The 55546-nt window shown below is 69.0% G+C and carries 46 protein-coding genes, 1 tRNA gene, 1 other RNA gene and 1 pseudogene; 26 read left to right on the top strand and 23 right to left on the bottom strand.

Annotated elements, in window-relative coordinates:
- Nucleotides 1-320 precede the first annotated feature (320 nt).
- The 3 genes from ACFSJG_RS06940 to ACFSJG_RS06950 are packed head-to-tail and all read right to left on the bottom strand — an operon-like array spanning nt 321 to nt 3640.
- The gene (locus ACFSJG_RS06940; RefSeq protein WP_378484485.1) at nt 321-1031 is read right to left on the bottom strand and encodes a sulfite exporter TauE/SafE family protein; all 711 of its coding nucleotides are present in this window, start codon (nt 1029-1031) and stop codon (nt 321-323) included.
- An 18-nt stretch (nt 1032-1049) separates the two neighbouring features.
- Nucleotides 1050-2321, bottom strand: a complete 1272-nt coding sequence (locus ACFSJG_RS06945) for a Glu/Leu/Phe/Val family dehydrogenase (protein ID WP_378484486.1) — start codon at nt 2319-2321, stop codon at nt 1050-1052.
- The gene (locus ACFSJG_RS06950) at nt 2318-3640 is read right to left on the bottom strand and encodes an aspartate aminotransferase family protein (RefSeq protein WP_378485237.1); all 1323 of its coding nucleotides are present in this window, start codon (nt 3638-3640) and stop codon (nt 2318-2320) included. The genes ACFSJG_RS06945 and ACFSJG_RS06950 overlap by 4 nt, the downstream gene beginning before the upstream one ends.
- 208 nt (nt 3641-3848) lie before the next feature.
- On the opposite strand from ACFSJG_RS06950, the gene ACFSJG_RS06955 reads away from it, so the two are divergent.
- The 9 genes from ACFSJG_RS06955 to ACFSJG_RS06995 all read left to right on the top strand — a co-directional run bounded on the left by ACFSJG_RS06955 (nt 3849) and on the right by ACFSJG_RS06995 (nt 14773).
- Complete coding sequence (locus ACFSJG_RS06955; RefSeq protein WP_378484487.1) at nt 3849-4637, top strand: SDR family NAD(P)-dependent oxidoreductase; 789 nt, start codon at nt 3849-3851, stop codon at nt 4635-4637.
- A gap of 163 nt (nt 4638-4800) precedes the next feature.
- Nucleotides 4801-6285 carry a MocR-like pyridoxine biosynthesis transcription factor PdxR gene (gene pdxR / locus ACFSJG_RS06960; RefSeq protein ID WP_378484488.1) on the top strand — a complete coding sequence of 495 codons (1485 nt, stop codon included), beginning with the start codon at nt 4801-4803 and terminating at the stop codon, nt 6283-6285.
- Nucleotides 6286-6593: 308 nt separating this feature from the next.
- Entirely contained in the window at nt 6594-7541 is a 948-nt protein-coding gene (locus tag ACFSJG_RS06965) for an ABC transporter permease (RefSeq protein WP_378484489.1), read from the top strand.
- A 2-nt stretch (nt 7542-7543) separates the two neighbouring features.
- Nucleotides 7544-8524: an ABC transporter permease gene (locus ACFSJG_RS06970; RefSeq protein WP_378484490.1), complete on the top strand. Its 981-nt coding sequence runs from the start codon at nt 7544-7546 to the stop codon at nt 8522-8524.
- Nucleotides 8521-10095, top strand: a complete 1575-nt coding sequence (locus ACFSJG_RS06975) for an ABC transporter substrate-binding protein (RefSeq protein ID WP_378484491.1) — start codon at nt 8521-8523, stop codon at nt 10093-10095. The genes ACFSJG_RS06970 and ACFSJG_RS06975 overlap by 4 nt, the downstream gene beginning before the upstream one ends.
- Nucleotides 10092-11129: an ABC transporter ATP-binding protein gene (locus ACFSJG_RS06980; RefSeq protein ID WP_378484492.1), complete on the top strand. Its 1038-nt coding sequence runs from the start codon at nt 10092-10094 to the stop codon at nt 11127-11129. The genes ACFSJG_RS06975 and ACFSJG_RS06980 overlap by 4 nt, the downstream gene beginning before the upstream one ends.
- Before the next feature lie 9 nt (nt 11130-11138).
- Nucleotides 11139-12146, top strand: coding sequence for an oligopeptide/dipeptide ABC transporter ATP-binding protein (locus tag ACFSJG_RS06985; RefSeq protein ID WP_378484493.1), 1008 nt, complete (start codon nt 11139-11141; stop codon nt 12144-12146).
- Between the two features lie 46 nt (nt 12147-12192).
- Entirely contained in the window at nt 12193-13860 is a 1668-nt protein-coding gene (locus ACFSJG_RS06990) for an amidohydrolase (protein WP_378484494.1), read from the top strand.
- Nucleotide 13861: 1 nt separating this feature from the next.
- The gene (locus ACFSJG_RS06995) at nt 13862-14773 is read left to right on the top strand and encodes a CobW family GTP-binding protein (RefSeq protein WP_378484495.1); all 912 of its coding nucleotides are present in this window, start codon (nt 13862-13864) and stop codon (nt 14771-14773) included.
- A gap of 533 nt (nt 14774-15306) precedes the next feature.
- Here the strand turns inward: ACFSJG_RS06995 and ACFSJG_RS07000 are convergent.
- Nucleotides 15307-16008 (bottom strand): cation efflux transmembrane domain-containing protein, encoded by a 702-nt coding sequence (locus tag ACFSJG_RS07000; protein ID WP_378484496.1) that lies wholly within the window; start codon nt 16006-16008, stop codon nt 15307-15309.
- Entirely contained in the window at nt 16008-16337 is a 330-nt protein-coding gene (locus ACFSJG_RS07005; RefSeq protein ID WP_378484497.1) for an ArsR/SmtB family transcription factor, read from the bottom strand. Before ACFSJG_RS07005 ends, ACFSJG_RS07000 begins: the two co-directional genes overlap by 1 nt.
- A 151-nt stretch (nt 16338-16488) precedes the next feature.
- Between ACFSJG_RS07005 and ACFSJG_RS07010 the strand changes: the two genes are divergently transcribed.
- The gene (locus tag ACFSJG_RS07010) at nt 16489-16776 is read left to right on the top strand and encodes a hypothetical protein (RefSeq protein ID WP_378484498.1); all 288 of its coding nucleotides are present in this window, start codon (nt 16489-16491) and stop codon (nt 16774-16776) included.
- A 219-nt stretch (nt 16777-16995) separates the two neighbouring features.
- Here ACFSJG_RS07010 and ACFSJG_RS07015 read toward each other — a convergent pair whose 3' ends face one another.
- On the bottom strand, nt 16996-18723 hold the full coding sequence (locus tag ACFSJG_RS07015; protein WP_378484499.1) for an APC family permease: 1728 nt from the start codon (nt 18721-18723) through the stop codon (nt 16996-16998).
- Nucleotides 18724-19037: 314 nt separating this feature from the next.
- Nucleotides 19038-20501: a lipase family protein gene (locus ACFSJG_RS07020; RefSeq protein ID WP_378484500.1), complete on the bottom strand. Its 1464-nt coding sequence runs from the start codon at nt 20499-20501 to the stop codon at nt 19038-19040.
- A 197-nt stretch (nt 20502-20698) separates the two neighbouring features.
- On the opposite strand from ACFSJG_RS07020, the gene ACFSJG_RS07025 reads away from it, so the two are divergent.
- Entirely contained in the window at nt 20699-21904 is a 1206-nt protein-coding gene (locus tag ACFSJG_RS07025; protein WP_378484501.1) for an MFS transporter, read from the top strand.
- Here the strand turns inward: ACFSJG_RS07025 and ACFSJG_RS07030 are convergent.
- Nucleotides 21864-22709: a helix-turn-helix domain-containing protein gene (locus ACFSJG_RS07030; protein WP_378484502.1), complete on the bottom strand. Its 846-nt coding sequence runs from the start codon at nt 22707-22709 to the stop codon at nt 21864-21866. The genes ACFSJG_RS07025 and ACFSJG_RS07030 overlap by 41 nt on opposite strands.
- 117 nt (nt 22710-22826) lie before the next feature.
- Complete coding sequence (locus ACFSJG_RS07035) at nt 22827-24233, bottom strand: NAD(P)/FAD-dependent oxidoreductase (RefSeq protein WP_378485238.1); 1407 nt, start codon at nt 24231-24233, stop codon at nt 22827-22829.
- 151 nt (nt 24234-24384) lie between these two features.
- Between ACFSJG_RS07035 and ACFSJG_RS07040 the strand changes: the two genes are divergently transcribed.
- Entirely contained in the window at nt 24385-25299 is a 915-nt protein-coding gene (locus ACFSJG_RS07040) for a LysR family transcriptional regulator (RefSeq protein ID WP_378484503.1), read from the top strand.
- A 30-nt stretch (nt 25300-25329) separates the two neighbouring features.
- Here the strand turns inward: ACFSJG_RS07040 and recR are convergent, their stop codons facing one another.
- Nucleotides 25330-25938 (bottom strand): recombination mediator RecR, encoded by a 609-nt coding sequence (gene recR, locus ACFSJG_RS07045; RefSeq protein WP_007535446.1) that lies wholly within the window; start codon nt 25936-25938, stop codon nt 25330-25332.
- 11 nt (nt 25939-25949) lie between these two features.
- On the bottom strand, nt 25950-26273 hold the full coding sequence (locus ACFSJG_RS07050) for a YbaB/EbfC family nucleoid-associated protein (RefSeq protein WP_043809045.1): 324 nt from the start codon (nt 26271-26273) through the stop codon (nt 25950-25952).
- Nucleotides 26274-26411: 138 nt separating this feature from the next.
- On the opposite strand from ACFSJG_RS07050, the gene ACFSJG_RS07055 reads away from it, so the two are divergent.
- Nucleotides 26412-27188, top strand: a complete 777-nt coding sequence (locus ACFSJG_RS07055) for an Rv3717 family N-acetylmuramoyl-L-alanine amidase (RefSeq protein WP_378485239.1) — start codon at nt 26412-26414, stop codon at nt 27186-27188.
- Here the strand turns inward: ACFSJG_RS07055 and ACFSJG_RS07060 are convergent.
- Nucleotides 27185-27619 carry an SRPBCC family protein gene (locus ACFSJG_RS07060; RefSeq protein ID WP_378484504.1) on the bottom strand — a complete coding sequence of 145 codons (435 nt, stop codon included), beginning with the start codon at nt 27617-27619 and terminating at the stop codon, nt 27185-27187. The genes ACFSJG_RS07055 and ACFSJG_RS07060 overlap by 4 nt on opposite strands.
- Before the next feature lie 264 nt (nt 27620-27883).
- Here ACFSJG_RS07060 and ACFSJG_RS07065 point away from each other — a divergent pair, with 264 nt between their 5' ends.
- Nucleotides 27884-29284, top strand: a complete 1401-nt coding sequence (locus ACFSJG_RS07065; protein WP_378485240.1) for an FAD-binding oxidoreductase — start codon at nt 27884-27886, stop codon at nt 29282-29284.
- Nucleotides 29281-30597, top strand: coding sequence for a class I SAM-dependent methyltransferase (locus ACFSJG_RS07070; protein WP_378484505.1), 1317 nt, complete (start codon nt 29281-29283; stop codon nt 30595-30597). Before ACFSJG_RS07065 ends, ACFSJG_RS07070 begins: the two co-directional genes overlap by 4 nt.
- A 28-nt stretch (nt 30598-30625) precedes the next feature.
- Here ACFSJG_RS07070 and ACFSJG_RS07075 read toward each other — a convergent pair.
- The 7 genes and pseudogenes from ACFSJG_RS07075 to ACFSJG_RS07105 form a co-directional block, all read right to left on the bottom strand.
- Nucleotides 30626-31661 (bottom strand): annotated as a pseudogene (locus tag ACFSJG_RS07075) (type IV toxin-antitoxin system AbiEi family antitoxin domain-containing protein).
- A gap of 166 nt (nt 31662-31827) precedes the next feature.
- Complete coding sequence (locus ACFSJG_RS07080) at nt 31828-33963, bottom strand: 3-hydroxyacyl-CoA dehydrogenase NAD-binding domain-containing protein (RefSeq protein WP_378485241.1); 2136 nt, start codon at nt 33961-33963, stop codon at nt 31828-31830.
- A 48-nt stretch (nt 33964-34011) separates the two neighbouring features.
- Nucleotides 34012-35226 carry an acetyl-CoA C-acetyltransferase gene (locus tag ACFSJG_RS07085; RefSeq protein WP_378484506.1) on the bottom strand — a complete coding sequence of 405 codons (1215 nt, stop codon included), beginning with the start codon at nt 35224-35226 and terminating at the stop codon, nt 34012-34014.
- A gap of 233 nt (nt 35227-35459) precedes the next feature.
- A complete protein-coding gene (locus tag ACFSJG_RS07090; protein ID WP_378484507.1) occupies nt 35460-36098 on the bottom strand; it encodes a response regulator in 639 nt (212 codons plus the stop codon).
- On the bottom strand, nt 36095-38065 hold the full coding sequence (locus tag ACFSJG_RS07095; RefSeq protein WP_378484508.1) for a sensor histidine kinase: 1971 nt from the start codon (nt 38063-38065) through the stop codon (nt 36095-36097). The genes ACFSJG_RS07090 and ACFSJG_RS07095 overlap by 4 nt, the downstream gene beginning before the upstream one ends.
- Nucleotides 38066-38155: 90 nt before the next feature.
- On the bottom strand, nt 38156-38848 hold the full coding sequence (locus ACFSJG_RS07100) for a hypothetical protein (RefSeq protein WP_378484509.1): 693 nt from the start codon (nt 38846-38848) through the stop codon (nt 38156-38158).
- Between the two features lie 102 nt (nt 38849-38950).
- Nucleotides 38951-39400, bottom strand: coding sequence for a carboxypeptidase-like regulatory domain-containing protein (locus ACFSJG_RS07105; RefSeq protein ID WP_378484510.1), 450 nt, complete (start codon nt 39398-39400; stop codon nt 38951-38953).
- Between the two features lie 229 nt (nt 39401-39629).
- On the opposite strand from ACFSJG_RS07105, the gene ACFSJG_RS07110 reads away from it, so the two are divergent.
- Nucleotides 39630-40571: an AraC family transcriptional regulator gene (locus tag ACFSJG_RS07110; protein WP_378484511.1), complete on the top strand. Its 942-nt coding sequence runs from the start codon at nt 39630-39632 to the stop codon at nt 40569-40571.
- A 129-nt stretch (nt 40572-40700) separates the two neighbouring features.
- Nucleotides 40701-41672, top strand: a complete 972-nt coding sequence (locus ACFSJG_RS07115) for an alpha/beta hydrolase (protein ID WP_378484512.1) — start codon at nt 40701-40703, stop codon at nt 41670-41672.
- A 31-nt stretch (nt 41673-41703) separates the two neighbouring features.
- Here the strand turns inward: ACFSJG_RS07115 and ACFSJG_RS07120 are convergent, their stop codons facing one another.
- Nucleotides 41704-44073 carry a DNA polymerase III subunit gamma and tau gene (locus ACFSJG_RS07120; protein ID WP_378484513.1) on the bottom strand — a complete coding sequence of 790 codons (2370 nt, stop codon included), beginning with the start codon at nt 44071-44073 and terminating at the stop codon, nt 41704-41706.
- A 360-nt stretch (nt 44074-44433) separates the two neighbouring features.
- Here ACFSJG_RS07120 and ACFSJG_RS07125 point away from each other — a divergent pair, with 360 nt between their 5' ends.
- The 3 genes from ACFSJG_RS07125 (at nt 44434) to ACFSJG_RS07135 (ending at nt 49107) form a co-directional block, all read left to right on the top strand.
- The gene (locus ACFSJG_RS07125; protein WP_378484514.1) at nt 44434-45792 is read left to right on the top strand and encodes an ammonium transporter; all 1359 of its coding nucleotides are present in this window, start codon (nt 44434-44436) and stop codon (nt 45790-45792) included.
- Nucleotides 45793-45878: 86 nt separating this feature from the next.
- Complete coding sequence (locus ACFSJG_RS07130) at nt 45879-47579, top strand: alpha/beta hydrolase (protein ID WP_378484515.1); 1701 nt, start codon at nt 45879-45881, stop codon at nt 47577-47579.
- Between the two features lie 178 nt (nt 47580-47757).
- Complete coding sequence (locus ACFSJG_RS07135; RefSeq protein WP_378484516.1) at nt 47758-49107, top strand: acetamidase/formamidase family protein; 1350 nt, start codon at nt 47758-47760, stop codon at nt 49105-49107.
- Between the two features lie 59 nt (nt 49108-49166).
- Here ACFSJG_RS07135 and ACFSJG_RS07140 read toward each other — a convergent pair whose 3' ends face one another.
- Nucleotides 49167-49751: an HhH-GPD-type base excision DNA repair protein gene (locus ACFSJG_RS07140; RefSeq protein ID WP_378484517.1), complete on the bottom strand. Its 585-nt coding sequence runs from the start codon at nt 49749-49751 to the stop codon at nt 49167-49169.
- Nucleotides 49752-49893: 142 nt separating this feature from the next.
- On the opposite strand from ACFSJG_RS07140, the gene ACFSJG_RS07145 reads away from it, so the two are divergent.
- Nucleotides 49894-50529, top strand: coding sequence for a DUF5701 family protein (locus ACFSJG_RS07145; protein WP_378484518.1), 636 nt, complete (start codon nt 49894-49896; stop codon nt 50527-50529).
- 88 nt (nt 50530-50617) lie between these two features.
- Here ACFSJG_RS07145 and ACFSJG_RS07150 read toward each other — a convergent pair whose 3' ends face one another.
- Together ACFSJG_RS07150 and ffs are read right to left on the bottom strand one after the other, a co-directional pair.
- Entirely contained in the window at nt 50618-51910 is a 1293-nt protein-coding gene (locus ACFSJG_RS07150; protein WP_378484519.1) for an aspartate aminotransferase type Ic, read from the bottom strand.
- Nucleotides 51911-51959: 49 nt separating this feature from the next.
- Nucleotides 51960-52054, bottom strand: an RNA gene (gene ffs / locus ACFSJG_RS07155) — signal recognition particle sRNA small type.
- A 93-nt stretch (nt 52055-52147) separates the two neighbouring features.
- Between ffs and ACFSJG_RS07160 the strand changes: the two genes are divergently transcribed.
- The 5 genes from ACFSJG_RS07160 to ACFSJG_RS07180 all read left to right on the top strand — a co-directional run bounded on the left by ACFSJG_RS07160 (nt 52148) and on the right by ACFSJG_RS07180 (nt 55501).
- Nucleotides 52148-52235: transfer RNA gene (locus tag ACFSJG_RS07160), tRNA-Ser, on the top strand.
- A gap of 131 nt (nt 52236-52366) precedes the next feature.
- Nucleotides 52367-52915 carry a TIGR03086 family metal-binding protein gene (locus ACFSJG_RS07165; protein WP_378484520.1) on the top strand — a complete coding sequence of 183 codons (549 nt, stop codon included), beginning with the start codon at nt 52367-52369 and terminating at the stop codon, nt 52913-52915.
- Nucleotides 52916-52945: 30 nt separating this feature from the next.
- A complete protein-coding gene (gene gluQRS, locus ACFSJG_RS07170; protein ID WP_378484521.1) occupies nt 52946-53857 on the top strand; it encodes a tRNA glutamyl-Q(34) synthetase GluQRS in 912 nt (303 codons plus the stop codon).
- Between the two features lie 138 nt (nt 53858-53995).
- Nucleotides 53996-54889, top strand: coding sequence for a DUF2189 domain-containing protein (locus tag ACFSJG_RS07175; protein ID WP_378484522.1), 894 nt, complete (start codon nt 53996-53998; stop codon nt 54887-54889).
- Between the two features lie 135 nt (nt 54890-55024).
- On the top strand, nt 55025-55501 hold the full coding sequence (locus ACFSJG_RS07180; RefSeq protein ID WP_378484523.1) for a DUF4282 domain-containing protein: 477 nt from the start codon (nt 55025-55027) through the stop codon (nt 55499-55501).
- The last annotated feature ends 45 nt before the right edge of the window (nt 55502-55546 follow it).

The following is a 55546-nucleotide window of genomic DNA, read 5'->3' on the forward strand; positions in this document are numbered from 1 at the left end:
GCCGACGCCGGCGACCACCGGCTGGATCTGCTTCAACAGGGCGAGATCTGCATCGGACGAACCCATGTGCGTTTCCTTTCGACGTCCCCGGACCCGGCGTCCGGGGAGGATGATCCACCAACTGCCGCGTTGACAGGGTGGGCGATGCGGCTACCCCGAGTGGGGCCGCAAGAAGGTGCGTCAGTTGCGAACGAGAGGTTCGAGAGCCGTATCGCGCTGGTGCGTCGATACGACTTGGTGCACCTCTGCAACCTACCAAGCTCGCGACGCGACTGACAACTGTTGTCCGACAGTATCTTTCAGATCACACTGCGGGTGCGTCATGCCAGGGTGCGCATGAGCAGGACACTGCCGGCGACGAGGATGACCGCGGAGGTCAGCCTGCGCGCACGATCGACCGACACCCGGTGAGCGACCCGCCCGCCCACCGCGCCACCGAGGAGCACCGCAGGCGCAAGAGCAGCCGCCGTACCCCAGTCCGAGCCGTCCACATCACCCGTCGCCTGCAGCATCGTCAGCGAAACAGCGGACACTGCAAGGAAATACGTGGACAGGGTCGCACGCAGCGCGCGCGCGTCGAGAGGCCGGTAGACGAGGGCCAACGGCGGTCCGGGCAACGCCGCCACGGCACCCATCAACCCACCGGCGGCCCCCGCCCCCACCATGACCAACTTCCGCTGCGGCAGTGACGCTCCCGCGAAAGCGGCGACCGCGGCGCCGATCGAGAGTGCCGCCGTCGCGACCGTGAGGACGGTGCGGTCGGCAACGGCCGTCAGCCACACCCCCAGGGCTACGCCTGGAAGCATTGCGACACAGAGCAGGACGGTCGTCGACCGGTCCCAGTGCCGGCCGTCGCGCCACACCACCGACGCCATGGCGACGATGGTGAGAACGAGCAGCGGGCCGGGCACCAGATCCGGGTCGATCATCAGCAACACCGGAGCCGAAACCAGCCCGAACCCGGACCCTGTCACCGATTGCAGCATCGACGCGACGACGAGCACCGCGATCGCGGCGACAAGGGACGACATGACGGGCCGCCCGCGTCCTCAGTGCCCGAGCCCGCGGGCGACACAGGCCTCCGCGACCCTGGCCACCGCGCGGTCCATCGCTGCCGCGCGCAACCCGGTCCCGTCGGCACTCGCCCGCTCGACCACCTGTCGCCAGACGTCGGTCATCCGGGCGTCGAGCCGACTGCGAACCTCGTCGGCGCTCCACCACAGTCCCTGCTGGGCCTGCACCCACTCGAAGTATGACACCACCACGCCGCCTGCGTTGGCGAGGATGTCGGGAACCACGAGAACACCCGCATCGTCGAGCATGTCACCGGCGGTGGCAGTGATCGGACCGTTGGCACCCTCCACGATCACGTTCGCCCGCACCTGCCGGACGTTGCCCTCGTGGATGATCCGCTCGACCGACGCCGGCACGAGCAGGTCCACCTCGAGGCCGAGGACGGCGTCGGCGGTCGGGAGGGGGTCCGCCTTCCCGTAGCCGAACACCGACCCCGTCTCGGCGACGTGACGGCGCAGGTCCGGGACGTCGAGCCCGTTCCCGTTCCACACCGCCCCGAAGCGATCCGCGACGGCGACCACCCGGTGGCCCGCCTGATGCAGGAGCGTCGCGGTCCAGGCACCGACGTTGCCGAAGCCGTGCACGGCGACGGTCACCCCGCCGTGGTTCATGCCCACGTGTTTCAGCGCCAGGTCCGCCACGTGCGCGACGCCGTGCGCAGTCGCGGACACCCGCCCCTGGGAACCACCGAGAGCCAACGGCTTTCCCGTCACCACGCCCGGAACGGCCCGGCCCGCGGTCGTGGAGAAGGCGTCCATGATCCAGGCCATCGTCCGCTCGTCCGTCCCCACGTCGGGAGCCGGGATGTCGGTGTCGGGACCGATGATGGGACCGATCCCGCTGACGAAGTTGCGCGTGACCCGTTCCAGTTCGTCGGCGCTACAGGTGGAGGGGTCCACCGTCACGCCGCCCTTGGCGCCCCCGTACGGGATGTCGAGCAGCGCACACTTCCACGTCATCCACATGGCCAGCGCCCGTATCTCGTTCAGGTCCACCAGTGGGCTGTAGCGGATGCCGCCCTTACCGGGACCACGGGCCAGGTTGTGCTGCACACGGTGTCCGGTCAGCATCTCGACGCGACCGTCGTCGCGCACCAGGGGTACGGCGACGGACATCTCACGCCGAGGATGCTGCAGCACCGACCGCACACCCGGCTCCAACGCCAGCCTGTCGGCGGACGCGCGGTACCGGGTCAACGCGTCCTCGTACGGACCCGAGGTCCGCTCGAACACGTCGACGACGGTCATCGCGCACCCACCGTGTGGGAGTCGGCGACGTCCAGCGCCAGGTCGAGGATGCGGAGTGCCTCCGTCACCTCGCCCGGGGTGACGACACACGGCGGGACGATGTGCAGCCGGTGGTACTGGTTGAACACGAGCAGGCCGTTCTCGCGAGCCGCGGCAAGGGTTTCCCCGATTGCAGGGCTCGTTCCGCCGTACGGCGCCAGCGGCTCCTTGGTCTCACGGTCGCGGACGAGCTCGACGCCCCAGAACACACCGAGACCACGGACCTCGCCGACGCTCGGGTGTTTCTCGGCGAGTGCACGGAGCCCCGGGCCCAGGACGTCGCGGCCGACGGCTGCGGCGTTCTCGACGATGCCCTCGTCACGCATCGTCTCGATGGTCGCGACGGCCGCCGCACACGCGAGCGGATGCCCCGAGTAGGTCAGGCCACCCTGGTACACCCGCTCGTCGAAGGTCGCGGCGATGCGGTCACCGACGATGACACCGCCGAGCGGCACGTAGCCGGAGTTCACCCCCTTCGCGAAGGTGATGAGGTCGGGGGTGACGTCGTAGTGGTCGACCGCGAGCCAGGCGCCGGTGCGTCCGAAGCCGGCCATGACCTCGTCGCAGATCATGACGATGCCGTAGCGGTCGCAGATCTCGCGCACACCGGGCAGGTAGCCGGGCGGCGGCGGCATGATGCCGGAGGTGCCGGGCACAGTTTCGAGCAGGATCGCGGCGAACGCCTCCGGGCCCTCGAACCGGATCAGGGACTCGAGGTGCTCGAGTGCGCGCTCGCACTCCTGATCCTCTGTCTCCGAGTGGAATTCGGATCGGTACAGGAACGGGGCATGGAAGTGGACGGCGCCCGCGCTGCCGTAGTCGTTGACCCAGCGACGGTGGTCGCCGGAGAAGTTGATGGTCTCGGCAGTGGCGCCGTGGTAGGAGCGGAATGCCGAGAGCACCTTGTACCTGCCGGTGTGGAGGCGCGCCATCCGTACCGCGTGCTCGTTGGCGTCGGCGCCGCCGTTGGTGAAGAACACCTTCTCCATGCCGTCCGGGGCGACCTCGGCGACCAGGCGTGCAGCCTCCGACCGCGCCGCATTGGCATGGGCGGGCGCGATCGTGCACAGCGTCGCAGCCTGCTCCTGGATCGCGGCGATCACGCGCGGATGCTGGTGACCGATGTTGGTGAACACCAGCTGGGAGGTGAAGTCGAGGTATTCGCGTCCGTCACCGTCGTACAGCCGACATCCCTCGGCGCGCTCGACAACCATGGGGCGCAACGCCTTCTGCGCGGACCAGGAATGGAAGACGTGCGCACGATCGTTCTCGTAGGTCATGTGTGCGGTGGAGATGACTGGCGCGGCCACGGGCCCTCCTCGATCGACGAACTTGAGACCACTCCACTGTGGGACGAGTCGGCTCGAGCCACCAGAGCCAGAGAACGCCCCGAATCCGGGGGCCAGCAACACGGTTACAACTGGCACCATCGACACGCCCGCCCTGTGGCACTTCCGGACCGGCCAGATGCGGGACACGATCTGTGCCATGAGCGAACTCACCAACCCCAGCGACAACCCGAATTCGGTAGTGGCGGAGCCGCACATCCCGGTGGCGGTGGTCACCGGAGCGAGCAGTGGCATCGGCGCCGCGACCGTCCGGCACCTGAGCAAGCTCGGATACCAGGTCGTCATGGGTGCCCGCCGCCTCGACCGACTCGAGGCCGTCGCCGACGAGACGGGCGCGACCGCGCTGCACCTGGACGTGACGGACAAGGATTCGGTCGACGCGTTCTGCGCCGCGATCCCCCGCTGCGACGTCCTCGTCAACAACGCCGGCGGCGCGCTCGGCGCCGACTCGATCGACAGCGCCGACGAAGCCGACTGGCTCGCAATGTACGACGTGAACGTGCTCGGCGTGCTGCGTGTCACCCAAGGTCTGCTACCTCGGCTGCGCGAGAGCGGCAACGCCACCGTGGTGACCATCGGGTCCATCGCGGCGCGCGAGCCGTACCTCGGCGGCGGTGGCTACAACGCCGCCAAGCACGCGGTCGGTGCACTGACCCGGGTGCTGCGCCTGGAGCTGCTCGGCGAGCCGATCCGGGTCTGCCAGATCGATCCGGGACTGGTCGAGACGGAGTTCTCGGTGGTCAGGTTCCGCGGCGACCAGGATCGCGCGGACGCCGTCTACGAAGGTCTCGATCCACTCACCGCCGACGACATCGCCGAGTGCGTCACGTGGATCGTCTCCCGTCCGGCGCACGTGAACATCGACTCGATGCTGGTGCTCACCCGTGACCAGACGTCGGCGCAGCGCGTGCACCGCCGCACCGCCTGACCTGCGTCGACGCAGCCCGTCAGCGTCGCCTCGTGCCCGCCGCCGACGAAGTCGGCGGGCGCGGGGCGATTCCATGACGTACGCCACAGAGTCCGTACTGGAACTTTCGTTGTAACAATCAAGTGCAATTCTCCTGGTGCCAGTTCGAACCAGGGAGGTAGCGATGTCCGAGACAACGGGGACGATGCCGATCTATCGGCGGGTGCGTTCCCTGATGGAGGAACGCCTCGCCGCCGGGGTGTACGACGGCGGCCGACCGCTGCCGTCCACCCGCTTTCTGGCCCAGGAACTCGGGGTCTCTCGCAACACCGTCACCGCCGCCTATGACGAACTGATCGCGCTCGGCGTGATCGAGAGCCGACCGCGCAGCGGCCTCTATGCCGCAGCCCCGCTCTCCCCGCGCGGCGCCGCCCCCGCGGCCGCGACGTCACCCGTCCGCTCCCCCGCCGCGTCGTCCCGCGGCGACGTGGACTGGTCCGCCGTCCTGCGTGTCCGGCAGGCCCCCGAACTGACCCGGACCCTCGGTCACCCCGACGCGTTCGACCACCCGTACCCGTTCATCAGTTCCCAGCCCGAACTCCGATCCTTCCCCGTGCGGGCCTGGATGCGCGCGATGAACGACGCCATGACCGGACCACACCTGCGCTACAGCATCCGCGACGCCGTCGACGAGAACGACCCACTGCTCGTCGAGGCACTGTGCAGCGAGATCCTGCCGTCCCGCGGCATCACGGCCACCCCCGACCAGATCCTCGTCACCAGCGGTGCGCAACAGGGCCTTTCGCTCGTGACGGACGTCCTTCTCGGGTCCGACCGGGTGATCGGCGTGGAGAACCCCGGCTACCTCGACGCCATGCACATCTTCGCGCGGTCCGGGGCGGCGCTGCTGCCGATCCCCGTCGACTCCCGCGGCGCCGCGATCGACACAGCCGGCCACTTCGACGCCGTGTACCTGACCCCGTCACACCATCACCCGACGAACGTCACCCTCAGCCTGCCGCGACGGAAACTGCTGCTGCAGTTGCTCGATCAGCGCAACGGCTTCGCCATCGAGGACGACTACGACAGCGAGTTCCGGTTCCGCGGACGCCCCACACCGTCGCTGAAGTCGATGGACACCAGCGGCCGGGTGATCTACCTCGGTTCCTTCTCGAAGTTCCTCTCCGCCGGCCTGCGCATCGGGTTCGTCGTCGCCGACCCCGTTGTGATCGAGGCGCTCCGCGCGGAGCGGCACCACCGGACCAAACACCTTCCTGGCCAGATCCAGCGCGCCCTCGGACTGTTCATCCAGTCCGGCGAGTACCACAAGGTGCTGCGGGCACAGCGCCGCCGGCTCAAGCAGAACTGGTCGATCATCACCTCCGCCACCGCGAAGTACCTCCCCGCAGGCAATCAGGAATCTTTTCCCCCTGGCGGAGTGTGTATCTGGTACCGGGGGCCGGAGTGGCTCGATGCAGCAGAGCTCGCCGACCGAGCCCTCGAACACGGCATCCTCGTCGCCGACGGATCCCGCTACTACCTGCGGGGAACCGAGCAGAAGAACTGTCTCCGACTCGGATTCGGCTCCATCAGGCAGGAGGCGATCGAACCCGGGATCGCACGGCTCGGCGAACTGATACGTGAGTCGTCACGGGGCATCGCCTCCTGATCCGGGACGCCGCCTGCGTCCGAGGGTTGTGGCGACCCCCACGTTCGGGGACGACGGGTCCGACCGTGGGCCAGTTCACGCCCAACCATGATCAGGGAACATTCCCGACACATGACGGCGCCGGAACCGCACGGGACGACCGAATCGTGCCTGTTCGGCAGCAGATGTTAACGACAGGAAACGCTTTCGCTCCCACCGCATGACAACTGGATCGGGAATCCGCTCGATTTCCTGGTCCTTGTCGGTTTCAGTGGGTCCAGCGACGATTTCAAGCGAATCAAGTTCCACGACAACGGGAGACGCGCGACATGACATCCTATTTGGTACGGAGAATCGGGACGGCGGTGATGGTCATCGTCGCGCTCTCGTTCATCGCGTTCGGCATGGTGCGACTGATCCCCGGTGATCCCGCGATGGTGTACCTCAACGTCAACGACCCCTCCCCGGAAGCGCTCGCCCAGATCCGGAGCGAACTCGGTCTGGACCGGTCCTGGTTCGTGCAGTACTGGGACTGGATGAGCGGCATCCTCACCGGCGACCTCGGTTCCTCCCTCACCCGGCCGTACGAGATCGGGGAACAGCTCGCCACCCGGCTGCCTGCGAGTCTGCAGCTCGCCGTCTGCGCGATGATCGTCGCCGTCGCCCTCGGTGTCCCCGCCGGCGTCATCGCCGCGGTCCGCTCCGGCCGTCCCGCCGACGCCGCCATCCGCGGCACCTCGTTCGTCCTGCTGGCGATCCCCGCGTTCGTCATCGGCACCGTCGTGATCCTGGTGAACTCGATGACTCTGAAGCTTCCCCTCGTCGGCTACGTGCCCTTGAGTGAAGGCGTGTTCCGGTCCATCGCCTCCATCGCGGTCCCCGTCGTCGTCCTGGCCCTGTCGATGGGATCCATGCTCGCCCGCTACACCCGCAACACCGTCATCGACGCCCTCGCCCAGGACTACGTCCGCACCGCCCGCGCCAAGGGCGCCTCCAGCACCCGCATCGTCATCCGGCACACCCTCCGCAACGGACTGATCCCGGTCGTCACCATCATCGGCGTCCAGCTCGGCGCCCTGATCGGCGGCACCATCGTCGTCGAGAACGTGTTCGCCATCCCCGGGATGGGCAGCATGCTCGTCGAGTCGATCAACTCCACCGACTACCCCGTCATCCAGACCTGCGTCCTCGTGCTCGGCGCCATCTACGTCACCATCAACCTCGCGGTCGACCTGCTGTACCCGCTGATCGACCCCCGAATCAGGGCTGTGAGCTGACCATGACCGCACTGACAACCACCCGCACCCCGGTCGCGAACCCGCTGCGCACCATCACCTTCCGCTTCCGACTGCCCTCCGCACTCGGCTGGGGCGTCGGCCTCCTCGCCGCCCTCGTCGTCGGCTCGATCCTCATCCCCCTGGTCAGCCCCTACGAGGTCACCACCATCGGTGACACCCCGTTCGGCGGAATCAGCGCCGAGCACTGGCTCGGCACCGACAACCTCGGCCGCGACAACCTCACCCGACTCGCCTCCGCCGCCCAGGTCGCCCTCATCGTCTCGTTCTTCGCGACCGCCATCGCCGCCGTCATCGGCTCCGCCATCGGCATCGCCGCCGGCTACCTCGGCGGCATGGTCGACAACATCGTCATGCGCCTCGTCGACGTCCTGCTCGCCATCCCCGCCGTGCTCCTCGCACTGCTCGCAGGCGCCGTCTTCGGGCACGGCATGGTCCCCCTGATCCTCGCCCTCGCCCTCATCGCCACCCCCGGCTTCGCCCGGCTCATGCGGGCCCCGATCATGGCACTGAAGGAACGCGACTTCGTCGTCGCCGCCGAGGTCGCCGGTGTCCGCCGCCCGCAGATCGCGATCCGGCACCTGCTCCCCAACGCCCTCACCCCGCTGTTCGTGCAGTTCGCGTCCACCGCATCACTGATGGTGCTCCTCGAATCGACACTCAGCTTCCTCGGCCAGGGCATCGCCCCGCCCGACCCGAGCGCCGGCCGCATGATCTCCGACGCCATCCGGTTCATGCAGCGAGACCCGATGCTGATCCTGCTGCCCGCCGCGCTGATCGTCGTGGTCACCATCGCCTGGAACCTCATCGCCGACGGCCTGCAGAACAAGTTCTCCCCGCAGGGCGGGGCCCTGCGCATCGCCGTCGGACCGGAACGCCCCCTCGTCCGCCGTGCCGACGTCGTCGTCGCCCCCGCCACCACCACGACCCCGAACCTGACTTCCGGGAAGGAGTCGACCCGATGAACATCACCCGACGATGGAAGGCGACGGTCGTCGCCCTGACCGCGGCAGTGACCGTCGGACTCACCGGCTGCGCCGCCAACTCCGGACGCGCTCTCCCCGCCGAGACCCCGGTCGCCGGAGGCGTCCTCGAGTACGGCACCGACGTCCAGCCGACCGCCGGCGGCCTCGACCCCTTCCTGGCCTCGTCCTTCGCAGCACAGAACGTCCTCGTCCAGGTCTACGAGTCGCTGCTCACCCGCGGCGACGACGGCAGCTACCAGCCGGGGCTCGCCGAGTCCTGGGAGCAGACCAGCCCGGTGTCCTATCGGTTCACGCTGCGCCCCGACGCCAAGTTCAGCGACGGGACGCCGGTCACCTCCGAGGACGTCGTCTTCTCCTTCAACCAGATGCGCGGCACCACCGCGCCGCAGCGCACCATGCTCGGCACACTCACGGACGTCGTGGCCCTCGGTCCGCTCGACATCCAGTTCACGCTCACGGCACCGAGCGGCACCTTCATGAACGTGGTGTCGGCCCGCAGCGGCGGACTCATCGCCTCCAAGGAGTGGTACGAGTCCACCCCGCCGCAGGTGCGCCAGCGCACCGCGATGGGCTCGGGTCCGTTCCAGCTGACGAACTGGCAGGACCAGGTGGTCATCTCGCTGGCCCGCAACCCGCACTACTGGGATGCGCCGCGGCCCTACCTCGACGGCATCAACTTCCGGATCGTCCCCGACGCGCAGGCCCGGATGGCGCTGCTGCGGCAGGGCAGCGTCGACGCGATCTGGCTCGCGGACCCGCAACTCGGTGAGCAGGCAGAGTCCGAGGGCTTCCTGATGGGCGCCAACGCCGAGACCCGCGCGCTGACGATGCTGGTCGACTCCACCACCGGTCCGATGGCAAATCCGCTGGTGCGGCAGGCTCTCTCGAAGGCCCTCAACCGCGAACAGATCGCGAACCTCGCCACCTACGGGTACGGGAAGCCGTCGCTGACGGTGCCGGTCGGCGACCCCGCCGCCGTCGCACCGGACGCGAACACCCCGAACTACACCTACGACCCGGAGGGCGCCCGCGCCCTGCTCGCCGAGGCCGGCGTCGAGAATGTCACGATCGGGTTGACCTACGCCGGTGACGCGGCGTTCAGCCAGGACACCTCCACCTACGAGGTCATGCAGGAACAGCTCTCCCGGGTCGGGATCAACCTCGACCTGCGTCCGCTCCCGTGGGCCGATGTGATGCAACGGGTGATGGGCGGCACGTACAGCGACCTGATCGCGGTGCCGATGCCGGCGAGCGCGGACCCGGCGATGTCCTTCGCGTTCTTCCTCTCCCCCGGAATCCCCAGCAACAAGACCGGCGCCTCGGGCGCAGATGCCACCAAGCTGTTCGGAAAGCTGATGGCGGTGGCCGAGCCACAGGCCCGCCGCGCATTGCTCGCCGAACTGGAGACCGAGGTCGCGGACCAGGTGCTGGTCCTCACCCCGTACGCGGTCACCCTCCGTCAAGAGATCTGGTCCCCGCACCTCGCCGGATACTCACCCGACACCTACTCGTTCCGTTACCGCCTCGCCGAAAGCTGGATGGAATCATGAACGTAGCCACCGAAATTCGCCCGACCTTCGACACCGACGTCCGTACCGCCGAACCGTGCCTGGCCGTCGACGGCCTCGACATCGCCTACGGCACCGGCACCCCCGTCGTCTCCGACTTCTCGCTCACCGTCGCCCCCGGCGAAACGGTCGGCCTGATCGGCGAATCGGGTTGCGGCAAGTCCAGTGTCGGCCTCGCCCTGCTCGGGCTGCTCCCCGATTCCGCTCAGGTCAGTGCCCGCACCCTCGACATCGCCGGGCAGGATGTTCTCGGCGCCACGGACCGCGACTTCCAGAAGTTGCGTGGACGGGAGATCGGCATGATCTTCCAGGAGCCGATGTCCGCGCTGAACCCGTGCACCCGCATCGGCATCCAGATCGCCGAGGTGCTGCGGCTGCACGGCCTCGCCGACAAGAAGACGGCGCAGGCGCGGGCCCTGGAATTGCTCCAGCTCGTGCAGGTTCCGGAGCCGGAACTGCGGATGAAGCAGTTCCCGCACCAGCTCTCCGGCGGCATGAGGCAGCGCATCGTCATCGCGATGGCACTCGCCGCCCGGCCGAAGGTCCTCGTCGCCGACGAGCCCACCACGGCACTCGACGTCACCGTCCAGGCGCAGATCCTGCGTCTGCTCGCCCAGATCCAGCAGGACTCGGGAGCCGGCATGGTCCTGATCTCCCACGACCTCGGTGTCATCGCCGAGACCTGCGACCGCGTGGTGGTCATGTACGCCGGCCAGATCATCGAGCAGGGCACCCCCGAGGCGGTGCTGTCCGCACCGGCGCACCCGTACACCGCCGGACTGCTCGCCAGCATCCCCACCCTCGCCGGCGACCACGCCGGCGACCTGCCCACCATCCCCGGCGGCATCGCCGCCGAGGACCGCGCGCGCCCCGGCTGCCGCTTCGCCCCCCGCTGCGCACTCGCCGGACCGGAATGCGAGGCGCCGCTCCCCCTGGAGGCCCTGACCGGCAGTCACGACGTCCGTTGCGTGAAATCGCTGGTGCCCGTGGGCTACTCCGCCGCAATCGACGAGTGAGGACCTGACATGAACGAGACACCCGGTGGTCGCCACGACTACCTGCTCAGCTTCGAGGGGATCCGGCAGGACTTCACCGCCCGCGGCGGCAACGCCGTCCGCGCCATCGACGACATCACACTCAACGTCGTCCGCGGCGAAACCCTCGGCATCGTCGGGGAATCCGGCTGCGGCAAGAGCACCCTCGCCCGCGCCGCGATGCTGCTCCGCAAACCCACCGACGGCCGCATCATCTTCGACGACACCGTCGTCACCGACCTGCGCGGCGCCGCACTGCGCAAGCAGCGCATGCGGATGCAGATGGTGTTCCAGGACCCCAACGACTCCCTCGACCCCCGCTACCGCATCGACCGATCCATCATGGAGCCCCTGCTCGCCGGCGGCCGGCCCCGCGGCGAGGCCCGCCGGGACATGGAGTCGGCCCTGGTCTCCGCGGGCCTCGACCCCGAGGTCGCGAGCCGTCACCCTCACGAGTTCTCCGGCGGCCAGCGTCAGCGCATCGCGATCGCGCGGGCCATCGCCGCCCACCCCGAGTTCATCGTCCTCGACGAACCGACCTCGGCACTGGACGTGTCGATCCAGGCCCAGATCCTCAACCTCCTCGCCCGGCTGCAACGCGAGGAGAACCTGACCTACATGTTCATCTCCCACAACCTCGCCGTCGTGCGGCACCTCGCCACCCGCGTCGCGGTCATGTACCTCGGCCGCATCGTCGAGGTCGGCACCACCGAGGAAGTGTTCGGCAACCCCCAGCACCCCTACACCAAGGCGCTGCTCTCCGCAGTCCCCGACCCGAACCGCCCGGCCACCCCGATCGTGCTCGACGGTGATCTGCCCAGCCCACGCCAGCGCTACACCGGCTGCGCGTTCGCCAGCCGCTGCTGGCTCGCCACGGACGCATGCCGCACCGCCAAGCCCACACTCGACGACCACACCGACTCACAGGGCGCGCACTTGTCCGCATGCCACCACGCGGACCGGGTCTCCGAAGATCTCGTGCCGGCACTCGCCGGCTGAACCGACACGTCAACCACCAGTCAAGACCACCGAAGGGACAACGAACATGACTTCCGAGCCCACGATCATCTACCCCGCCGCGCTGGTGCGGACCATGGACCCAGCCCGACCGACGGCCGAGGCGGTCGCTGTGCGCGGCAACAGAATTCGTGCTGTCGGCACGGTCGAGGAGCTGCAGACCTACCCGAACACGGTGATCGACGACCGCTACGCCGACCGCGTCATCGTCCCCGGCTTCGTCGAGGCGCACAGCCACAACTTCGGCGGTGCGCTGTGGAACCTCACCTATGTCGGCCGCTTCGAGCGGGTGTCCCCGGACGGCCGCCGCTGGCCGGGTTGTGAATCCGTGGACGAGATCCTGGAGCGGCTGCGTGCGATCGCATCCGAGATGCCCGACGACGGGTCACCGCTGCTGGCGTGGGGCCTCGACCCGATCTACTACCCGGGCTTCGAGGTGACCGCGACGGAGCTCGACACCGTCTCCACGACCCGTCCGATCGTCGTCATGCACGCGAGCGGCCATCTCTCCGTGGTCAACTCGTTCGCACTGGCCGAATCGGAGATCACCGCCGCCACCGACGTGATCGGCGTCCGCAAGCACGCCGACGGCACCCCGACGGGCGTGCTCGCCGAGCCCGCCGCGATGTCCCTCGTCAAGGCGTCCGCGATCGAGATGGCTCGAGGCGTGAGCGCGACCACCTTCGAGAACTTCGCCGCAGACGCCGTCAACCAGGGTGTCACCACCGCCACCGATCTCGGGTCCGCGATCGTGTACGACGACGCTCAGCTCGCCGAACTGACGTCCATCGTCGACGACTCGTTCCCGATGCGAGTGTCCACCTTCGGCTTCGGCAGCATGCCCGGCATGGGCGCGCCGACGAACGCCGCCGAGCGGGTCGCCGCGATCCGGGACCGCAGCACCGACCGCCTGCGCCTCGGGCACGTGAAGCTCATCCTCGACGGCTCGATCCAGGGTTTCACCGCCCGACTGCAGGAGCCCGGCTACTACAACGACGCGCCGAACGGCATCTGGGTCACCGACCCCGCCGCCTTCGAGCAGGCATTCGGCGAGTTCCACCGCGCCGGACTGACCATCCACGTGCACTGCAACGGCGACCAGGCCACCCAGGTGTTCATCGAGGTCCTCGAACGCACCCTCGCGCAGTACCCCCGCTGGGACCACCGGCACACCGTCACCCACTCCCAGCTCACCACCGCAGCCCAGTACAAGCGCCTCGCCGCGCTCGGTGCCTGCGCGAACATCTTCTCCAACCACATCTGGACCTGGGGCGACCAGCACCGCGACTCCATCCTCGGACCCGACCGCGCCTCCCGGATGAACGCCGCCGCCACCGCCCTGCGCTGCGGTGTCCCGTTCACCCTGCACAGCGACACCCCCGTCACCCCGCTCGGCCCGCTGCAGACGATGAAGCACGCCGTCACCCGCCTCACCCCGTCCGGCCGGGTACTCGGTGCCGAGGAGCGGATCACCGCCGAACAGGCCCTGCACGCCGTCACCCTGGGCGGCGCGTACACCTTGAAGATGGACCACGAGGTCGGGTCCATCGAGGCAGGAAAGCTCGCCGACTTCGCCATCCTCGACGCGGATCCGCTCGCGGTACCCGAGGCCGAGATCGGCGAGATCACCGTCTTCGGAACGGTCGTCGGCGGAGCCCACTACGCCGCCGCCGCGGCCCCGGCGCTGGTCGGCTGACATGGCGGCCACGGTGACGGTGCTCGGGGGCTACCTCGGCACCGGGAAGACAACCCTCCTCAACGGACTGCTCCGCTCCGCGAACGGACAGCGGATCGCGGTGGTGGTCAACGACTTCGGCTCGATCAACATCGACGCCGAACTCATCCGGTCGACGACCGACGACACCATCGAACTGTCCAACGGCTGCGTCTGCTGCAGCCTCGCGGACGGCGCCGCGGCGGTGATGACACAGCTCGCGCAGCGCACCGACCTCGACCACGTCGTCGTCGAGCTCAGCGGTGTCGCGATGCCGTCGTCCATGACGAGCTGGGGAACCTTCCCGGGGCTGGCCCCCGGCCCCACCGTGGTCTGCGTCGACCCCGGCACCCTCGCCACCCGGCTGCGCGACCCGTACGTCGGTGACGTCGTCGCCGCGCAGCTCCGGGCGGCCGACCTGCTCGCCATCACCCACACCGACCTGCACGAAGACGCTGCGATCGCCGCCGCGGACGTGGTGTGCGACGACAAGGCACCCGGTATCCCCCGGGTCTCGGTCGCCGCGGGAGCGACCACCGTGGATGCGTTGATCGCCGCCGCGACATCGCGCGAGGCACCGGACACCGAGCCGCCGCCCGAGCCGGTGTCGACGCATCGCACCGTCACCCTGACCACTCGACGGACAGTCGATCGGGCGGCGCTCGCCGCGGTCCTCGCCGAGGCACCGAGCAGCCTGGTGCGGGCGAAGGGCTTCATCCGCACCCCCGAGGAACCTCACCGCCGGACCGTCGTCCAGTACGTGCGACCGGACCTGAGGTTCACCGACGGGGACGCGCGGAACGCGGAAGCGGACGAGTCGGTGCTCGTCGTCATCGCGGCGGGATCGGAATCCGATCCGGAGCCGTGGTCGGCTCTGCAGGAACTGTTCGACTGAGGCCGGGGTGAACCTGCCCCGGACAGGGGTTCGGTCGGGATCGTAGCGATGAATCGCGGTCCCGACCGGATCTCTGCTTCTCGGGTACTTCGAACTCTCCCGTTCGCACTTCCCCGATCCGCACCTTCGACGGTACGCCGACCCCGAACACGCGGCAATAGTTCCTGAACAGGAAATTCTCGACATTCGTCCAGGGCCGGAGAGCCAATCGCCGAGCAGCACGGCCACCGCGGCACCAACCCCGAAACCGGCCATGGCGAACAGTGATTCGAGACCGAGCAGGGCCATGACCGAGGCAGCCATTCCCCAGGGACATGCCGAGGCTGGTTGCGACCTAGTCGCCGGACAGGGATCCGGTCCCATATCGGAGGAGGTCGATGAGAGCGAAGCCCGGCTGCCTGTGCTTACGCCAGGCGCCGGTCAGTCGACGCCCAAGGCAGGTGCGGCCGGGAAAGAGGCGGCTCAGGGCCACGGCCGGGATGATGCAGTGGATGACATCGACCGATCGGGGTCATCCACCCAACGGTTGCGAGTCAGTGGTCGCAACAGTCATGCCTGGCAGGCGCAGTGTGCACCGCGGTGCCAGCGGTCGGCGCGGGGCAACAGCTGTCGCCATTCCATGCGCTGACACCTTCCCTCACGGCGATTGCCGCGATGATCAGGCCCGCCATCGGGTCGGCCCACACCCACCCGAACAGACTGTTGAGCAGCAGCCCGGCCAGCAGCACCGCGGACAGGTACGTGCACAGCAAGGTCTGCTTGGAGTCGGCGACTGCGGAGAGTGAGCCGAGTTCGCGACCCGCTCGACGCTGCGCCCACGACAGCACCGGCATGATCAGCAGACTGACGGCAGCCAGAACGATCCCGACACCCGAGTGTTCGGCTTCGCCGACACCGACCAGTGCCCGGACCGACTCGACCGTCACATACGTGGCCAGGCCGAAGAACGAGAACGCAATGATGCGCAGAGCGACCCTTTCGCGCTTCTCGGGATCGACGCCGGCGAACTGCCACGCCACCGCGGCCGCGGACGACACCTCGATCACCGAATCCATCCCGAACCCGATCAGCGCAGTGGACGACACTCGCGCGCCCTCGGTGATCGCGATGACGGCTTCGATCACGTTGTAGCTGATCGTCGCGGCCACGAACCAGCGGATACGCTGCGACAGCACTCGCCGACGCTCCGTCGACAGCACCGGACGCACCATCGGCAGGCCAAGATTCGAAGACATCAGCAGCACTCGTCCCGCTCAGCATCCGGACAGCATGCCGGATCCACGGCCAACACCAGCCCGAGCAGATCGTCGAGTGCTCGCCCGATCCTCGCATCCGCCAACTCGTACCGGCTGCGCCGACCCTCCGGGACCGCCACCACCAGGCCACACCCACGTAGGCACGCGAGGTGATTCGACAGGAGCTGCCGCGACACTCCCGCCTGATCGGCCAGCTCGGCCGGGTAGCCCGGGCCCGACCGCAGGCTCAGCAGGATCTGTGTCCGCGTGCCGTCGGAGAGGGCATGACCGAAGCGGGCGAGGGCGTCTCTCTGGACCAGGGTCTCCACGGGACAGATAGTACAGAATTTTCTGTATTAAGTCAGCCATGAACAATGAGGTGGATGCGCCGGCCGAGCCGAGGCCGACTCCATGCCCCACCATGGACAGCGGCAGCACCGCCCAGGATGCTCCCGGCACCGCCGTGCTCTCGGAGGACAGATGACGGACGACCCTCAGCCCATACGACCCGAAACACGCAACGGCGCCGGAAGCACGGCATTCATCGCAGGCATCATCGCCGCGGTGTTCGCATTCATCCCGTTCATCGGAGAGTTCGTCGCCATCCCGGCTGGACTGATCGCCGTCGTGGGTGGGTGGATCGGTCTCGATCGAGTCGATCGCGGTGTGGCGACCAACCGTCGCGACGCTCTGATCGGCGCGGGGCTCGGCATCGCGGCGCTGTTCGTGGTGTTTCTCGTCTTCGCGGCGACCTACGACGCCACCTAGTTGGCACCCGACGATTCCAGCTTCTCTCGCTCGCGCGCCGAGTCGAGGGGACGACGGGTGAGGCGAAGTACTCACCGGCACCGAATCGGCGGCTCGGTTCGCTGTGCCTGCACGGCGAGCGCATGCCTTCAGCAGCGCTGGGCGGGAGACTCGCTGTCTTCCTTGGACTTACGGCACACCCGAGAATTGCTCGAACGATCTTCGCCGGTCGTACTGCCGTCAGGCCCGCAGGCTCAGATTCCGGTGTGAGGGGTCGATACGGAATGCGATCTGGCAGACCATCGCGTCGCTGTGTTTGCGCAGCGCGTGTTCGATCTCGTCGGCGCGGTGGGTGGGCAGGAGCCGGTGCCACGTGGTGGCCGGTTCGATCGTGGCGACAACCGCGAACACCCGGTCGCCTCCGAAGTGGGTGCGCACGTATCGTGCCAGCGACAACCCGACCGAATTGTCGGTGTCCTCGATCAGAATGAGCCGCGTGTCGGGGTACCTCGCCTGCCACTCGCGGGTGAACTCGGCTGTGGATTCGTGATCGTCACAGACGCGGATGGCGGCCGGTGCAGGCGTCATCGAAGTGGCGGCGGACAGCGCCATCCGGCTCAGTTCGGTCACCCCGGACACCGGAACCAGCACCGTCGGGCGTGATCCGATGACACGTGGCCCTGCACGGTCAGGGCCGATCGCCAGACGGTCACCGAGGTGGTCGTAGGCGGCGCTGACCCGCTGCATCCCGGCCACCAGCAGCGGTAGGGCGACGACGACGAGCCAGGCCCCATCGCTGAACTTCATCGCCGTGGTCACCACTGCCGCGACGGCGGTCAGCAGGGCTCCGGCGCCGTTCAGGGTGGCGCGCCAGGCCCAGCCGGGTGCCCGTTGGGCGCGCCAGTGCCGCACCATCCCGACCTGCGCGAGCGTGAATCCCACGAACACACCTATGGCGAACAGCGGCACGAGCGCGTTCATGTTGCCGCCGGACCCGATCACCAGCGCCCCGGCCGCGATTCCCAGTGTCAGCACGCCGTAGCGATACACGTCTCGGGAGTTCCGCCGGGCGAATCGATGAGGTAGCAGGTTGTCGTCGGCCAGAATGCGCATCAGCGTCGGAAGACCGCCGTACGAGGTGTTGGCCGCGAGTGCCAGCAGCACCACCGTCGCGAATTGGACGACGTAGTAGCCGGCGCCGTTCCCGAGGGACGCCGCGGTGAGCTGGGAGAGCACGGTGGTGCCCTCCACCGGGGCCAGTGAGAACTTCTCGATCAGCACCGCCAGACCGATCAGCATCGTGCCGAGGAGCACGCCCAGCGCCACTTCGGCGCGCTGGGCATTGACCACCCGGGGAGTCCTGAAGCTCGGGACGGCGTTCGCGATCGCCTCCACCCCCGTGAGTGCCGCGCACCCACTCGAAAAGGCCTTCAGTAGCAGCAGAATGCCGATCGTCTCGGCGTTGTCCAAGGCCGAACCTGCGCCGACGACACTCGCCGGCTCCGAACGCAGCAGGCCCGCGACGATGACGGTGAGGATGCTCGTGACGAACACAATCGTCGGAATCATGAACGCGCGAGCCGAATCCGCGATTCCGCGCAGATTCAACGCGGTGACTCCGAGCAGGATCGCCAGTGCGATCCACACCGTGTGGGGCAGCAACGCGGGAAAAGCCGACGTCAACGCCGCCACACCGGCTGCGATCGACACCGCGACGTTGAGAACGTAGTCGATGATCAACGACGCGGCCGCGATCAGACTCGCCCGTCTGCCGAGGCGTTTGCGTGCCACCGCGTAGGCGCCACCGCCGTTGGGAAATGCAGCGATCACCTGACGGTAGGACGCGACCAGCACGGCGAGGAGCAGGGCAATGGCAATGGTGACCGGCAGGGTGAAGCCCAGTCCGGCTCCGCCTGCCACCGCCAACACCAGGACGATGGCCTCGGGTCCATAGGATACCGAGGCCATCGCATCGAGGGAGAGGCCCGCCAATCCGGTTGCAACAGAAAGTTTCTTCCGGTCGCTACCGGGGCGGGTCGTCCCGGGTTCCTGGTGGCCTGTCGTAGCTCCGATTCTCACCCGTACAGCGTGATCATCGACGTGTCGGAGGAAAAGCACTTTGACACCATCTTGACGGCCGAGACGAGTTCCTCACACACGTCGCGATTCCTCGACCGAGAGACGGCACCACCGACCGATGCGCCCCCCACGGAGCAACACCCTGTGTCGTGGCCGACCGGGCCCGTACACGGATGTCGTCAGCTCCTGTCACAGGACATCGGTCAACACTCGTCCGGCGCCGGCTCCCCGCCCAGCCGCGCGTCCACCCAGTCGAATGCACCCGGGTTGCCGGTCAGTTCACCGATGACGTGTTCGCCCGGGACCTGGCGGTACACCGTCGACACCCCGAGCCCGCACTGCTCGGCGAACAGGTTCTGGGAGCCGAGCGCCGGAATCCAGAACTCCTGGCCGCCGTTGTAGATGTACAGGGGCGTTCCCGCCGGCACGTCCGCCATCTTCATCTCGGCGAAGATTTCTTGTGCAACAGGTGAACTCAGTACCTTCTTCACATCGGCGAGCGCCTCGACGGGAATGCCGGGCAGTCCGGCGAGCGCGAGCGTCATCACGCACGCGTTGCGAAGCCCGGACGTACCGACTCGCTCGCCGAGATCGTTCATCAGGGTGAGGATCTCGGTCTGCTGCCGGGCAACCCCGAGCACCGCGGCCAGGAAGAGGCCGCCGGCGAGGTTGCCGTTCATCGTGCGCCCGAGCATGTCGTAGTCGGCAGGCACACCACCGATCGCGGCGCCCACGATGTCGCTCGCGAGTTCGGGCGCATAACCGTTCAGCAGCTTGGCGGCGCCACTCGTGGCGATCGCACCACCGGAGTAGCCCATCATCGCGATCTTGGAGGCGCCGAACTCGGCGGGGTACAGGTTGCGCATTCCTCGGATCGTGTCGAGGATTGCGTGCCCCGCGACGAACGGCTCACCGTACGTCATGAGCGGACCTTCGTGGTCGGGAATGAGCACCGCGTAACCGCGTTCCTCGGCCTTCGCAGTCACGGGGCGAAGCAGCTCGAACGGGTTGGTGGACGGCGTGATTCCGTGCGCGAGTGTGTGCGAGGGCGTGCAGTCCCGCCCCAACCCGTTGATCGGGACGTTGTTGACCAGCACCGGGCGTGGCCCCGGCCCGGCCCACGGTGTGGCGGGAACGACGAGTGTCGCCGTCGCGAACGACGGTCCGCCGTGCGAGTCGGTCGTCTTGACCTTGAACTGCCGCACCTCACGGACCGGGCCTCGCAGAAACCGAACGGCGACCGGGGTGACGTCCCTGGTCTCGATGACCTGCCCGTTCGCCATCCCCGGGAGTCCGGGTGGGAACTCGTCGAAGAACGGCTCCCCGATCGGGGACGGCAGGACCGCCTGCCACAGGGCGTCGAGGTCCGGATACGGCGGGTTCGGCGCCGGGACGATGGCGTCGACGAGCGGCGGGAGCACCGAACCGAGTGGCGACCGGGCCACCGAGGCGGTGCCGAGCGACCCCGTGATCAGCGTCGTCCCGTTCAGCGGCTCACCGTCCGACCCGGTGCCGTCGGTCAGTGAACCGGTGCCGACGGACCCCTCGCCGCCGGCACTGCCACTGGACTGTGCCGCGGCCGTGGCGCCTCCGCCGCCGACCACGATCGTCGCCGCCAGGGCGGCGACACACACTCGAACCCAGTTTCCCCCGTGCTGGATGCGCATGGCGGCACGCTAACACCGGCACGCACCGGCAGCGACGAAGCGGGGAGGTCGGATTGCGTGTCGACACTTAGGGTTTCGAACTTACGACGACGGCAGAACGGCCGCTTTGTCCGAATCCGAACGGGTCTGGCGTCTGGATCGAGTGGTGTGGCGTCCGGGTGGGTGTGGATCCCGCGGGAGCGTTGTTGACACCACACATGACAACCAACCTGATCGCCGACGTCCGCGCGGCGAACCCGACCCGACGCGTCTGGCCCGCGTTGGCGACGATGTTCCTGGGCAGCTTCGCCCTCGTGACCGCCGAGTTCCTGCCTCCCGGAGTGCTGACGCTCGTCGCCTCCCAACTCGGTGTCACGGAAGGCGTGATCGGGTTGTCCGTCAGCGTGACCGCACTGACCGCGCTGGTGGCCGCGCTCGGGATGGGATCGCTGTTCCCCCGACTGGACCGGCGCACCCTCCTCGTCGCACTGACCGTCGGAGCGGTGGCCTCGAACGTTCTTGTCGCCGTCGCACCGAACGTGGTGGTCCTGATGCTGGCGCGGTTGCTGCTCGGCCTCGCGATCGGCGGCTACTGGTCGATGGCGTTGGTGATCGTCACCCAACTCGTTCCCGCCGACCGCGTCGGAAAGGGGATGATGATCGTCAACGCGGGCACCACGCTCGCGACCGTCGCCGGCGTGCCCCTCGGAGTGCTCCTGAGCACCTACGCCGGGTGGCGTGTCGTCTTCGCCGTCGCCGCGATTCTGACGCTCGCCGCTGCTGTCGCGGTCCGAGTGACGCTGCCACCTGTCGCGCCCGCCGCGGGAGTCGGCTGGGCGGCGATGGGGAGTGCGCTCCGCTCGCGGGGTGTGGCACTCGGGCTGACCGGTTTCGTCGCCGTCATCGGCGGACACTTCACCGGCTTCACGTACATCCGGCCGGCGCTGGCCGAGTTGGTCGGCGCAGGCCCGGAGTCCGTGGCGATCCTGCTGGCCCTGTTCGGCGCGGGTGGCCTCGTCGGAAACTTCGTCATCGGCAGTCTCGCCGACCGACAGCTGCGACCACTGCTGGTGGCCGTCCCGGGCGCGATCGGGCTGTCCGTGCTCGCGCTCGCACTGTCCGAGGGCCGTTCCGCCCTCGGGTATCTCGCGGTCGTCATCTGGGGCGCGGCGTTCGGCGGCCTGCTGAACCTCGCCCAGGTCTGGGTGACGCGGATGCTCCCGGACCGCGTGGAGGCGGGAAGTGGGCTCCTCGTCGCCTGCTTCCAGACCGCGATCATCCTCGGCTCCGCGGTCGGCGGGCTCGGGGTGGACGGTCTCGGTGTCGGCGCGACCTACGTCGTCGCCGCGGTGGTCACCGTCGCCGGCGGGCTGCTGGCCCGGATCACACTCGGCCGCGTTGCCGCTGCCATTCGGACGGCGTGACGCCGGTGTGCCTGCGGAACGCCCGGCCGAACGCGGTGTCGGAACCGTAGCCGAGCCGCTGCGCCACGGCGGCGATCGAGACATCTCCCCGGGTCAACATCCGTTGTGCCTGTTCGATTCTGACGGCCGACAGGTAGCGGCCCGGGGGCTGTCCGGTCGCCGCGGTGAACCGGGCCGCGAACCCGGACCGGGAGGCGAGCGCCAGCCGTGCGAGCGATTCCACCGTCCACTCCCGGCCCGGCTCGGCATGTATGGCGGCGACGGCACGGGCCAGACCGGGTTCGTCCACCCGCAACAGCCACCGACTGGGTGCGCAGCCGCGAGCGAACCAGGACGACACCGCGATCGTCGCCACCAGTGTGGCGGTGCGGTCGCGGAGTACGTCGTGCGGGTGGCCGCCGTCCTCCACCAGATTTCGCAGCAGGGCGTGGGCCATCGGCTCGCGTTCGGCGAACTCCGTGAGGATCACCCGCCGCGGCAGTGCGTCGAGCGCGCGCGACGTGCCCGCCGACGTCATCCGCAGGCACAGGATCGTCGCCTCCGACAGCGCCCTCATCGTGTGGCTGTGTCCGTGCGGCACGAAGAGGAGGTCGCCCGGCGCCAGATCCTGCGCGTTACCCAGGCCCTCCACGCGAAGAAGCCCGCAGGTGACCAGAACCGCACGCGACTCACCGTCGCCGGCGTCGACGTGCTCGCAGGCGTCGAGGATCACGCGCTCACCGTGGGCGGACCGCCAGTGCAGGCCGGCCAACACGTCGTCGACACCGACTGCCGGTGCACCTGCCACTGCGGAATCGACTGTCATGCGGCTCCTTTCACGACAGTCGCAGACAACAGCCGAGACACCCTCGGTATTCCCGGAGACGCGTACGGCCGCGGCCCCGGATCGGGGACGCGGCCGTACGACGATCTGCGCAGGTGGTCAGGAGACGGTGACCGTCTCCTTCTTCTCCACCGGAACCTCGCTCGTGATCACCTCGGTCTTGATCTCGGCGGCTGCCGAGCTCTCCTCCACGGCACGCGGTTCCGCGATCTGCTGCGGCTCCTGCGCGTAGTGGAAGTGCGGGCGACGGTGTCCGACGAACGAACCGAACCACGACATGATCGCCACGTACCGGTTGCGGAAACCGACGAGGTACACCATGTGCACGGCGAGCCACAGCACCCACGCGAAGGCACCGGTCAGCTCGATGTTCTTGACCTTCGTCACCGCGCGGAAGCGGTTGATGATGGCCATGCTGCCCTTGTCGCGGAACTTGAACGGGGTGCCGCGCTTCTTCTTGCCGAGGATGGTGGCGGCGACGTGCCGTCCGCCCTGCATCGCGACCGGAGACTGGCCGGGCAGGTTGTTCAGCGAGGTCATGTCGCCGACCGCGAAGATGTCGGCACGACCGCCGACGGTGAGGTCCGGGTTGACGAGCAGTCGTCCGGCGCGGTCGGTCTCGCAGCCGGTGGCCTCCGCGAGGACCCGCGCGAAGTCGTTGGCCTGGACACCCGCCGACCAGATGACGGTCTCGGCGGTGCGGCGGACGCCCTCGGCCTCGCCGTGCGCCTTGAGGGTCGCGCCGTGCGCATCGATGTCGGTGACGAGGGTGTTCAGCACGACCTCGACGCCGGACTTCTCCAGCGACGCCTTGGTGTACTCGCTGAGCTTGCCGCCGTAGGCGGGCATCGCGACACCGGCACCCTCGACCAGGGTCACGGTGACGTCCGCTGCGGTGACGCCGCGCATCGACTGCTCGAAGTAGCGGCCCGCGAGTTCCTTGATCTGACCGGCCAGCTCGACGCCCGTGGCGCCGGCACCGATCACGATGAAGCTGAGCAGGTTCTTGGCGCGCTCGGGGTCGGTGGTGGTGTGCGCCTCCTCGAAGCAGCGCACGATCTGGTCGCGCAGGCGCTTCGCGTCGTTGACCGTCTTGAGTGCGTAGGTGACCTTCGCGAACTCGTCGCGGCCGAAGTACGACTGGCGGGCGCCGGTCGCGGCGACCAGATTGTCGTAGCCGAGGGTGTGGCGCTCGCCCGCGGCCTCGTAGACCAGTTCCTTGGCCTCGGCGTCGACGCCGACGACGCGGCCGAGGCGGACGTCCGCCTTCGGGTAGTCCTGGAGGATCGCGCGGATCGAGGGGGCGATCTCGCCAGCGGAGAGGACGCCGGTCGCCACCTGGTAGAGCAGCGGCTGGAAGAGGTGCTCGGTGGTCTCGGAGATCAGGACGAAGGGTCGGCCGGCCTTGGCCAGTTTCTTGGCGGCGGCCAGAGCGCCGAATCCGGAACCGACCACCACGGTCTCGGTACGGTCCTGTGTCTGTGTCTCGGCCTGGTCCTTCACCATTGCCTCACCCACGGTTTCCTCCTGCGGCATCCCCTGACTCCACGCTGAGCCAGTACTGAGAGCAACGCTAAATAGTTACGCGTCCATTCCGCCACGTATCCGTGATATACGGCAGACAGTTATCTCGATCGCTCATAAGTAGGATCGTGCCGTGGACTTCCGGCAACTGCGCTACTTCCTGGCCGTCAGCGAGGAGCTCAGCTTCAGCCGAGCCGCCGAGAAGTGCTTCATCTCCCAGTCCGCGATCAGCCACCAGATCAGCAAACTCGAGAACGAACTCGGCACCAGCCTGTTCGACAGGTCCACCCGGGTCGTCAAACCCACTCCCGCCGGGTTTCGCCTGGTCCCGATCGCGCAGCAGGTCCTCGCCCTGGAGACGCAGGCGCTCGCGGTCGCGCGGGAACCGCGCAACCGCATCCGGATCAGCGCCAACATGACCTTCGCGCCGCAGAGCCTCGACGCCATCGCGCAGGTCCGTGGACGCTACCCGGACCTCGACATCGAGTTCGTCATCAAATCCTTCGCCGACCGCATCGACGCGGTCTCCTCCGGCGACGCGGACATCGCATTGATCCGCGGCCACCTCGACCGGCCCGGCCTGGAAACGGTCGAGCTCGGCACGGAACGTCTCGTGATCGTGACCTCCAGCCAGCACCCGCTGTCCGCGTTCTCGACGGTCGACCTGGGCGAACTCGCCCACTTCCCCCTGCTGCTGCCGCCGCGCACCAGCCAGGTGCTGCTGCACAGCGTCGTCGAGGAGGCGTTCGTCGAAGTCGGGCGCCGGGTCCAGCTCGGACCGCCGATCGCCCGCGACCACACCGCCACGCTCGACGTCATCACCAATCCGCGCGCGTGGACGGTGCTGTTCGCCAGCACCGTCTCCAGCGACGCCGCCCGACCCGGCCTGCGGGTCATGAGGGAAGCCGGCAACCGGCTCACCGTCCCGGTATCCGGCGTCGTCCGCAGCGGATCGCTGTCGTCGGGGGCGTTGTCCTTCATGGTCGACGCGCTGCGGCAGGCGATGGATCCGGCGATCCCGCCCACCCCGACCGGCGACGAGGACTGACGCCCACCTCCCGACCGGGAGGCAGGCCCGTCACATCGTCCGGCGACCCGACAGCGCTCGGCCCAGCGTCAACTCGTCGGCGAACTCGAGGTCGCCACCCATCGGCAACCCGGACGCCAGGCGCGTGACCGTCAGCCCGGGGAAATCGCGCAGCATCCGAACCAGATAGGTGGCCGTGGCCTCGCCCTCGGTGTTCGGATCGGTGGCGATGATGACCTCGGCGACGTCGACGCCGTCCTCCTGGTTGCCGATCCGCGCCAGCAACTCCCGAATACGCAACTGGTCCGGCCCGACCCCGCTGAGCGGGTCGAGCGCACCACCGAGCACGTGGTAGCGGCCACGGAACTCCCGGGTCCGCTCGATGGCCTGCACGTCCTTCGGCTCCTCGACCACGCAGATGACGGTGCGGTCGCGGCGGGCGTCGGAGCAGATCCGGCACTTCTCCTTGTCCGACACCGTTCCGCACACGACGCAGAACTGCACACCGTCCCGGATGCGCTGCAGCGCGTTCTGCAACCGCTCGATCTCCGGCGGCTCCACCCCGAGCAGGTGGAACGCGATCCGCTGCGCGCTCTTCGGCCCGACCCCCGGCAGCTTGCCGAGCTCGTCGATCAGATCCTGAACGGGCCCCTCGTACACTCCCTACCCCGCTAGAACGGAAGGCCGGGCAGACCGCCCGCGAGCGGACCGAGCTTGCCGGCCGCGAGTTCCTGAGCCTTGCCCGCCGCGTCCGCGATCGCGCCGATCACCAGGTCCTGCAGGGTCTCGACGTCCTCGGGATCCACGACCTTCGGGTCGATCGCCAGTGCCACGACCTCGCCGGTGCCCTTGACCGTCGCGGTCACCAGCCCGCCACCGGCCTGCCCGGTCACCTCGGTCTGGGCGATCTCGGCCTGAGCCGCCATCAGCTGCTGCTGCATCTGCTGGGCCTGCGCGAGGAGCTGCTGCATATCGGGTTGTCCACCGGGCTGCACGTTGTGGTCCTTTCTGCGTGTTTGCCAGCCAGCGTAGACGCACCCGGATACGGTAGGCCCGTGCAAGCGACGTCATGGCCTCGCGGCCGGCGCGCCGCAACCCGCACCCGCAGGTGGAGCGCTACATGCCTCGGTGCGCTGGCGGTCGTCCTGTCCTCCTGCACCATTCCGACCGACCAGGCGGTCACGGTCGCCGAGCCCGCCGAGCAGGCGCCGGCACCCCGCCTCGGTTCCGCACGCGGTGCGTCGGTGGACACACCGGATCAGCCGCTGACCGGCAAGACCGTGTTCCTCGACCCCGGGCACAGCGGATCGCACGACGCCGCGATGACCGCACAGGTACCCACCGGGCGCGGTGGCACCAAGGACTGCCAGACGACCGGGACGTCCACCGCGACCGGATACCCCGAACACACCTTCACCTGGGAGGTGGCCGGGCTGATGCGCTCCGAACTGGAGGTTCGCGGCGCCCGGGTCGAGCTGAGCCGCCCGGACGACACCTCCGTCGGCAGCTGCGTCGACGAGCGTGCCGCAGCCGCGAACGAGTCCGGCGCCGACGCCGTCGTCGCGATCCACGCCGATGGCGCAGGCATCGACGACCACGGCTTCCACGTCAGCTACTCGGCGCCGGCACTCAACGGCGTGCAGGCAGGCGCATCCGTCGAATTCGCGGAGACGATGCGAGACGCACTCGTCGAACGTGGCCTCGTTCCCGCCACCTACATCGGTGACGACGGCCTGCTCCCCCGCGCCGACCTCGCCGGACTGAACCTGTCCGAGCGGCCGTCGATCCTGGTCGAGCTCGGCAACATGCGCAATCCCGCGGACGCGCTACGCATGACCGACGAGGCCGGGCGCGCCGACTACGCGCAGTCGGTCGTGCACGGCGTCGTCGAGTTCCTGTCGGGGCCCTAACCGAGTTCGCGCGCGAGGTTCGCGAGCACGCCGGCCTGGATCTTCTTCAGTCCCAGCGGCGCGAAGGTCTTCTCGAAGAAACCGCCGATGCCGCCCGCGCCGTTCCAGGTGGTGGTCGTCGTCACCGTGGAACCGGTCCCCTTCGGGGTCACGGTCCAGGTGGTGACCATGCTGGAGTTGGCATCGGTCTCGGTGACGGTGTCGGCCGAGACGGTGATGGTGGCCTTCACGTGGCGGGTCCGCTTCTCCGTGGCCTTGAGCGACCACGTCACGACGGTGCCCGCGCCCTGACCGCCCTCGAGCACCGAGTAGTCGTAGTAGTGCTCGGTCAGGATCCGCGGACGCACGGTCTGGTAGTCCGCGACCGCGGCGAGCGCCGCCTCGGGAGCCGCTCCGACGTCGACCGAACTGCTGGCGCTGACCTGTCCCACGAGCTCTCCTCAGTGCTGCGGGCGACCGCTCGTCGCCCTCGAATGACCACCATCGTGCCCGCACGCCGACGGGCGCTGCCAATCCCGCCCGAGCGCCTGTGGCCCGTATCACACACCGCGCACGCGGCACCGACTGGGCGTGAACGCGACTCGCCGCGAGCCTTCCTGCCCCCATCTGTCGCCTGGACGGCTACCAGGGGATAGTTTCGGGGGGTGGCAGTCACTTCGAGTGCATTCCGCAGGAGATCGACCGCACCGCGCGAGATCGGGCCCCGAGCCCACCGCGCGGGGGTCGAGCGATTACTCGCGAGCTATCGCGCCATCCCGCCCGCCGCGACCGTACGGCTCGCGAAGAAGACGTCGAACCTCTTCCGGGCGCGCGCCGCGACGAACACCCCCGGCCTCGACGTGTCGGGGCTGACGTCGGTGATCTCCGTCGACCCCGAGGCCCGGACCGCGGACGTCGCGGGCATGTGCACCTACGAGGACCTCGTCGCCGCGACACTCCCGTACGGACTGGCGCCGTTCGTGGTCCCGCAGCTGAAGACCATCACCCTCGGCGGCGCCGTCACCGGCCTGGGAATCGAGTCGTCCTCGTTCCGCAACGGACTGCCCCACGAATCGGTGCTCGAGATCGACGTCCTCACCGGCGGCGGCGAGATCGTCACGGCGACACCGGACGGCGAGCACGCGGACCTGTTCTTCGGCTTCCCCAACTCCTACGGGACGTTGGGGTACTCCACCCGACTTCGCATCCAACTCGAAACCGTCAAACCCTATGTCGCCCTGCGACATCTGCGCTTCGACGATCTCGAGTCGCTGCAGTCGTCCATGGACGAGATCGCGCGGTCGCGGGTGTACGACGGCGTCGCCGTGGACTATCTCGACGGTGTCGTCTTCTCCGCCCACGAGTCCTACCTGACACTCGGCACACAGACCGACGCACCCGGCCCGGTGTCGGACTACACCGACATGGACGTCTACTACCGGTCCATCCAGCACGAATCGGTGAACCATCCCAAAACGGACAGGCTCACCATCCACGACTACCTGTGGCGCTGGGACACCGACTGGTTCTGGTGCTCCCGCGCCTTCGGCACCCAGAACCCCCGAATCAGGCGCTGGTGGCCGAAACAGCTTCGCCGCAGCAGCTTCTACTGGAAACTCGTCGCGCTCGACCGGAAGTACGACATCGGCGACCGCCTCGAGGCACGCAAGGGCCTGCCGCCGCGCGAGCGGGTCGTCCAGGACGTCGAGGTGCCGATCGAGCGGACCGCCGACTTCGTGCACTGGTTCCTGAAGGAGATCCCGATCGAGCCGATCTGGTTGTGCCCGTTGCGGTTGCGCGAACCCGCACCGGCCGACGCCGACCAGGCCAGGCCCTGGCCGCTGTACCCGCTGGAGCCGAAACGCACCTACGTCAACATCGGCTTCTGGTCGTCGGTGCCGATCGTCCCCGGGCAACCCGAGGGCGCCGCGAACCGGCTCATCGAACGGACCGTCACCGACTTCGAGGGCCACAAGTCGCTCTACTCCGACGCCTACTACTCGAAGGCCGAGTTCACCGCCCTCTACGGCGGCGAACGGTACGACTCACTGAAGAAGCGCTACGACCCCGATTCACGTCTACTCGACCTCTTCTCGAAGGCGGTGCAACGCAGATGACCACGTTCAAGGACGCTCCCACCCGGCACGGTTCCGGCGCAGCCAAGCTGACCATCGCAGAGATCCTCGGGATCGTCGTCGGCCGGAACCTCCCGGTGTACTTCACCGCCTACGACGGCAGCGAACTCGGCTCCCCCGACGCCGAGTACCACCTGCATCTGAAGACGCCGCGCGGCACGACGTACCTCATGACCGCGCCCGGCGACCTCGGCATGGCCCGCGCGTACATCTCCGGTGACCTCGTGGTCACCGGCAGCCACCCCGGCAACCCGTACGAGGTGCTGAGGGTGCTCGGCGAACAGCTGCACTTCCACCGGCCCAGCGCCCGTGAACTCGCCCACATCACCCGGTCCCTCGGCTGGGAGGTGCTGCGGCCCATCGCTCCCCCGCCGCAGGAGTCGCTGCCGCGCTGGCGTCGGCTCGCGGAAGGACTGCGGCACTCCAAGACCCGCGATGCCGAGGCCATCCACCACCACTACGACGTCTCGAACGCCTTCTACGAGAAGGTGCTCGGGCCGTCCATGACGTACACCTGCGCCGCGTACGAGTCCGAGGACCAGAGCCTCGAGGCGGCGCAGGAGAACAAGTACCGCCTCGTCTTCGACAAGTTGCGGCTCAAGGAAGGCGACCGCCTCCTCGACATCGGCTGCGGCTGGGGCGGTATGGTCCGCTACGCAGCCCGCCGCGGCGTCAAGGTGATCGGCGCGACCCTCTCCGCGGAGCAGGCCGAATGGGCGCAGAAGGCGATCGCCGACGAGGGACTGTCCGGGCTGGCGGAGGTCCGGCACTCCGACTACCGCGACGTCCACGAGACCGGCTTCGACGCGGTGTCGTCCATCGGCCTCACCGAGCACATCGGTGTCGCCAACTACCCCGCCTACTTCGAGTTCATCAAGTCGAAGCTGCGGGACGGCGGCCTGATGCTGAATCATTGCATCACCCGCCCCGACAACACCCGCAGCACCCGGGCGGGCGGCTTCATCGACCGCTACGTCTTCCCGGACGGCGAACTCACCGGCTCCGGACGGATCATCAGCGAGATCCAGGACATCGGTCTGGAGGTGCGCCACGAGGAGAACCTCCGCGAGTCGTACGCGCTGACCCTGGCCGGTTGGTGCCGCAACCTTGAGGACAGCTGGGACGAATGCGTCGCGGAGGTCGGCGAGGGCACCGCGAAGGTGTGGGGCCTGTACATGGCCGGCTCGCAGCTCGGCTTCGAGCGCAATGTCGTTCAGCTGCACCAGGTCCTGGCGGTCAAGCTCGACGCCGCCGGCCGTGCGAACGTCCCGCTCCGCCCCTGGTGGAACGGATAGGACCTGTGCGCACTTTTGGTAGTTCGCGCTACCAGAAGTGCGCACAGGCCCGGCAGGGCCTGGCCGCCGTCCGGGACCACCCCTCCCGCAGCAGAACCGTCTCCACCTCCCGCGCGACAGCACACGCGTTGCTGCCGACCTCCTCCATGCCGTAGACGAGCCGCGGACGGTCCGCGAGCTCGGCGGCGTTGTCGCGGCGCCGATCCCGGAACTGGATCTCCCGCATGGAGTGCGCCCATCTGCCGTCCAACCGGACGATCAGGGGGACGCCATGGGCCGAGTAGTCGACGTCCTCGTACAGCGTCCGCCCGTCGACGATCACCGGGTGCTGCCGACCACCCTTCGGAAGACCGTGCGCCAATTCGACATCCATCGCGTAGTGGTACTCGAGCACCGACTGCACACCGTCCGCCAGCAGTCTCACCGCCGCATCCAACGCCTGGTGGTAACGCAACGGCGGACGTTCCTCGATTCGCCTGGCGACGTCCGCGAGGCGGATCCGCGCGTTGGTGACGGTTGTGATCAAGCTGACGTACGCCGCCCGCGGTGACGGTGACGCGACAGCAAGATCTACGACCGTGTCCGCCTTGGTCGTCCGCGGCATCGCGGTGTCCACCCCGATGTAGCGGTGTGCCCGCGAACGGTGCACGACCACGCCGGGGTGCAGAACCCGCCCCGGGGCCGGCACCGGGTGCGCCGTTCGTTGTGCCGGCAACAGCAGCGTCGGCCCCTGGTTTCGCGCCGACTTCCCGTACGGGACGGTGATGTGCACCGGACCGTCGTCCTGCGTCACCATCGACCACTCCTCCGCCGCGGTCCGGTGGCTCAGCATCGCGTGACCACCGCCGTCCGTACAGCAGTGCCGCAGCGAGAGTCATCTCCCGTGTGAGAGGACCGTTCGTGATCGCATACACGCCCTGCAGTACGCGCCGCCACTGCCCCGAGTCGAGCAGATTCCGCACCCGACCCCGCCCGTAACCGAATGCGGCGACCTGTCCCTGCGCGACGAGCCCGTGCTGCGCGTCCAGCAGCTGCTGCAGCGTTCCGCCCCTGTCTTTGGTCATGGGCGGATCGTGCCTCGCACCGCTGACCGGAAACCCGATCAGACGAAAGTTATCCACAGGACCTGTGCGCACTTTTGGTAGTCCGCGCTACCAAAAGTGCGCACAGGCGCGAAGCGCACAAAAGGCCCCTCCGCGCGGATTGCACGGAGGGGCCCTTCGGGCGTTACTACTTCTTCAGCGACGCAGGCGGGGTGAAGCGCTTGCCGTACTTGGCGGCGAGCTCCTCGGCGCGGGCCACGAAGGCCTCCTGGCCACCCGGGTAGCCGACGATGAACTGGTGCACGCCACCGGTCCAGGCCGGGAACCCGATACCGAAGATCGAGCCGATGTTGGCGTCGGCGGTCGACTCGAGAACACCCTCGTCGAAGCACTTCTGGGTCTCGATCGCCTCGGCGAACAGCATCCGGTCGATCAGATCCTGCAGCGGGACGTCGAGCGTCGCGACCGTCTTGTAGTGGTCACGCACGCCCTGCCAGACGGCGAGACGCTTGCCGTCCTCGTCGTACTCGTAGAAGCCGGCCTTCTCCAGGCGACCCGGACGCCCCTCGGCGACCATCCAGTCGATGACGTCGAGAGCCGGGTGACGCTCCGTGCCCAGCTTGGTGTCGCCGCGCTCGGCCGCCTCGGCGGTCTCCTTGGCGATCTTCTGCATGAGCTTCATGTTCAGCTCGTCGGTCAGCTGCAGCGGCGGAGCCGGGTAACCGGCCTGCGAGCCTGCCTGCTCGATGGTGGCGGGCTCGATGCCCTCACCGAGCATGGCGATCGCCTCGTTGACGAACGTGCCGATGACGCGCGAGGTGAAGAAGCCGCGGCTGTCGTTGACGACGATCGGGGTCTTCTTGATCGCGAGGGTGTAGTCGAACACCCGGGCCAGCGCCTCGTCGGACGTCTTCTCGCCCTTGATGATCTCCACCAGCGGCATCTTGTCGACAGGCGAGAAGAAGTGGATGCCGATGAAGTCCTCCTGGCGCTTCACACCGTCGGCGAGACCGGTGATCGGCAGGGTGGAGGTGTTGGAGCCGAGCAGCGCGTCGGGCTCGACGATGTCCTCGATCTCCTGGAACACCTTGTGCTTGAGCTCGGTGTTCTCGAAGACAGCTTCGATCACGAAGTCGACGCCCTTGAGGTCCGCGGGATCCGCGGTCGGGGTGATGCGGGCCAGCAGCGCCGCCGACTTCTCCTCGGTGGTCTTGCCACGGGAGAGAGCCTTGGCCTCGATCTTCTCCGAGTAGCCCTTGCCACGCTCGGCGGCCTCGAGGGAGACGTCCTTGAGGACGACCTCGTAGCCGGCCTTCGCGGACACGTACGCGATGCCCGCGCCCATCATGCCTGCGCCGAGGACACCGATCTTCTTGATGTCCTTCTTCGGGACGTCCTTCGGACGCGAGCCGCCACCGTTGATGGTCTGCAGGTCGAAGAAGAACGCCTGGATCATGTTCTTCGCGACCGGGCCGGTCAGCAGATGCACGAAGTAGCGCGACTCGATCAGCGACGCGTTGTCGATGTCGACCTGCGCACCCTCGACCGCGGCGGCCATGATGGCGCGCGGTGCGGGCATGTTCGCGCCCTTGAGCTGCTTGCGCAGGTTCGCCGGGAACGCGGGCAGGTTCGCCGCGATCGCGGGCGACGACGGGGCACCGCCGGGGATCTTGAAGCCCTTCTTGTCCCACGGCTGAACACCGGACTCGGGGTTCGCCTTGATCCACGCCTTCGCGGCGGGAACGAGCTCGTCGATGGACGCGACGACCTCGTCGATCAGGCCGATCTCCTTGGCCTTCGACGGGTTGTACCGCTGGCCCTGCAGCAGGACCTGCATCAGCGCGGTCTGCAGACCGAGCATGCGGACGGTGCGGATGACACCGCCGCCCGCGGGCAGCAGGCCGAGGGTGGCCTCCGGCAGACCGATCTGCACGCCACGGACGTCGGCGGCGATGCGGTGGTGGGTGGCCAGGGCGATCTCGAGGCCACCGCCGAGGGCGGCACCGTTGATGGCCGCGACGACAGGCTTGCCGAGCTGCTCCAGACGACGCAGCGCGCCCTTGATCTCGGCGAGCTGCGCCATCAGCGCCGGGCCGTCGTCCGGTCCGACCTGCATCATGTTCTTGAGGTCGCCGCCGGCGAAGAACGTCTTCTTCGCGGACGTGAGCACGACACCGGCGATGTCGTCCTTCTCCGCCTCGAGCCGCTCGATGGTCGCCGTCATGGACGCCTTGTACAGGTCGTTCATGGTGTTGGCGCCCTGGTTCGGATCGTCCATCGTCAGGGTGACGATGCCGTCCGCGTCCTTGTCCCAACCGATCATGTTGTCAGTCACTGCTCAAAGTCTCCTGTGAATCCGTATTGGGACGCGTCAGACGCGCTCGATGATGGTGGCCACGCCCATGCCGCCGCCGATGCACAGCGTCACCAGGGCACGCCGAGCGCCGCGACGCTCGAGCTCGTCGATCATCGTTCCGGTGATCATCGCGCCGGTCGCACCCAGCGGGTGGCCCATCGCGATGGCACCGCCGTTGACGTTGAGCTTCTCGTCCGGGATGTTCAGGTCCTTCTGGAACTTCAGCGCGACGGACGCGAAGGCCTCGTTGATCTCGAACAGGTCGATGTCGTCGACCGTGAGACCGGCCTGGGCGAGGACCTTGTGCGCAGCCGGGGTGGGACCGGTCAGCATGATCGTCGAGTCCGCGCCGGAGGTGGCGGTCGCGACGACGCGCGCACGCGGAGCCAGGCCCATGTCCTTGCCGGCCTGCTCGGTGCCGACGAGCACCAGCGCGGCGCCGTCGACGATGCCCGAGCTGTTGCCGCCGTGGTGGACGTGGTTGATCTTCTCCACGAAGTGGTACTTCTGCAGCGCCACCGCGTCGAAGCCGCCCATCGCGCCGATGCCGGCGAACGACGGCTGCAGCTTCGCGAGATCCTCCAGCGTGGTGCCGGGGCGGCGGTGCTCGTCCTGGTCGAGGACGGTGATGCCGTTGATGTCCTTCACCGGGACGACCGACTTGGCGAAGTAGCCGCCCTCCCACGCCTTGGCCGCGAGGTCCTGCGAGCGGACCGCGTACGCGTCGACGTCCTCGCGGGAGAAGCCCTCGATGGTGGCGATCAGGTCGGCGGAGATGCCCTGCGGGACCAGGTAGCTGTCGTAGTTGGTGGCGGGATCCTGCATCCACGCGCCGCCGTCCGAGCCCATCGGAACGCGGGACATCGACTCGACGCCACCGGCGATGACCAGCTCGTCCCAGCCGGAGCGGACCTTCTGCGCCGCCATGTTCACGGCCTCGAGGCCGGACGCGCAGAAACGGTTGATCTGCACGCCACCGACCGTGACCGGCAGGCCGGACGCGGACACCGCGGTGCGGGCGATGTCGGCACCCTGGTCGCCGACCGGGGAGACCACGCCGAGGATGATGTCGGAGATCCGGTCCTCGTCGAGGTCGGGGAACCGCACCCGAAGCTCGGCGATCAGGCCCGTCACCAGGTCGATCGGCTTCACCGAGTGGAGCGACCCGTTCTTCTTACCCTTGCCGCGTGGAGTTCGGATGGCTTCATAGATGAAGGCCTCTGTGGTCACGGTGTTCCTTCCTGTGCACGGCTGCGCCGCGTGCGAGCGGTTCATCATCGGATCCGGGCGCCGCACCGGTCACCACACGGCAACCGACTGCAGACACCCCCAGTCAAGTTAACCGTAGATCCGGTTTCGGAAGTCGGTCTAGGACCGAAGCGAGCGGGGACCGTGACCGTCCCGAGCAGCGCCAACCCCGCCGAGTACCCGAGCAGCACCCACCCCCGCCGCGCAGGACCACGTCAGCCGAGTCCCGCTTCCCGCGCCCGCACGATCGCCGCCGACCGGTCCGGCACACCGAGCTTCGTGAGGATGTTCGACGTGTGGTTGCGGACCGTCTTCGGGCTCAGGATCAGGCGGCGCGAGATGGTCGCGGTGTCGTGGCCTGCCGCGACGAGGTCGAGGATCTCCCGCTCCCGGTCCGTCAGCTCGGGAAACACCGCGGGCACCGCACCCCGCGGGGACGCGAGGAACCCCATCGCCCGCTCCGCGACCGCCGCGCCGAGGAACAGGTCACCGTGCGCGACCGCCCGCAGCGCCCGCTCCACCTCCTCCGGCCCCGCGCCCTTGACCAGGTAGCCGCGGGCACCGGCCCGCACCGACGCGAGCAGCGCGTCGTCGTCCTCGTGCATCGTGACCATCAGCACCCGCACGGCAGGCAGGCGCGCGAGCAGGTCGCGGGTAGCCTCCACCCCAGAGCCGTCGCCGAGTTCGATGTCCATCAGCACCACGTCGACGTCCCCGGTCACCGCGGTCGCGGCCTCCGCCGCGGAGCTGGCCTCCGCGACGACCTCGATCCCGTCGAGGGTGGACAGGAGCGCGACCATCCCCAGCCGGAACACGGGATGGTCGTCGACGACTGCAACGCGAATGTCGGTCATGATCCGGACAACGGTAGCCGGGCTGTCACGCGCGTGCCGCCAGGAGGCGGCGAGTCGATGACCAGAGTTCCGCCGAGTTCGCTCGCCCGCTCCCGCATCGACCGGGTCCCCACTCCCCCAGCGCCTCCCGCGGTGAAACCCACACCACTGTCGAGCACGACCACGGTCAGCTCCTGACTGGCAGATCCCGATGCAGCGCAGACGATGTCGACCCGGCACCCGTCGGCACCGCTGTGCCTGCGGGCGTTGGACACCGCCTCGACCGCGATGCCGTAGGCGGCCGCGCCCGCCGCGGCGTCGAGCGTCGCAGGAACATCCGCGCACACGTCGAGGACGAACCCGGCGCGGGCGTGCTGGGCGGCCAGCTCGTGCAGGGCGGCGGCAAGGCCCAACTCGTCGAGGATCGGGGGGAACAGCGTGCGCGACAGCGACCGCACCCCGTCCACCTGGTGGTCCAGTTGCTGTTGCAGCGAATCCAGCAGTCGCGCGGCGGCATCCGGATCGACGGCGAGCAGGTTCCGCACCCCCTGCAGACCGAGCCTGATACCGGCCAGTGAGGGCCCCAGCCCGTCGTGCAGCTCGCGTCGGATGACGCGACGCTCCTCCAGTCGCACGGTCGACAGGCGGTCCCGGGCGGCGTCGAGTTCGAGGGACGCCTGCGCGAGCGCGAGGCCCGTCGCGACGACGGACCCCAGCTCCGACAACGACTTCCGCGCCCGCGCATCGAGCGAGACGCCGGGTGGCGCGGTCGCGGCGATGACCCCGACCGGGGCGCCGCGGTGCACCAGGTCGACGGTGGTGGCCTCACCCGACGGAGCTCCGTACCGGGCGGCCGGTTCCGTCTCACCGGTGCGCCACACCGTCACCGACTCCAGCCGCAGTGCCGCGGCCACACCCGCGGCGAGTTCGGTGATCAGTTCCTCCGGCTCCTGCGCCGACGCGAACCGACCCCCGAGGTCGCGGACGGCGCGCGCCGGATCGGCGCCCGCACCGTAGACGAGGTCGTGGACCCGCCGCTGCAACCACGACCGCACCGGCACCACCGCGACGGCTACCGCCCCGGCCGCAACCGCTTGCGCGAGCACGGAATCCGACGACGGCAACAGTCGCGCCAGTGCCGTCGCGACCACCACGTAGAGCGCGATCAACCCGACCGTGAGCGTGCCGGCCAGGACGGCACGACTGACCGCGAGATCGAGCCCCCACATCCGCTGCCGCAGCACCGCGACCAGCATCGCGGCCGGGTAGAACGCCTGTACCGCGAGATGCACCAGCGGATTGATCATCCACAACGCCGGCCACGACTCCGGCAGCGCGAGCGGCAGGAACGACAGGGCCATCAGTGCCGTGCCGACGGCGAGCCAGCCGAGGCCGACCCGTTCGTCGACAGGCCCCGTCCGGTGACGACGCCACACGTCGGCCGCCGTGACCAGACCCAGTGCCGCGATCGGGACGACGAGCCACACCGTCGAGGTGTCCGTCCACGTCCGCGCGACGAGGAACCACACGGTGGTCGCGGTTCCCGTGACCACCCCGGTCCAGGCGACCGCGTCGAGCGGCTGGACCCGAATCAGCCACGGCACCACCAGGAACAAAGCGAGGGTCCCCGGGATCCACGCGGTGCCCTGCAACGGCTCGACCAGGGCCACCCCGGGCAGTCCGGGTCGAACAGCGGCCAACTGCGTGTACGCGTAACTGAAGGCGGCAAGGCCGATCCCGATCGCCCCCACCCCGAGGATGATCGGAACCGGATGGACCCGCCGGGCCAGCACGACACCCGCGACCGTTCCGTACACCGCGGCGCCGACGACGTCGACGAGGAAGAACAGCTGGTTCGAGTCCAGCGTCGGATCGGCCGCGAGGAAGACCACGACGGACGACACGGACAGCAGCCAAGCGGTGACGGCGAGCGCGACAGCGGGTAATGGCGCACCACCACCCACCGACCCCTCGAGTCGATCGCTCACCGTCACTCCCTCCTGCGGCTCCGCCGCCTGTGCGCGTTTCCGGTAGTCCCAACTACCGGAAACGCGCACAGGCCGGGAGCCAATTGTCGGTCAGGCCGTCTGCTTGCGCCCGGTGATCCACAGGCCCGTCGCACAGACGAGAACCCAGAACGGCCCCGTGAATCCGGCCATGTACTGCAACGGGGAGATGCCGAACAGCGCGGTCAGGCCGCCGAGGACGAGGCTCGTCCAGCCGAGCCACCGGGCCACCGAGCCGTGCCTCAGGGACGCCGCCGCCACCGCGAGCGCGCTGACCCCCGCCGCCGCCCACAGCCACGGGATCGTGCCGAACCAGTGACCCGCCACGACCGCGAACTCCGGGACGAGGTCGCTCCCCTCGGACAGCCCGAACACCAGCTCCGTGGTCAGTCCGGTCCCGATCAGGCAGACCGCGGAGGTCGCCACCAGACCACCGGCCGCGACCCCGGGCAGGATGCTGTCGCTCCCGAGCCGCTCCCTCAGCAGTCGGGCGAGGCCTGCCGCGAAGACCAGCAGCGCCAGCGCCGACACGGTCATCGCGATGTGTTCGACGAGGATGAACGTCCGCTGGTCGGTGAGGCGTGCGACGATCGCGCCCGGATCGCCCGCGGTGTCCTCGTCGTAGACGGCGCTGACACCGCTGCTGGCCTGGATCGCGACGACGCCTGCGAGGCCGGCGAGGATGCCTGTCGCCGCCCACGCGGCCGTCTTCTTCCCAGTGCCCGGGTCAGCGACGGAAACGTCCGCCGCGCTGGTGGTGGTCATCTGCGGTCTCCTTCACTGCCCGCCCCGGTGGCGGATGAAGGAAGAATGCGACGCCCGGTGTCCCGGTCACCAGGGGCCGATGACCCGACGAACCGGGAAGTTTCAGACGGGAGTGAGGACGAACTCGCACCAGCACTCGACGTCGTTGCCTGCGCCGCGGCGGACCGCAAGCGGACTCCGGCCGGACCGATCGATCGGCACCGAGATCGCCGGCAGCCCCGAGAGCGGGACGAGACGAACCTCGAGCGTCGCGTGGCCGGGAGCCGATACGGTCACCTCCACGTGCTCGGTCGCGGCGTCGGCATGGAGGTCGAAAGTGCCGTCCGTGGCTGTGTCCGTGAAGCCGACGGGTGCACCCTCCGCGACCGCGGCCTCCTCCGGGTACGACCAGTCGATGCGGGCGCCGTCGAGCGGCTGACCCGTACGGGAACGAACCATGCCGATCATCCGCAGTCGCTGCGCGGCGACGTCGGGCGCGACGTCCGGCACGAGGGTGAGTCTCGCCGGGCCCGGGAACTCGTCGTTCGAACACTCGTCGGTGAGTGGCGGCACTGGGCCTCCTCACCTGGGCGTCCCCCACCGGGCCCGGCGGGTTGACAGGAAAAACTACCGACTTCTCGGGTGTCTGGCGAGTCGCCACGCGCAGCACCGGTACGAATTGCGCACCGGGATTCTGAACACGAATTGCCCGACGGGCGCGCGAATCGAGCCGACGACACGCCCGAGATGCTTCAATTGAACTGGGCAAACCCGACAGCACGTGCCGGAGGTGACCGCGCCGATGACCGAGACCCGCCGCCGTCCCGCCAACGCGACCGTCGCCGACTGGGAAGTGGCGTCCCGTGTGCTCGCCTCCGGCTACTTCCCGCACACCATGACCCGAACCGCGCGCGACGCCGACGGCGCCGTGTTCAGCAGCCACACACTCGGCGGGATCCGCCTGGCCCGCATCGCGCTCGGCACCGACGTCACCGTGCGATCCGCCCATCCCGGCGGCTACGCCGTCAACATCCCGCTCACGGGTCGCCTGGTGTCGGTGACGCGCGGCACCGAGGTGACGTCGACGGTCGGACAGGCCACCGTCTGCCCACCGGACACCGACACTCACATCACCGAATGGCACCGCAACTGCGAGGTGCTCGGGGTCGCGTTCGACCGGCACGTGCTCGAACGCGAGGCGGCCCTGGTCCTCGCGCCCGGACAGCGCCTGCCGGCGCAGCTCGACCTCACCACCCCCGGTGGCGCGGCCTGGCTCCGCCTCGTCGAATCCCTCTCCGCCCAACTCGACGACAACCCCGGGCTGCTCACGAACCCGCTGGTCGGCGGCCATCTGGCGGCAGCACTCACCACCGCACTCGTCCTCGCGGCGGCACCCACCGCCGTCCCCGACGACCGGGCGGTGCGACCCCGGATCGTCACGCGCGTTCTCGACGCCCTGCACGCCGATCCCGGACGGGTGTGGACCGCCGGCGACATGGCGCAGTGCGCGGGCGTCGGGGTCAGGAGGCTGCAGGACGGTTTCCGGCAGCACGTCGGCCGCAGCCCCCGCGAATGCCTCCTCGAGATCCGGCTCGAACGTGCGCACCTCGATCTCCTCGACGCCGAGCCGTACGACACCGTCACCGACATCGCGCAGCGCTGGGGTTTCACCCATACCGGACGATTCGCCGCGGCCTACCGCGCCCGGTTCGGGACCTCCCCGTCGGCGGCGCGGCGTCGCTGACGCACAGCTCGAGGGCCTGTCGAGCGAGGTCGCGAGCCTCCGGAATCCCGACACTTCGATCGGCGTACAAAACTCGGACGACCGTCCTACAGTGACCCGTGACACACAGTCACAGACAGGGGCGCGGCGATGCGGTACGGGGAGAACACGGTCTGGCACTGGGATGTGAGCGCGCGGGCTCGCGTCGTCGACGCGGTCGCCCGGACCGTCGTCAAACCCGTGTTCTCCGCGTGGCCGTCGTCCGACGTCGCGCTGCGCGTCCTCGCCGAGGTCAACACCCTCGCCGGGATGCTGCCCGCTCCCCCGAACACGCAGGTCGCGCGCACCACGCTCGGCGGCGTCCGGTGCGATCGCATCACGCACGCCCGCCGTGCGACCGACGAACTCGACGGCGCCACCATCCTCTACCTGCACGGCGGTGGATTCGTGTTCTGCGGGACCGGCACCCACCGCACCTTGTGCGCGCTGCTGTCCGCGCGGTCCGGCGCGCCCGTGTACTCGGTCGACTACCGGCAGGTGCCGGTCGGTGGCATCGGCACCTCCATCGCGGATGCCATGTCCGCATACCGCGCTCTACTCGACACCTGCGTCGACCCGACCAAGATCATCGTGGCCGGGGACTCCGCCGGTGGCTACCTGGCGATGAAGGTCGCCGAGATCGCCGCCCTCCAGGGCCTCCCTCGGCCCGCCGCCGTACTCGGCTACTCGCCGCTGCTCAACCTGCACCTCGACCGCCACGACCCGCAGTTCATGCGACGCGACGCGTTCCTGCCGATGAACCAGGTCGCCGCGCTGAAGGAGCGGTGGCTCGACGGCCCCGACGACATCGTCGGCGTCCACAACCCCGTCGACGCCGACCCCAGCCTGCTACCGCCCGTGTTCCTCACGTCCGCCGAGCACGAACTGATGCGACCGGACGTCGAGTTGCTCACCGCGCGACTGGAGAAGGCCGGCCGCCACGTCGAGACCCACCTGTGGACCGGACAGATCCACGCGTTCCCCGTCCTCGGCGCATTCCTGCGGGAGGCCCGCGAACTCGTCTCCCTCAGCGTCGATTTCGCGCGGCGCAGCGTCGGCGAACAGGTGCGCCGCACCGCCTGAGGCATTCCGGAAACGCTGCCGCCCGGTGTGCTCACCCCTCGATCGGCTTGGCTCCGAGCATGTCCGCGAGGAGTTCGAGTGCGACCTCGTCGGGATCGCGGCGCACGGACGGATCCGCGGGCTCCGCGGCCTCCGCCATCATCTCCTCTTCGTCCTCGGGGGTCACCGAATCGGGAGTGGGCGGGTCGTAGTCCAGGGGCCCCGGATCGTGCGGGTAGTCCGGCTCGTCCGGCGGCGGAATGTCGTCGACGGGCGCCTGGGCCGCAGGGTCGGGGCGCGAGGCCGGGGCCTGCCGAGGCACCGCCTGAGCCTGGCTGGGTCGCGAGAACCTCGGCGTGGAAGCAGGTTTCGCCTGCTGTGGCCGTGGAGCTGCCTTCGGCGGCGCCGCGTCCTCGGCGGAGCCCACCTGGCAGTCGACCGACCAGTCGACACCGAACACCTCGTGCAGGGCCTGCCGGATGACGTCGGCGTTGCGCGGCTCGGTGAGCCGCTTGGCGAGCGGAGCCGACGCATGCACCAGCACGATCCGACCGTCCCCGACCGCGCGCACCGACGCGCCGGACAGCATGACCTCGACCGTGCGACTGCGATCGCGGACCTTCGCCCGCACCTCCGACCACGCCGCCCGCACCGCGGCGGCATCAGGACCGGCCGACACCGGAGCCGCAGGCTCCGGTGTCGCAGCCGGCTCGACCACAGCAGTGTCCTCGACAGCGGGAACGGTCTGCGGCACAACGTCTTCGGATACAGTCGCGTCGACCGCGGCGGGCTCCTCCACCGCGGGTTCCGGAGTCGAGGCGACGACCGGCTGCGGGGCAGCGGGTTCGGCCGCCGGAACCTCCGGCGCGGGCGCCTCGACTGCGTCGGGAGTAACCGCAGGTTCGGGCACGACATCGGGTTCGGGTGATGCCGTCGGCGCAGCCTCGACCGCCACGGCAGGCTCGGCCGACACGACCACCGACGCAGTGTCGGGCAGCGAGGGTTCGGGCGAAGCGGCCTGCATCGGATCCGGCGCACCCACGGGTGCGGGCGGCGCCGCGGCCGCGGACTCGACCGGGGCGGGTTCGGCCGGCGCTGCCACCCCAGGTTCGGGCGGTACCGCCGACGCAGGCTGCTCGACGTGCGCCGTCTCCGCCTGTTTGCGCTGGGACGGCCGCTGGAACCGCGGCGGCGGACCGTCCGCAGGCGCTGCGGACACGGCAGGCTGCGCGATCCCCGTGGACGCCGCGGCAGGTGCACCCGAGGCAACGACGCCGCCCTTCTCCAGTCGTTCGAGGCGCTGCAGCACCGCCGACTCCGCGTCGGACGCGGCCGGAAGCAGCATGCGGGCGCAGATCACCTCGAGCAGCAGACGCGGCGCCGTCGCGCCCCGCATCTCCCCGAGGCCGGCGTGCAGCAGCTCCGCATAGCGGGCGAGGGTGGCCGGACCGATCCGCTCCGACTCCTCCCGCATCCGCTCGAGGACGTCCCCCGGGGCGTCGACGAGGCCGCGGTCGCCCGCATCGGGCACCGCCCGCATCAGGATGAGGTCGCGGATCCGCTCGAGCAGGTCCACGGCGAACCGCCGCGGGTCGTGACCGGCGTCCATCACCTTGTCGACGGTGCCGAACAGCGACGCGCCGTCACCGGCGGCCAGCGCGTCCACGGCCTCGTCGATCAGCGCGACGTCGGTGACGCCGAGCAGCGAGAGGGCACGCGGGTACGTGACGCCCTCGTCACCCGCACCGGCGAGGAGCTGGTCGAGGACACTGAGCGAGTCGCGGGGCGAGCCGCCGCCGGCCCGGATCACCAGCGGATACACCGCGTCCTGGACCGCGACGTGCTCCTGCGCGCAGATCTTCTCGAGCAGGCCGCGCATCGTGTTGGGTGCGAGGAGCCGGAACGGATAGTGGTGGGTGCGCGAACGGATCGTCGGCAGCACCTTCTCCGGCTCGGTCGTCGCGAACACGAAGATCAGGTGCTCCGGCGGCTCCTCCACGATCTTGAGCAGGGCGTTGAAGCCCTGCGTCGTGACCATGTGCGCCTCGTCCACGATGAAGATCCGGTAGCGGGACTCCGCCGGCGCATAGAAGGCCCGGTCCCGCAGCTCACGGGTGTCGTCGACGCCGCCGTGGCTCGCGGCGTCGAGTTCGATCACGTCGAGGTTGCCCGGGCCGCCCGGCCCGAGTGCGACACAGGAGTGACACGTCCCGCACGGCGTCGAGGTGGGTCCCTGCACACAGTTGAGCGACCGGGCGAGGATGCGAGCGGAGGACGTCTTGCCGCAGCCCCGGGGTCCGGAGAACAGATACGCATGGTTGATGCGTCCCGCGTCGAGAGCGGTGCTCAGCGGCTCGGTGACGTGCTCCTGCCCGACCACCTCCGCGAAGGTCGCCGGTCGGTATTTCCGGTAGAGGGCCACGCCGTGAGGGTACCGCCGAGCCCCGACATCGACGTGCTCGACGGGCACCCGCCCCACCGGCCGAAGGGCACCTTCCACCGTCAGATCACATGAAGGCCGCCTTCACCCCGAACTACCGCGGACTCCTCACCCGGCCGAAGGCCACCGTCACCTCTCTGGACCGCGCAAGGCCACCTCCACCCGGGACGACGGCGCACTCCCCGTACGACTCGGGGGCGCTTTCGGGGACCGGAAGGGACAAGCCGGACATTCGGTGTGAGCAATGCGAAACACAGATGCAACACCTTGGAAGCCGTGAGGAAACTCCGACGGCGAATATTCGCCTGCGGCGCGCGACACAGTCGACAGAAGGGCACACACGTGAACGCGATCGACACCGGCGACACCGCCTGGTTGCTGGCGAGTACCGCACTGGTCCTTTTGATGACCCCCGGCCTGGCGCTGTTCTACGGCGGCATGGTCCGGTCCAAGGGCGTCCTCAACATGATCATGATGAGTTTCGTCGCGATCGCGCTGGTCACGGTCGTCTGGCTCGTCGTCGGCTACACCCTCGTCTTCGGCGACGACATCGGCGGCGGCCTGCTCGGCAACCTCGAACACATCGGCATGGCGGGCATCGGACCCGACACCGTGCACGGCACCGTTCCCGAGCTGCTCTTCGCCACCTTCCAGCTGACGTTCGCGATCCTCACAGCGGCCTTGATCAGCGGTGCGATCGCCGACCGCGCCAAGTTCTCGTCGTGGATGGTGTTCGTCCCCGTGTGGACCCTGATCGTGTACGTACCGGTGGCGCACTGGGTGTGGGGTCCGGACGGCTGGATCGCCGCCTTCGGTGCCCTCGACTACGCGGGCGGCCTCGTCGTCGAGATCGTCTCCGGCGCGTCCGGCCTGGCTCTCGCCCTGGTGCTCGGCAAGCGGATCGGGTTCGGCAGCGAGCCGATGCGCCCGCACAACCTGCCGCTCGTCCTCCTCGGCGTCGGACTGCTGTGGTTCGGCTGGTTCGGGTTCAACGCCGGATCAGCGCTCGGCGCCAACGGCACCGCCGCCGCCGTGTTCGTCAACACCCTCGTCGCCGGCTGCACCGGCATGCTCGGCTGGATGGTCGTCGAGCAGCGCCGCGACGGCCACCCGACCACCTTCGGCGCCGCGTCCGGCGTCGTCGCGGGCCTCGTCGCGATCACCCCGTCCTGCGGCTGGGTCACCGTCCTCGGTGCCGCAGTGGTCGGTCTGCTCGCCGGCGTCGTCTGTTCCTTTGCGGTCGGCTGGAAGTTCCGATTCGGGTACGACGATTCCCTCGACGTCGTCGGCGTCCACCTCGTCGGCGGCATCGTCGGCACCCTCGCGATCGGACTACTCGCCGCAGAGGTCATGACCAACGGCGCCGAAGGCCTGCTGTACGGCGGCGGCCTCACCCAGTTCGGCAAGCAGGCACTGTGCGTCCTGGTGGTCGGTGCCTACGCCTTCGGTGTCACCTACGGACTCGGCAAGCTGATCGACCGGACCGTCGGGTTCCGCGTCACCGCGGACGAGGAGTCTGGCGGCATCGACCTCGCACTGCACGCCGAATCCGCGTACGAGCACGCCGTGCTAGCCCACGGCAACCCCGGGTCGCCCGGCCTGTTCGGCGGCCACACCGGCCTGTTCCCGCCGCACCGGGCCGAGGACAGGCGCCGTCCCGACGCGAAGGACGACGACGCCTCCGCACCCGACCAGTCCTGACGAACCGGTAGCTGGACAACCGTCCGCTATCATCCGCGAGGGTTCGGCACCGAACCCCCCGCAGCCCTCGCAGCCAGGACCCGACGATGACCAGCACGCTCACCGCCGTTCCACCGCTCCCCGACGACGCCACGCCGACGCCACCCGAACAGGCGGTCGTGGCACGGCGATTCAGCGGACTGCACCCGGTCGGGCTCGCCGTCGCCCTCCTTTTCTTCGTGGGGTCGATGACACCGTCGCTCCTGCCCCGAGCCTGGTTCCTGCAGGGCGTCGCGACCGGCATCAGCGTCGCCATCGGATACGGAATCGGGTGCGGCGCAGCCTGGGTGGTCCGCCGATGCGGTGTGTCACCGAACTACTCGGCGCGCACCCGACGGATCGGCTGGTGGACGCTGGGGGCCGTCACCGCGGTGACGGTCCCGCTGTTCCTGGTGCTCGGGTCGTGGTGGCAGCAGATCGTCCGCGACCTCGCAGGCGTCGAGCGCGCCAACCGCGCCAACTACGTCCTGATCCTGCTGCTGTCGGTGGTGGTGGCGGTGATCCTGCTCGCCGCGTCCCGCGGCATCCGTCGCGGCACCCGTGCCCTCACACGGGTCGGATCGCGGTACGTCCCGGCCCCCTTCGCCCGACTCGTGGCTGTCGCCGTCGTGGTCGCCATTGGAATCTTCGCCGTCAACGGCTTGGTCTACCGAGGGCTGATCGGCCTCGCCAACCAGTCCGCGGCGGCCGCTGACCACGGCACCGCGGACGGCGTCGAGCAGCCGCAGGCCCCGGAGCGGTCCGGGTCGCCCGCGTCCATGGAGTCGTGGGACAGCCTCGGCAAGGAAGGCCGAACGTTCGTCGCAGGCGGCCCGACCGCCGAACAGATCACCGGCGTCACCGGACGTCCCGCTCGGACCCCCATCCGCGTGTACGCGGGCCGTGCCGCGGCCGAGAACGTCGACGAGGCAGCCGAACTCGTCGTCGCCGAGCTCGAACGCACGGGTGCCTTCGAGCGGTCCGTGATCGCCGTCGCGACCACCACAGGCCGAGGCTGGGTCAACTCGCGGGTCGCGTCCTCGCTCGAGTACACCACCGGGGGCGACTCCGCGATCGCCGCGATGCAGTACTCCTTCCTGCCGAGCCCGCTGTCGTTCATCGCCGACCGCGAAACCCCACCCCAGGCCGGGCGGGCACTCTTCGAGGCCGTCGAGCGCGCGGTCGACGAGCGCCCGGAGGAATCGCGTCCGAAACTGGTCACGTTCGGGGAGAGCCTCGGATCGTTCGGCGGCCAGGGCGCTTTCAGCGGGGCCCAGGACATGCTCGCCCGGACCGACGGCGCGCTGTGGGTCGGCACACCCAATTTCAGCCCGCAGTGGTCGTACCTCACCGACCACCGCGATGCGGGTTCGTACGAGCGACTGCCCGTGATCGACGGCGGCGAGAGCGTGCGGTTCGCGGCGTCCGCAGCCGACCTCGACATGGGGGGCGCGCCGTGGGGTGATCCACGAATCATCTACTGGCAGCACGCCTCCGACCCGATCACCTGGTGGTCCTTCGACCTGCTGCTGAACAAGCCAGACTGGCTTCGCGAGCCGCTCGGCGACGACGTCGATCCCGGCATGCGCTGGATGCCGTTCGTGACGTTCTGGCAGGTCACCCTGGACATGGTGTTCTCTGCCGACGTCCCGGCCGGGCACGGGCACACGTTCGGCGCCGACGCCGCCGACATGTGGGCCGCCATTCTGCAGCCCGAAGGCTGGACGGCCGAGGACACGGCGCGGGTACACGCGGTCTTCACCGACTGACACCACCTTCTCGAGATGGCGTCCGGGGCAATCCCCGGACGTCATCTCGCGAGAGGCACCCGTTCGACCTGTCTGCGACAGCCCGAACAATTCGGACATACAGCCGAAATAATCTAGATACAAAGCGTAGGTAACTTTCTGTCGCTGAACATCGACGGCGACAGAGAGGCACTCCACCATGGATCAGTTCGGTTCCCGCGCAGCGGAAGTACTGAACAGCGGACTGGGACGGCGAGGCTTCATGCGTGCCGTGATGGCGGTCGGCACCGGAGTTGGCGTGGCCGGTGTGACCGGATGCTCGCACGCCGCCGCGCAGGGGTCGTCGTCGCTGCCGCCGAGTGGTCCACTGCCGATCCTCCAACCCGGTGCAGGCACCATCACCGGCGACCACTACCTCGGATCCGACCCCGCCGATGTCCTGTGGGGTTACGTTCCGACGGTCCACAGCGCGCCGGTGACGTCCATGCGGTCGGGAGAAACCGTCACCATCGATGCCGTGTCCCACGAGGGCATCCTCGAGGACCAGGGCCGCGATCCCGTCGAGTACTTCGGCGGCAAGGGCGTCGAACGGTCCGCGATCCTCGACGACGCGATCGCGATCGCGGCCGAATACTCCCGCACACCACGCAACTTCGACAAGGACGGGCCGCACGTCGTGACGGGGCCGGTGTTCGTCGAGGGTGCGCAACCGGGAGACGTACTCAAGATCGAAACCCTCGAGGCCGTGCCCCGCGTCCCCTACGGCGTCGTGTCGAGCAGGCACGGCAAAGGGTCGCTCGCGGTCACCGCGGACGGATCCGCCCCCGCCGGCATCGGCCTCGACGAGGTCATGCCGCCGATCGGCACCGACGGCCGCGGCACCAAGGATCCGATGAAGTACGGGAACGTCTCGACCTTCACCGCGATCGAGGACGGCAAGGGCGTCATGCCGTTCGGCGCAGGCAAGGTCCGATTCCCGTTGCGGCCCTTCATGGGAATGATGGGGGTCGCCTTCTCCACCGACACCGACCCCACCGCCGCAAGCGCCAACTCCATCCCCCCCACGCTCGGCGGCGGCAACATCGACATCCGACTCCTCGGGCAGGGCTCGGCCCTGTACCTTCCGGTGTTCGCGGAGGGCGCGCTGTTCTACGTCGGTGACCCGCACATGAGCATGGGTGACGGCGAAGCCGCGCTGACGGCGATGGAGGGATCGTTGCGGGGAACGTTCCGGCTGACCGTGTGCAAGAAGGGTTCCGGCGACGCACCGTCCGTCGCGTACTCGTACCCGTTCGGCGAGACCGCGGAGTCGTGGATTCCGATCGGCCTCTCCGATCCTGACGGATCGGTCGGCGGCCAGAACAGCGACCTGAACGCGGCCATGCGCCGCGCGGTCGTCAACGCCCTGGACTTCCTCGAACACGACAAGGGCATGGACCGGGCCACCGCATACGCCTACCTGTCGGCGGCCGCGGACTTCACCGTCTCCCAGGTCGTCGACCGCACCGTCGGCGTCCACGGCCAGATCTTCAAGGAGCACTTCGAATAGGCGCTTCGCGCCTGTGCGTGGATTTGGTAGTTCTGGCTACCAAATCCACGCACAGGTGGTCACGCCTTCGCGGCCTTCGCCGCCGCCTTGGCGGCCTTCTTGAACTCACGGACCTCCGCGAGCGTCTGGTCGTCGACGACGTCCGCGATGGACCGCCGCGACCCGTCCTCCCCGTAGGCACCCGCCGCGTCGCGCCAGCCGGGTACCTCCACGCCGATCTGCTTGCCGAGCAGCGCGAGGAAGATCCGCGCCTTCTGATCCCCGTACCCGGGCAGCGCCTTGAGCCGCTTGAGCACTTCCTTGCCGTTCGGGTCGCCTTCCGTCCAGACGGCGGTGGTGTCGCCGTCGTAGTGTTCGACGACGAACCGGCACAGGTCCTGGACGCGCTTACCCATCGAGCCGGGAAACCGGTGTACCGCCGGAGGGGTCGCGCAGATCGCGAGGAAGGCGTCCTCGTCCATCTCCGCGATCGTGTGGACGTCGAGGCCGCCGTCGAGCCGTTCGTCGAGCTTGCGCGGACCGGCGAACGCCACCTCCATTGGTATCTGCTGGTCGAGCAACATTCCGATCAGCAGTGCGAGAGGAGTCGACGCGAGCAGTGCGTCGGCGTCTGCGTCGCCGGCGAGGTGCAGCGTGAGGGACATGATCTCGATTCTCGCACCGGCTGCCCCTGCAGGAGACCCGAGGCGTCGTACGAGAAGCCCGACACGTCACCGGCGAACGCCGGGAACCATCTGCGCCGACCCCTCGTTGTCAGTCGGTACAGCGTACGGAAAAGGGGAGCGCATGACGACACCGCACGACGAATTCGACCGGCAACTCCAGGTCCTGACCGACCTCGGCTATCCGGAGCTCACCGGACAGAGCCCGGCCGACTTCACGGCCGCACTGCAGCCGCTGCGAGCACTGGTCACCGACGAGTCCACCGAACGGGGCGAGGACCACATCCCGTTCGTGATCGTCGTCGCGCGGACCGCCACCGGGGCACCCGTCGACGCCCACCTCGCGATGAGCCGCACCACTCTCGGCACCCACCAGGGCTTCTCCGACCTCGACGCCGAGGACCTCGCACGATTCCGGCCCGTCGAATCGGTGACGATCCCCGGCGGCGTCGGCTATCTCCTGCAGGACGTCGACACCGGCAGCGACTACCTGAACGTCACTCCCGCGGACGCGTCGACGTCACTCGCCGCGAAGGGACGCACGGGCCTGACAGTCGAGGAGGGAATCGCCCTGCTCACCGCCCGACCCGACATGCTGCGGAAGAACAAGTGCTTCTCGCTGCTCGCGTCCCGATGCGGCGACAAGCGCGTTCCCGCGCTCTGGATCAGTCAGCGCAGACCGAAGCTCGGCTGGTGCTGGAACGGCAACCCGCACACCTGGCTCGGGTCCGCCTCGGCCGGCGCCCGCGTCGGGATCTGAACCGCATACCACCCCTGACATGAACGGAACCGTTCAGTCGATCCGATCCGACTGAACGGTTCCGTTCATGCGTGTACGTGAGGCGAGGTCAGGCGTCGTCGAGTGCCTTCTCGGTCGCGGCGAGCAGCACGCAGGTCGCGACACCGTCCATCGCCGTCTCCAGGTCCGCGAGGGACGGGAAGCTCGGCGCGAGCCGGATGTTCGTGTCGTCCGGGTCGGTCGCGTACGGGAACGCGGATCCCGCGGCCGTCAGCGCGATACCGGCATCCTTCGCCAGCGCGATGACCCGCTTCGCGGTGCCCGGCACGACGTCGAGGCTGATGAAGTAGCCGCCCTTGGGCTCCGTCCACGACGCGACCTTCGACGCGCCCAGGCGATCCTCGAGGATCCGCAGCACCGCCGCGAACTTCGGTGCCAGGATCTCGCGATGCTTCGCCATGTGGGCGCGGACGCCGTCGGCGTCACCGAAGAAACGCAGGTGACGAAGCTGGTTGACCTTGTCCGGGCCGATGCTCTTCTTGCCGAGGTGCGTCTGGTACCAGGCCAGGTTCGCGTCGGAGGCGCCGAGGAAGCTGACCCCGGCACCGGCGAACGTGATCTTCGACGTGGACGCGAACACGTACGGACGGTTCGGGTGACCCGCCGCGGCCGCCATGCCGAGCACGTCGTGCGCGGGCGCGAACTCCTCGGTCAGCGGGTGCACCGCGTACGCGTTGTCCCAGAAGAGACGGAAGTCGGGGGCCGCGGCCGGCATCGACACCAGCGCACGGACGACCTCCTCCGAGTACACGGCACCCGTCGGGTTCGAGTAGGTGGGCACGATCCACATGCCCTTGATCTGCGGATCCTCCGCGACCAGGCGGGCGACGAGGTCGACGTCCGGGCCATCAGGACGGATCTGGATCGGGATCATCTCGATGCCAAGCGACTCGGTGATCGCGAAGTGCCTGTCGTAACCCGGTGCGGGGCACAGGAACTTGACCTTCTCCTCACGAACCCACGGGAGCGGCGAGTCGACGTTGCCGTGCAGCAGGGAGAAGACGACGTGGTCGTGCATGATCTCGAGGCTCGCGTTGTTTCCCGCGAGCAGGTTCGAGACCGGGATGCCCAGCAGTTCCCCGAAGATCGCGCGCAGCTCGGGCAGACCCGTCAGTCCGCCGTAGTTGCGGACGTCGGTGCCGTTGCCGTCACGGTGGTCGCCCTCACCGGGCAGCGCCAGCAGCGCCTCGGACAGGTCGAGCTGCTCGGGTGCAGGCTTGCCGCGAGTGAGGTCGAGGACCAGCTTCTCCGCCTTGAGCTGCGAGTACTTCTCGGACTGCCGTTCGTGCTCGGAACGGAGTTCCTCGTGGCTCATCAACCCAATCTGGGTTTGGGTAGGCATCCAGGGAGACCTTTCACACCGAAGCTGCGAGCGCGGGGGCTGCGAAAAATAAAGGGGACCCCGCGCACCCGGCAGAGCCCATTGACCCTTGCTGCCTTCCGGCCCTGGGGGAGTTCACAGGATGCGCGCCGCGCGGGATCCACGGACGAGTGTAGCCATGCCAGCGGAAAGCGCCACAATCGGGCGGGTCACCTCCCGTTTTCGTGGTTCGAAGGGTGAGCCGGTATGCTCCTCCACGGAGGATTCGCCTAGTGGCCTATGGCGCTCGCCTGGAACGCGGGTTGGGTTAACGCCCTCAGGGGTTCAAATCCCCTATCCTCCGCCACACGACGGCCCCCGATCTTCGGATCGGGGGCCGTCGTTCGTTCACCGGTCGGCGTTCGTTGCCAGGCCCGATCCGTTCGGAATGGCGCGTTTCTTCAAGCCGCGGCCCCACGCCGGCGCGACGATGGAGGCATGACCGAGACAGCCGAGCTCTACCGCCGACTCGCCGCGAACCTGACCGGCACCGTCGCCGCCGTGCCCACCGACCGGTGGGACGACCCGTCGCCGTGCGAAGGCTGGACCGCCCGCGACGTGTTGCGGCACGTCATCGACGTCCAGTCGTTCCCACTTACCCCCGTCGGGGTGAGCCTCTCCCCGGCGCCGAGCGTCGACGACGACCCGCTGGCCGCGTGGACGGCGACCCACGAGGAGGTGCAGGCAGTCCTCGACGATCCGGCACGGGCCGAACTGGAGTACGACGGCGCCCTCGGGCGCACCACGGTCGCGGCGATCTTCGGCGCGTTCATCGCCTTCGACCTCGCGATCCACCGGTGGGACATCGCGCACGCCACCGGCGTCGACGAGACGATCCCGGCCGAGGACCTGGCGCTGGCGGCGGCGCTCGCCGAGCGGATGGGCGACCGGATCCGAACGCCGGGCGTGTGCGGTCCTGCGGTCGAGGTTCCCGCCGACGCCGACGAGCAGACACGGGTACTCGCCATGCTGGGCAGGCGTGCCTGACCGTCCGGGCACCTCTCTAGGCTGGACGCCATGGATGACGGCGGCGCGGGACGATTCGCGCCGAGCCCGTCCGGCGACCTCCACCTCGGCAACCTCCGCACCGCGCTGCTGGCCTGGCTGTTCGCCCGCTCCACCGGCCGCGACTTCCTGATGCGTGTCGAAGACCTCGACCGGGTGCGGCCCGGCGCCGAGGAACGGCAGCTCGCCGACCTCGCCGCCATCGGCCTCGACTGGGACAGCGACGTCGTGCGGCAGTCGGAGCGGCTCCCCCGCTACGCCGCGGCACTCGACACCCTCGTCGCGGCGGGCCTGACGTACGAGTGCTTCTGCACGAGAAGGGAAATCCAGCAGGCCGCGACGGCGCCGCACGGACCGGACGGCCACTACCCGGGCACCTGCCGGAACCTGACGGCCGCGCAGCGTCAGGCCAAGCGGGACTCCGGGCGGCCACCCGCGATCCGGCTACGCGCGGACGTCACCGACTTCACCGTCGACGACCTCCTGCACGGCAGGTACACCGGCCTCGTCGACGACGTGGTGCTGCGCCGCGGCGACGGCGTCCCCGCCTACAACCTCGCCGTCGTCGTCGACGACGCCGCGCAGGGCGTCGACCAGGTCGTGCGCGGCGACGACCTGCTCGGATCCGCGCCACGGCAGGCCTACCTGGCGTCGCTGCTCGGGCTGCCCGCGCCCGTCTACGCACACGTGCCCCTCGCGCTGAACGGGGCGGGTGCGCGGCTGGCGAAACGCGACGGCGCCGTCACCCTCGCGGACCAGGCCGCGCTCGGGCTCGGACCGGACGCGGTGCGGGGAGTGCTCGCGGCGTCGCTCGGAATGGCCGGGCCGGGCGAGGTCCCGTCGACCGACGACCTCCTCGACCGGTTCGACCCCGGCTCGCTGCCGCGGACACCCTGGGTGTTCACTCCGGACGAACCGGCGTAGCCGACGCGACACGCGGGCGGCGGCTCGCCATGCATCGCGGCGACTGTCGTCGTACTGTCGTGCCAGCAAACGACCCTCTCCACGACCTGTGCAGGTCGAGTTCAGGTACGGCCTGCGCGCGACGACGGGACACGCGACGTGAGCGAGAACCCCCCGGGAAGCCCCGATCCGAACAACCCGCAGCAGCCGCCGAACCAGGGCTATCCGCCGCCCCCGGGCTACGGGCAACCACCGAACCAGGGCCAGCCGAACTACGGCATGCCCGGCGGATACCCACCGCCTCCCGGCTACGGTGCGCAGCCGCCCGGAGGGTACCCGCCACCACCCCCGACCAGCGGATACGGTGATCCCATCCACGGCGCCCCCGGGTTCGGTGGTCCCGGCGGCACGCCCCAGCTGACCGTGGGTGACGCCCTGCGCTACGCCTGGACGAAGTACAAGGAGAACGCGGGCGTCTGGATCGGGATCACCGTCATCGTCTTCCTCATCCAGCTCGTCATCAGCTGGGTGTTCGGCCTCAACGACTCGTATCAGACATCGGATTTCGGCGACTACTTCGGCGTGTGGCGGATCATCGGGACGATCGTCACCGTCATCGTCAGCTACCTGATCAGCGCGGCCCTCGTCCGGGGCGCACTGCACGAGGCGGACGGCAACAAGCCGAACATCGGCTCGTTCTTCCAGTTCACAAACGTCGGAGCGATCATCCTGGCCAGCCTCCTGGTCGGCATCATGATCACCATCGGCCTGATTCTGTTCATCATCCCGGGCATCATCGTCGCGTTCCTGACCTGGTGGACACTGCAGTTCGTGATCGACCGGGACGAGGACGCCGTCACGGCGATCAAGTCGAGCTTCTCGGCGATCTCGGAACACGTCGGGCCACTCGTTCTGCTCGCCCTCGCCCTGCTCGGGTTGAACATCGTCGGCACCCTGCTCTGCTTCGTCGGACTGTTGGTGACCTACCCCCTGTCCTACATCGCCGCCACCTACGCCTACCGCGTGGCGACCGGGGGCCGGGTCTCCGCCTGACCGAACAGGGCCGAACAGGCGGGTGTGTCCGAATCCACACCCGCCTGTTCGGTGTGTGCGGACACCATCGGCTCGACTTCGTCCGTAGGGTGCCCCCGGCGACCACCGTGGTCGCCGCGACAACAGGGGAGCACCATGACCACCGGAGGACCTACCGACCAGCCCGGGCAGCCGTACGGGCAGGAAGGGCACCACATCCCGCCTCAGCAGCCCGGCTACCCGACGCCGCCGCCCGCGTACGGCGCCGCTCCCGGCTATGGCGCACCGACCTACAGCGGCTTTCCGCCCGCACCCCCGACTCCGCCCACCAACCCGCAGGCCCAGGCCAGCGGGTTCTTCCAGGCGCTGTTCGACTTCAACTTCAACAGCTACGTGACGCCCAAGGTCGTCAAGGTGCTGTACATCCTGCTCACCGTGCTGGTGTCGCTGTACGTGCTGATCGCCGTCGTCGCGGGCTTCGGGTCCGGCGAGCCCGTCATGGGGCTGGTCCTGCTGATCACGGCACCGGTCATCGGGCTGATCCTGCTTGCGTTGTTCCGCATCAGCCTGGAGTTCTACGTCGCCGTCATCAAGATCTCCGAGGACGTCAAGGAGCTCAAGGCCCGGCCCTGACCGACCTCGAACGTCGGGGGCGAACCCTCCTCGGGTTCGCGCCCG

Source organism: Rhodococcus gannanensis (assembly GCF_042681175.1).
GTDB classification, from domain to species: domain Bacteria; phylum Actinomycetota; class Actinomycetes; order Mycobacteriales; family Mycobacteriaceae; genus Rhodococcus_G; species Rhodococcus_G gannanensis.

Bases quoted from the DNA above. Each gene is read 5' to 3' on its own strand.
- ACFSJG_RS06940 (WP_378484485.1), bottom strand. From the start codon at position 1,031: ATGTCGTCCCTTGTCGCCGCGATCGCGGTGCTCGTCGTCGCGTCGATG.
- ACFSJG_RS06945 (WP_378484486.1), bottom strand. From the start codon at position 2,321: ATGACCGTCGTCGACGTGTTCGAGCGGACCTCGGGTCCGTACGAGGAC.
- ACFSJG_RS06950 (WP_378485237.1), bottom strand. From the start codon at position 3,640: ATGACCTACGAGAACGATCGTGCGCACGTCTTCCATTCCTGGTCCGCG.
- ACFSJG_RS06955 (WP_378484487.1), top strand. From the start codon at position 3,849: ATGAGCGAACTCACCAACCCCAGCGACAACCCGAATTCGGTAGTGGCG.
- pdxR (WP_378484488.1), top strand. From the start codon at position 4,801: ATGTCCGAGACAACGGGGACGATGCCGATCTATCGGCGGGTGCGTTCC.
- ACFSJG_RS06965 (WP_378484489.1), top strand. From the start codon at position 6,594: ATGACATCCTATTTGGTACGGAGAATCGGGACGGCGGTGATGGTCATC.
- ACFSJG_RS06970 (WP_378484490.1), top strand. From the start codon at position 7,544: ATGACCGCACTGACAACCACCCGCACCCCGGTCGCGAACCCGCTGCGC.
- ACFSJG_RS06975 (WP_378484491.1), top strand. From the start codon at position 8,521: ATGAACATCACCCGACGATGGAAGGCGACGGTCGTCGCCCTGACCGCG.
- ACFSJG_RS06980 (WP_378484492.1), top strand. From the start codon at position 10,092: ATGAACGTAGCCACCGAAATTCGCCCGACCTTCGACACCGACGTCCGT.
- ACFSJG_RS06985 (WP_378484493.1), top strand. From the start codon at position 11,139: ATGAACGAGACACCCGGTGGTCGCCACGACTACCTGCTCAGCTTCGAG.
- ACFSJG_RS06990 (WP_378484494.1), top strand. From the start codon at position 12,193: ATGACTTCCGAGCCCACGATCATCTACCCCGCCGCGCTGGTGCGGACC.
- ACFSJG_RS06995 (WP_378484495.1), top strand. From the start codon at position 13,862: ATGGCGGCCACGGTGACGGTGCTCGGGGGCTACCTCGGCACCGGGAAG.
- ACFSJG_RS07000 (WP_378484496.1), bottom strand. From the start codon at position 16,008: ATGTCTTCGAATCTTGGCCTGCCGATGGTGCGTCCGGTGCTGTCGACG.
- ACFSJG_RS07010 (WP_378484498.1), top strand. From the start codon at position 16,489: ATGACGGACGACCCTCAGCCCATACGACCCGAAACACGCAACGGCGCC.
- ACFSJG_RS07015 (WP_378484499.1), bottom strand. From the start codon at position 18,723: ATGGCCTCGGTATCCTATGGACCCGAGGCCATCGTCCTGGTGTTGGCG.
- ACFSJG_RS07020 (WP_378484500.1), bottom strand. From the start codon at position 20,501: ATGCGCATCCAGCACGGGGGAAACTGGGTTCGAGTGTGTGTCGCCGCC.
- ACFSJG_RS07025 (WP_378484501.1), top strand. From the start codon at position 20,699: ATGACAACCAACCTGATCGCCGACGTCCGCGCGGCGAACCCGACCCGA.
- ACFSJG_RS07030 (WP_378484502.1), bottom strand. From the start codon at position 22,709: ATGACAGTCGATTCCGCAGTGGCAGGTGCACCGGCAGTCGGTGTCGAC.
- ACFSJG_RS07035 (WP_378485238.1), bottom strand. From the start codon at position 24,233: ATGGTGAAGGACCAGGCCGAGACACAGACACAGGACCGTACCGAGACC.
- ACFSJG_RS07070 (WP_378484505.1), top strand. From the start codon at position 29,281: ATGACCACGTTCAAGGACGCTCCCACCCGGCACGGTTCCGGCGCAGCC.
- ACFSJG_RS07080 (WP_378485241.1), bottom strand. From the start codon at position 33,963: ATGATCGGTTGGGACAAGGACGCGGACGGCATCGTCACCCTGACGATG.
- ACFSJG_RS07090 (WP_378484507.1), bottom strand. From the start codon at position 36,098: ATGACCGACATTCGCGTTGCAGTCGTCGACGACCATCCCGTGTTCCGG.
- ACFSJG_RS07100 (WP_378484509.1), bottom strand. From the start codon at position 38,848: ATGACCACCACCAGCGCGGCGGACGTTTCCGTCGCTGACCCGGGCACT.
- ACFSJG_RS07110 (WP_378484511.1), top strand. From the start codon at position 39,630: ATGACCGAGACCCGCCGCCGTCCCGCCAACGCGACCGTCGCCGACTGG.
- ACFSJG_RS07115 (WP_378484512.1), top strand. From the start codon at position 40,701: ATGCGGTACGGGGAGAACACGGTCTGGCACTGGGATGTGAGCGCGCGG.
- ACFSJG_RS07130 (WP_378484515.1), top strand. From the start codon at position 45,879: ATGACCAGCACGCTCACCGCCGTTCCACCGCTCCCCGACGACGCCACG.
- ACFSJG_RS07135 (WP_378484516.1), top strand. From the start codon at position 47,758: ATGGATCAGTTCGGTTCCCGCGCAGCGGAAGTACTGAACAGCGGACTG.
- ACFSJG_RS07140 (WP_378484517.1), bottom strand. From the start codon at position 49,751: ATGTCCCTCACGCTGCACCTCGCCGGCGACGCAGACGCCGACGCACTG.
- ACFSJG_RS07145 (WP_378484518.1), top strand. From the start codon at position 49,894: ATGACGACACCGCACGACGAATTCGACCGGCAACTCCAGGTCCTGACC.
- ACFSJG_RS07150 (WP_378484519.1), bottom strand. From the start codon at position 51,910: ATGCCTACCCAAACCCAGATTGGGTTGATGAGCCACGAGGAACTCCGT.
- ACFSJG_RS07165 (WP_378484520.1), top strand. From the start codon at position 52,367: ATGACCGAGACAGCCGAGCTCTACCGCCGACTCGCCGCGAACCTGACC.
- gluQRS (WP_378484521.1), top strand. From the start codon at position 52,946: ATGGATGACGGCGGCGCGGGACGATTCGCGCCGAGCCCGTCCGGCGAC.
- ACFSJG_RS07180 (WP_378484523.1), top strand. From the start codon at position 55,025: ATGACCACCGGAGGACCTACCGACCAGCCCGGGCAGCCGTACGGGCAG.